The sequence below is a fragment of the Bacillus sp. FJAT-53060 genome, assembly GCF_037104745.1.
Taxonomy (GTDB): domain Bacteria; phylum Bacillota; class Bacilli; order Bacillales; family Bacillaceae; genus Bacillus; species Bacillus stratosphericus_B.
The window spans coordinates 57,672-98,100 of sequence record NZ_JBAWSW010000005.1 but is presented as its reverse complement, the minus strand read 5'-3'; the positions used below and the strand labels follow the sequence as shown (position 1 = coordinate 98,100).

Annotated in this window: 39 protein-coding genes and 2 riboswitches (1 of these 41 running past the window's edge); of the genes, 34 read left to right on the top strand and 5 right to left on the bottom strand. The window is 42.7% G+C overall.

The genetic code is table 11. From position 1 onward, the window contains the following. The 3 genes from WAX46_RS03800 to WAX46_RS03790 form a co-directional block, all read left to right on the top strand. Positions 1-186, top strand: a 186-nt coding sequence (locus WAX46_RS03800; RefSeq protein WP_336493384.1) for an IS3 family transposase, incomplete at its 5' end; no start/stop codon positions are given. Between the two features lie 781 nt (positions 187-967). Then, a complete protein-coding gene (locus WAX46_RS03795) occupies positions 968-1,336 on the top strand; it encodes an RlpA-like double-psi beta-barrel domain-containing protein (RefSeq protein WP_024424478.1) in 369 nt (122 codons plus the stop codon). 74 nt (positions 1,337-1,410) lie between these two features. Continuing rightward, the gene (locus WAX46_RS03790) at positions 1,411-2,454 is read left to right on the top strand and encodes a hypothetical protein (protein WP_336493382.1); all 1,044 of its coding nucleotides are present in this window, start codon (positions 1,411-1,413) and stop codon (positions 2,452-2,454) included. A gap of 215 nt (positions 2,455-2,669) precedes the next feature. Here the strand turns inward: WAX46_RS03790 and WAX46_RS03785 are convergent, their stop codons facing one another. The 3 genes from WAX46_RS03785 to WAX46_RS03775 form a co-directional block, all read right to left on the bottom strand. Next, positions 2,670-3,044, bottom strand: coding sequence for a carboxymuconolactone decarboxylase family protein (locus WAX46_RS03785; RefSeq protein WP_226569365.1), 375 nt, complete (start codon positions 3,042-3,044; stop codon positions 2,670-2,672). A 284-nt stretch (positions 3,045-3,328) separates the two neighbouring features. Next, positions 3,329-4,858 (bottom strand): multicopper oxidase family protein, encoded by a 1,530-nt coding sequence (locus WAX46_RS03780; protein WP_336493381.1) that lies wholly within the window; start codon positions 4,856-4,858, stop codon positions 3,329-3,331. Positions 4,859-4,956: 98 nt separating this feature from the next. Then, positions 4,957-5,115, bottom strand: coding sequence for a hypothetical protein (locus tag WAX46_RS03775; protein ID WP_336493380.1), 159 nt, complete (start codon positions 5,113-5,115; stop codon positions 4,957-4,959). Between the two features lie 480 nt (positions 5,116-5,595). Between WAX46_RS03775 and WAX46_RS03770 the strand changes: the two genes are divergently transcribed. The 25 genes from WAX46_RS03770 (at position 5,596) to ablB (ending at position 31,789) form a co-directional block, all read left to right on the top strand. Then, positions 5,596-6,474, top strand: a complete 879-nt coding sequence (locus tag WAX46_RS03770) for a cation diffusion facilitator family transporter (protein WP_226569361.1) — start codon at positions 5,596-5,598, stop codon at positions 6,472-6,474. Between the two features lie 125 nt (positions 6,475-6,599). After that, entirely contained in the window at positions 6,600-7,562 is a 963-nt protein-coding gene (locus tag WAX46_RS03765) for an AAA family ATPase (RefSeq protein WP_226569359.1), read from the top strand. Positions 7,563-7,663: 101 nt separating this feature from the next. After that, entirely contained in the window at positions 7,664-8,746 is a 1,083-nt protein-coding gene (locus WAX46_RS03760; RefSeq protein WP_226569357.1) for a DUF58 domain-containing protein, read from the top strand. Between the two features lie 9 nt (positions 8,747-8,755). Beyond that, positions 8,756-10,960 (top strand): transglutaminase TgpA family protein, encoded by a 2,205-nt coding sequence (locus tag WAX46_RS03755; RefSeq protein WP_226569355.1) that lies wholly within the window; start codon positions 8,756-8,758, stop codon positions 10,958-10,960. 188 nt (positions 10,961-11,148) lie between these two features. Next, on the top strand, positions 11,149-12,690 hold the full coding sequence (gene guaA / locus WAX46_RS03750) for a glutamine-hydrolyzing GMP synthase (RefSeq protein WP_226569353.1): 1,542 nt from the start codon (positions 11,149-11,151) through the stop codon (positions 12,688-12,690). Positions 12,691-12,992: 302 nt separating this feature from the next. After that, positions 12,993-13,211, top strand: coding sequence for a hypothetical protein (locus WAX46_RS03745; protein ID WP_442895655.1), 219 nt, complete (start codon positions 12,993-12,995; stop codon positions 13,209-13,211). A gap of 242 nt (positions 13,212-13,453) precedes the next feature. Continuing rightward, positions 13,454-13,597, top strand: coding sequence for a hypothetical protein (locus WAX46_RS03740; RefSeq protein ID WP_336493379.1), 144 nt, complete (start codon positions 13,454-13,456; stop codon positions 13,595-13,597). A 241-nt stretch (positions 13,598-13,838) separates the two neighbouring features. Then, positions 13,839-13,940, top strand: a riboswitch (purine riboswitch). A gap of 143 nt (positions 13,941-14,083) precedes the next feature. Beyond that, positions 14,084-15,409: an NCS2 family permease gene (locus WAX46_RS03735; protein WP_226569338.1), complete on the top strand. Its 1,326-nt coding sequence runs from the start codon at positions 14,084-14,086 to the stop codon at positions 15,407-15,409. A gap of 237 nt (positions 15,410-15,646) precedes the next feature. Then, positions 15,647-16,438 (top strand): hypothetical protein, encoded by a 792-nt coding sequence (locus WAX46_RS03730; RefSeq protein ID WP_336493378.1) that lies wholly within the window; start codon positions 15,647-15,649, stop codon positions 16,436-16,438. A gap of 257 nt (positions 16,439-16,695) precedes the next feature. Beyond that, on the top strand, positions 16,696-17,250 hold the full coding sequence (locus WAX46_RS03725; RefSeq protein ID WP_226567518.1) for a DUF2179 domain-containing protein: 555 nt from the start codon (positions 16,696-16,698) through the stop codon (positions 17,248-17,250). Beyond that, complete coding sequence (locus WAX46_RS03720) at positions 17,247-17,447, top strand: NETI motif-containing protein (RefSeq protein ID WP_226567517.1); 201 nt, start codon at positions 17,247-17,249, stop codon at positions 17,445-17,447. The genes WAX46_RS03725 and WAX46_RS03720 overlap by 4 nt, the downstream gene beginning before the upstream one ends. 79 nt (positions 17,448-17,526) lie before the next feature. Then, positions 17,527-17,628, top strand: a riboswitch (purine riboswitch). Between the two features lie 169 nt (positions 17,629-17,797). Next, positions 17,798-18,286, top strand: a complete 489-nt coding sequence (purE, locus tag WAX46_RS03715; RefSeq protein ID WP_226567516.1) for a 5-(carboxyamino)imidazole ribonucleotide mutase — start codon at positions 17,798-17,800, stop codon at positions 18,284-18,286. Further along, the gene (gene purK, locus WAX46_RS03710) at positions 18,279-19,421 is read left to right on the top strand and encodes a 5-(carboxyamino)imidazole ribonucleotide synthase (protein WP_336493377.1); all 1,143 of its coding nucleotides are present in this window, start codon (positions 18,279-18,281) and stop codon (positions 19,419-19,421) included. Before purE ends, purK begins: the two co-directional genes overlap by 8 nt. Next, positions 19,418-20,713: an adenylosuccinate lyase gene (gene purB / locus WAX46_RS03705; protein WP_336493376.1), complete on the top strand. Its 1,296-nt coding sequence runs from the start codon at positions 19,418-19,420 to the stop codon at positions 20,711-20,713. The genes purK and purB overlap by 4 nt, the downstream gene beginning before the upstream one ends. 72 nt (positions 20,714-20,785) lie before the next feature. Then, entirely contained in the window at positions 20,786-21,508 is a 723-nt protein-coding gene (gene purC, locus WAX46_RS03700) for a phosphoribosylaminoimidazolesuccinocarboxamide synthase (protein ID WP_226567510.1), read from the top strand. After that, a complete protein-coding gene (gene purS / locus WAX46_RS03695; RefSeq protein WP_226567509.1) occupies positions 21,501-21,755 on the top strand; it encodes a phosphoribosylformylglycinamidine synthase subunit PurS in 255 nt (84 codons plus the stop codon). Before purC ends, purS begins: the two co-directional genes overlap by 8 nt. Then, the gene (gene purQ / locus WAX46_RS03690; protein WP_336493375.1) at positions 21,752-22,435 is read left to right on the top strand and encodes a phosphoribosylformylglycinamidine synthase subunit PurQ; all 684 of its coding nucleotides are present in this window, start codon (positions 21,752-21,754) and stop codon (positions 22,433-22,435) included. Before purS ends, purQ begins: the two co-directional genes overlap by 4 nt. Further along, complete coding sequence (gene purL, locus WAX46_RS03685; protein ID WP_336493374.1) at positions 22,419-24,650, top strand: phosphoribosylformylglycinamidine synthase subunit PurL; 2,232 nt, start codon at positions 22,419-22,421, stop codon at positions 24,648-24,650. Before purQ ends, purL begins: the two co-directional genes overlap by 17 nt. Continuing rightward, positions 24,626-26,056, top strand: coding sequence for an amidophosphoribosyltransferase (gene purF / locus WAX46_RS03680; RefSeq protein ID WP_226567506.1), 1,431 nt, complete (start codon positions 24,626-24,628; stop codon positions 26,054-26,056). Before purL ends, purF begins: the two co-directional genes overlap by 25 nt. 96 nt (positions 26,057-26,152) lie before the next feature. Continuing rightward, entirely contained in the window at positions 26,153-27,193 is a 1,041-nt protein-coding gene (gene purM / locus WAX46_RS03675; protein ID WP_226567505.1) for a phosphoribosylformylglycinamidine cyclo-ligase, read from the top strand. Continuing rightward, positions 27,190-27,759 carry a phosphoribosylglycinamide formyltransferase gene (gene purN / locus WAX46_RS03670; RefSeq protein WP_336493373.1) on the top strand — a complete coding sequence of 190 codons (570 nt, stop codon included), beginning with the start codon at positions 27,190-27,192 and terminating at the stop codon, positions 27,757-27,759. Before purM ends, purN begins: the two co-directional genes overlap by 4 nt. A gap of 16 nt (positions 27,760-27,775) precedes the next feature. Next, entirely contained in the window at positions 27,776-29,314 is a 1,539-nt protein-coding gene (purH, locus tag WAX46_RS03665) for a bifunctional phosphoribosylaminoimidazolecarboxamide formyltransferase/IMP cyclohydrolase (protein ID WP_226567503.1), read from the top strand. 12 nt (positions 29,315-29,326) lie between these two features. Next, positions 29,327-30,601 carry a phosphoribosylamine--glycine ligase gene (purD, locus tag WAX46_RS03660; protein WP_226567502.1) on the top strand — a complete coding sequence of 425 codons (1,275 nt, stop codon included), beginning with the start codon at positions 29,327-29,329 and terminating at the stop codon, positions 30,599-30,601. 125 nt (positions 30,602-30,726) lie between these two features. Further along, the gene (locus WAX46_RS03655; RefSeq protein WP_226567501.1) at positions 30,727-30,921 is read left to right on the top strand and encodes a hypothetical protein; all 195 of its coding nucleotides are present in this window, start codon (positions 30,727-30,729) and stop codon (positions 30,919-30,921) included. 22 nt (positions 30,922-30,943) lie between these two features. Continuing rightward, positions 30,944-31,789, top strand: a complete 846-nt coding sequence (ablB, locus tag WAX46_RS03650; RefSeq protein ID WP_226567500.1) for a putative beta-lysine N-acetyltransferase — start codon at positions 30,944-30,946, stop codon at positions 31,787-31,789. Here the strand turns inward: ablB and WAX46_RS03645 are convergent. Beyond that, entirely contained in the window at positions 31,784-33,442 is a 1,659-nt protein-coding gene (locus WAX46_RS03645) for a PucR family transcriptional regulator (protein ID WP_226567499.1), read from the bottom strand. The genes ablB and WAX46_RS03645 overlap by 6 nt on opposite strands. Positions 33,443-33,632: 190 nt before the next feature. On the opposite strand from WAX46_RS03645, the gene WAX46_RS03640 reads away from it, so the two are divergent. From WAX46_RS03640 to WAX46_RS03625, 4 genes are read left to right on the top strand one after another with little or no spacing between them, the layout of a single operon-like run. Then, positions 33,633-34,997: an aspartate aminotransferase family protein gene (locus WAX46_RS03640; protein ID WP_226567498.1), complete on the top strand. Its 1,365-nt coding sequence runs from the start codon at positions 33,633-33,635 to the stop codon at positions 34,995-34,997. Between the two features lie 12 nt (positions 34,998-35,009). Continuing rightward, entirely contained in the window at positions 35,010-35,696 is a 687-nt protein-coding gene (locus WAX46_RS03635) for a CoA transferase subunit A (RefSeq protein ID WP_226567496.1), read from the top strand. Continuing rightward, positions 35,672-36,337: a 3-oxoacid CoA-transferase subunit B gene (locus WAX46_RS03630; RefSeq protein ID WP_226567494.1), complete on the top strand. Its 666-nt coding sequence runs from the start codon at positions 35,672-35,674 to the stop codon at positions 36,335-36,337. The genes WAX46_RS03635 and WAX46_RS03630 overlap by 25 nt, the downstream gene beginning before the upstream one ends. 14 nt (positions 36,338-36,351) lie before the next feature. After that, complete coding sequence (locus tag WAX46_RS03625; protein WP_226567492.1) at positions 36,352-37,617, top strand: peptidase; 1,266 nt, start codon at positions 36,352-36,354, stop codon at positions 37,615-37,617. 25 nt (positions 37,618-37,642) lie between these two features. Here the strand turns inward: WAX46_RS03625 and WAX46_RS03620 are convergent, their stop codons facing one another. Then, the gene (locus WAX46_RS03620) at positions 37,643-37,864 is read right to left on the bottom strand and encodes a YgaP family membrane protein (RefSeq protein WP_226567491.1); all 222 of its coding nucleotides are present in this window, start codon (positions 37,862-37,864) and stop codon (positions 37,643-37,645) included. Between the two features lie 124 nt (positions 37,865-37,988). On the opposite strand from WAX46_RS03620, the gene WAX46_RS03615 reads away from it, so the two are divergent. Together WAX46_RS03615 and WAX46_RS03610 are read left to right on the top strand one after the other, a co-directional pair. Further along, positions 37,989-39,731: an adenine deaminase C-terminal domain-containing protein gene (locus WAX46_RS03615; RefSeq protein ID WP_336493372.1), complete on the top strand. Its 1,743-nt coding sequence runs from the start codon at positions 37,989-37,991 to the stop codon at positions 39,729-39,731. A gap of 555 nt (positions 39,732-40,286) precedes the next feature. Then, on the top strand, positions 40,287-40,429 hold the beginning of the coding sequence (locus tag WAX46_RS03610; RefSeq protein WP_226567489.1) for a YerC/YecD family TrpR-related protein. It continues 172 nt past the right edge of the window; the window shows 143 of its 315 coding nt (coding positions 1-143); it begins with the start codon at positions 40,287-40,289; the stop codon falls past the right edge of the window.

Genomic DNA, 40,429 nt, shown 5'->3' with positions numbered 1-40,429 from the left:
GTTATCGAGAACTTCTTCGGTATCTTAAAGTCTGAATTTCTATACCTAAAAGAATTTGAGGACATCGAACACTTCAAGCAAGAACTTGAACAATATATTGATTACTACAATCACACACGTATAAAGACGAAACTAAAAGGCATGAGTCCGATACAATATCGAACTCATGCCTCGAAAGCTGTCTAATAAATACCGTGTCTAACTTAAGGGGGTCACTTCAAGGCTGGGCGCTTTTTTCTTATTGTGCTGAAAGGGTTGTACTCAGTGGAATAGAAAAATGTACCGAAAATTTAGGAGCCGGAGCACCTAACTCTAGATTTTTACGTAGAAGAGACGATTTGATGGTAACATCCTATTTTTTATAGACGTTCCCTAATGTATCCGCACGAAGCTGTACATTCGAGAAGCTTGCTTTTGAGTAGCTGTTTGTCCCATTGTCCGGCACACGGTGTACCATTAACAACATCAAGGTTTTTCAGGCGTCTAGGATTGGCAACAGGCTGCTTGTAGCGCAATTTCCCATTGAAAATAAAGTGATGCCATCTCCATTAATGATCAGCTTTAAGTTGACACGTGCACCGTCCTTAATGCTTGAATCGTATTCGCTGTTCCAGTATTGACTGCCACTTGCCGATCCACTACAAGAAAGACCTTGTAGACAGAAGGGGTTTTTGAAATACCACTCTCTACAACAGCAGGGTGTATCCATTGTTAATTGTCGCTTTTTTCGGAAGTATAATATTAACCACTTTTCATGAAAATTTCCTCCTTATATTTGAATTCACTTTTATTATATAAATGAAAGAGAGGGGTCTACTTACAATTTTCTGGCTGTTTTTGGTGAAACTTATGAACATCATCGGTCATAAAGTGGTCAACTTGTATTCAAATTGTAATGTGACTGTAAAAAAACTGGATGCATCTTCATGTATAATAAGTGCAGAAACCAAATACGGAGGATTTCTTAATGAATAAAAAGCTTATCACGACAATCGTAACAGTAGCTAGTTTATTTTTAGCGTTTAGTTTCTCACATGGAGCAAGTGCAAAAAAAGTAAGCGGCAATATTACTTGGTATAATGGTGTAGGTAAAAAAGGTGCAGATGGAAAAAAACTTGGTCATTGGGATGCAGCAACTAAAATGGGATTTGACGTACCGAAAAAAGGTACAAAACTAAGAGTGACAACAAAAGCGAAACCACATAAAGTGATTACAGTATATAAGTATGATGTAGGTAGAATGCCAAACGCTGTATTAGACGTGAGTCCGAAAGCATTCAAAGCACTTGGCTATAAAACAAGTAAAGGTGTCGTAAAAGGACATTACACTTATTAAATACATAGACATGCAAAGAAGCGGGAAAAGTTTATTTTCTGGCTTCTTTTCTTGTAGAGAGGGTCTGAAAGTCAATGAAAAAATCAACGTGGTGGACTATAACGGGAGCCGCAGTGATTGCGGCAGTCATTTTTTTCATGCTAAAGCCGGCTCAAGAGGCGAAACATGGGGGAGAAGTCAAAACGAATCAAGATGCAAAAGACGAATTGCTTGTTTCATTTACGGATCAACAGTTAAACAATACATATTTTTTGCATGATCAGGCGCTTCATACGAAGAAACTAACAGCGTATCCTTCACTTGCTTATGATTCTACGAAACAGCTTTTATACTACACGTATACGGATGAAGATACGCAAAAAGTGAGTATTCGCGAATTGAATGTGAAAACTGATCAAGAAAAAACGCTGTTTACCAGTGAAGATTCAATTGATAGTATGAGGCTATCTGGTGACGGAAAGCAGTTGTATTTAAGGTATAACAAGGATTCAGGGGAGCAATTTTATGTAGCAGCTTTTGATTTGGAAAAACGCAAAGTGAAGATGTTGTACCCAGAAAAAAGCGATGATGATACGGTCAGTTCTTTTGCATATGATCCGACTTCAAACCTTTTGGCCATTCAGCATTATTCATTAAAAGAAGATTACCAGAAGACCGATGAAGCCAATGAAAAAGGGATGGATCCTGAACCAACGACCATGAAGATCACCCTTCAAACAGGTGAAAAGGGGAAACGGATTGCAAGCATTTTGCAAACGATCAATGATATTTCATTTTCACCAGATCACAAGAAATTGATTTATACAGAAATAAAGGTTCGAAAGGAAAAAGAAGTATCATCTATTAAGATGCTTGATATAGAAACGGGAAAAACGAATACACTTGTTAAAAACAGCCGGGATATGCATATTTTAAGTGCTGCACAGCCGCAATTCTCTACGGATGGTACATCTGTTTATTTCTTAGGTGTTGCAAAGAACGCAAAGGAATTAAAGGATGACACCGGACGAAAGGCGAAGGTAAGAACCATTTTTGAATACGATATAAAGCAGAGGAAGGTAGAAGCCGCTTGGGAGAAGGATGATGGGATTGTTAACAATTTCACTGTCAATCGTTAAAGGATGCGTTCAGTTATGTGATATAACTGGACGTTTTTTTATTTTGTCATTTGATATTAGGAGAAATATGTGAATTTGTACAGTAAAAGTCGTTTTTTCAGCAGGAAAGCGTGCGCTATTTTCATATTTTGCTGCTATGACATGGTAGGAAAATGGGAGTAAGATGAGTGGAAATAAAAAAACGAGAGGGCAGATGGCTTCTCGTTTTCTCTTATTTAGTTGGTGTTCTTGTCTAGTAAGTTTTGAAAAATGAATAGGGCATTAATAGAATGAGGAAATCCGGCAACTTTTGTACAGTGCTTAATAATTTCCATGACCTCTATGACAGAGAGTCCGATATGTAATGCTTGTTTAAAATGAGCTTTTAATTCTTCATCACAATCGCCTTTTGCGATAAGGGCAGATAATGTGCTGATCGCCTTCTGTTTTTCATCTAAAATGAAGTGATTGAATTCTTTTTGTTCACCGAGTTCAATTGTTAGTTGTTCAATGTTTGATCGAATGCTCTCGTTGTCATGAATTGAAAGCTTCTCCATTTTACCTGCCGCTGCTTTTTGTTTGACCTGGCAAGTCTCTTTTTCTTGATTCAAATTGAACTCCTCCGTTTTTTACCGTAATTTTCCATTTGTTCGCTCACCGTTTCTTATGTCTATTTTGATATAGGTAATGGGTATATAGTAGTATTATCGGTTTGTTACGTCAACTTTTTAAGTTTGAATGTACAAAGACATCTCATTAACTTTCTGCTCATGATCTAGCACCTGAAAGTCAAAAGGAAATAAAGGGCTAATGTATAGATGGCGTTTAGCCCTTTATCAATAACCTGTTCAATATATGATTCTACGCATGTGATGGAAGAGTGTTTTCATTTTTACTATATGATATCCATCGGCCGCATCATGTCATAATCTTCGTGCTCTAAAATATGACAATGCCACACATACCGTCCACTGTATGGGACAAATCGAGCGATGATCCGAATGACTTCACCAGCATGCGCCTGAATGGTGTCTTTATAGCCTTGTTCATGCAAAGGCGGTACTTCATTCGGTCCTGTATATACGATTTTTCCTGTCGATTGATAGACCTCTGTATCGAATGGCCTTCTGTCTATCACTCTGAATTGAACAAGGTGTAAATGAATGGGGTGTGTGCCCCTTGTTGGATTGACGATAGACCATACCTCTACACTGCCAAGTCGAGGATTTTCCGTGACGGGATCATTCCAAAATTGGTTATCTAGTAATAAAATAGGCCGGCCATATTTATCCTGCGTCCCACTAAGTATCAAAGTACGTTCTTTATCAGCTCGACTCGGCCGAAGCGGTGGAAGCTGCTTGGAGATTGGACGTAATGATTTAGGTGCTCTTCCTTTTAGCCGACGTGTGACTTTAAATTGCATAATGTTCGCATCTGTTTCTGGATTGATTTCCTGCCCGCAGTCTGCTTTATTCTTTAGAATGATCGTTTTGTTTTGATAAGCTGAAAAGTCGATAATCACATCGAAACGTTCAGCAGGTGCAATGCTAAAGGACTGGTGATGAACAGGTTTTGGTAAAAAGCCGCCATCAGATCCAATTTGCAAGATCGTAGCATCATTGTCTAAATGCAGCTCGTAAGTCCTTGTATTGGACGCATTTAATATGCGAAAACGGTATTTTCGAGGCTCTACTTCTAAATACGGCCATACTTTTCCATTGACCAAAATGGTCTCACCACAAAAAAAGGGCACGATGGAGGGGGCTGGAATATCACTATCTTCCGGCGTGTTGTTTGGTCTACTTGGGTAATACAGTGAGCCATCCTCCTGAAACGTACGGTCCATAATCATTAATGGAATATCATAATCATCTTTCGGTAATTCTAAGGACCTTTCAAAGGCATCTGAGATTAAGTAAAAGCCAGCTAAGCCTGCGTACACATTTAATCGCGTCAATGCCATCGCATGATCGTGATACCACAATGTGCATGCTTGCTGATGATTTGGGTATTCGTAAATTTGCCGCTCAAAGAAAGGACCGGTCGCTTCAAAGTCTCGTGAAAACCAAGCCTCTGGATAGCCGTCACTGCTAGGTGGTGTAACCCCGCCATGCAGATGAACGACCGTTTTGACTTCTGGTTCATCATGATGATTAGGGTGAATGGAGTGATCGACCGGCAGAAAGTGCTTCAGCGGTAGTTTATTCATCCACTTCACTTTTACTTTTTCATTTCGATTCGCTTTAATGGTTGGACCAGGCAAACTGCCATTATAGGTCCATAGCTTTGTTGGAGGGAGGTCTCTATGAACTTTTAAGAACACCTCCTCCATGGCGATTTCATAATAAGTTTGTTTTGGGTTCTTTTTAACGGGCTCCGCTACTTCTGGAATTGGCAGCTCGTCAACAAATTTTTCTAGGTTCATGTTGTCTAATCCTCACTTAACATTCAGTTTTATACATTATAAGTGCGGACATCAAAATAGGTGAATAAAATAAAAAAACCCTCTTTTCAGCAGGAGAATCAAGGGTGTTTATTTTCAAGAGCTGCATTTGTAGGCATTTTTTTATTCAGTTTAAAGGTAAAATAAGCAGCCAGTACACCAATGGTAATGATACTCGTCAAAATGAGCTGTGGTCTAAGCCCTTCCCCAATGACCCCGGCAAAATATGTCTTGGACATTACTTTATCTCCAAACATTTCTCTTCAATAGAGAATTTGTTTTTTAGAATGTTTTAAATTTTATCAAAATGAATTGTCATTCAGCATTGGACAGGTTATCAAAATGACATTTTAAACTTCTTAACGATGTTAAAAAGTTTAAAGAGTTTGAGAGATTATGTTCCCTCGATTTTCTCGGCTCATTCTTAAAAAAGCATAAGAAAGAAACGAGGAAAGCTGTGTCTTAAAATAAAATGATTCTGATAATTTATCAAAAGAATAATGTTGCTCTTATGTAAATGTCGGAGTGTATCGGATAAAGGTTGATGAGAGTAGGTCTTGAGGTCAATTAACATGATAAAAATAAGTTTGCTTAGGTCAACACATTTCAATGTAGCCTATTTTGCTGACGCAAGCGAATCATGTTGCTGTAGACCCACACGGACTTTGCTTTGTAAAATAAATAATAGAAAAGCTGTGTGTGAGGAGGCGCTGTACAACATGGAGCGCTATAATGAATTAAGACAAGGTGAAACAGGTGCATGGGTCAGCATCATTGCCTATTTGATCTTATCTGCTGTCAAACTCATCATTGGGTATGTGTTTCATTCAGAAGCTCTTTCGGCGGATGGATTGAATAATACGACAGATATTATTGCATCGCTTGCCGTGTTAATGGGGCTCCGTATTTCTCAGAAGCCACCTGATGAAGATCATCCATACGGTCATTTTAGGGCAGAAAATATTGCGTCCCTTGTAGCTTCCTTTATTATGATGCTTGTAGGGCTTCAGGTTTTGCTGAGTGCAGGCCAGTCGCTTTTCTCATCTGAGCATCAAACACCTGATATGATTGCGGCTTGGACGGCAGCAGGAAGTGCTGTTGTGATGTACGGTGTTTATATATACAACCGTAATCTGTCCAAACGGGTCAATAGCCAGGCTCTTTATGCAGCAGCAGCTGATAATAAATCAGATGCGTATGTGAGCATCGGTACATTTGTGGGGATCATCGCCTCACAATTTCAGCTGGCATGGATGGATACGCTTGTTGCATTTGTCATTGGCCTAATTATATGTAAAACGGCGTGGGACATTTTCAGAGATGCCTCTCATTCGTTAACCGACGGTTTTCATATAAAAGATATGTCGAAGTATAAAGAGACCATTGAGGCGACACCAGGAGTGGGCGATTTAAAGGATATTAAGGCTCGTTATCTTGGGAGTACGGTACATGTTGATGTGGTTGTTGAGGTAGAGCCGCACTTGAACATTTCAGAAAGCCATGATATTGCAGATGAAATCGAACGTAGGATGAAAAAAGAACATGATATTTTACACTCTCATGTTCATATGGAGCCAGCAAGTCGTCTAAAGAAATGAAGAAGTCTTTTCCATCGTGAGAAGACTTTTTTTCGTTTCTGCCGTGCGGATGTTTATGCAAATGCGTGTCGTATGGTAAAGTTAGACTATATGAAAATTGACGGAAACGTGATAGGAGGATCAGGATGGCATTTGATGAACCGATGCATTCAGATTTACAAAAAATTGTAGATAACATCAATAAAGTCATGGTTGGAAAAAAAGACATTGCGATATTAAGCCTTGTTGCGATATTGGCAAAGGGGCATGTGTTATTAGAGGATGTGCCTGGCGTTGGGAAGACAATGATGGTTCGTGCGTTGGCAAAATCAATTAGCTGTGAGTTTAAGCGGATCCAATTCACTCCTGACCTTTTGCCTTCAGATGTAACAGGTGTATCGATTTATAATAAAAAGACAAATGAGTTTGAATTCAGGCAAGGACCGATTATGGGGCAGATTATTTTGGCGGATGAAATCAACCGGACCTCTCCTAAAACACAATCAGCACTACTTGAAGCGATGGAGGAAGGCAGTGTCACAGTGGACGGTGAAACGATGCCACTTGCGAATCCTTTTTTTGTCATGGCCACGCAAAATCCTGTGGAATATGAAGGAACATATCCGCTGCCAGAAGCGCAAATGGACCGTTTTTTATTCAAGCTGCAGATGGGATATCCCACCATGCTGGAGGAGCTAGAGGTGCTCAACTTGCAAGAGAAGCAATCCCCGATCGACACGCTCCAAGCCGTGATAACGAAGGAGCATATCCATGCTTTGCAGCAAGCCGTACAGACAGTACATGTGGATGCATCCATTAAAGAATATATTGTGGAAATCGCCCAAGCAACGAGAAATCACCCCTCCGTTTATTTAGGTGTGAGTCCAAGGGGGTCGATTGCACTCATGAAGGTAGCGCAGGCATATGCGCTTTTGAATCAGCGGGATTTTGTGATTCCAGATGATGTGCAGTATTTGGCGCCCTATACATTGCCGCATCGAATGATTTTGACATCAGAAGCGACGTATGAAGGGAAGAAGGCGGAGACACTGCTACGACAGATGCTTGAGTATATTGGCGTACCAGTTCAAAAGTCGATGACTCAATGAAGTCACGTGACCGTTTATTTGTTTCATTATGGTTACGGGTTTTTATGCTCGTAATCCTCACTACGGCAGCCTTTTGCTATGCCATGTTTCAGGGGGGCTTTGTGAGTTGGTTCCTTTTTTATACATTTTTACCATATGCTTTGTATGCTTTGCTGTTTGCGCTTGTTCCGCTTCGCGCGACAGCCAAAAGGACATTGAAGCATACCAGGTTGAAGGCGGGGGAAATGTTGTATGTTGACCTTGAAATCAAGCGGTCGAATCCATTTCCGTATGTTTACGTCATTATTGAGGATTCGCCGGACACCTTCCACTTGCAGGAACAGATTGAAATGAAGAAAATGCTGTTCCCGTGGTTTCGGAAAACGTGGCGATTTTCTTATCAATTGAATGATATCGTGCGGGGGGAGCATCATTTGACAGCGATCAGAATCAAAACGGGCGATATGTTTGGTTTTGTTGAAAAAGAGGTGATCATTCCGTTAGAAAAAAAGCTCCTCGTCTATCCAAAGGTACTGGATTTTCCGGTTGAATCTGTTGAGTCAGTGAATGAAAATGGAGATAAAGCGGTTCACTCATGGGTAAATGAACCGATCAATGTGACAACAGGTGTGCGTGAATATCAGCAAGGAGACCGTTTTGCTTGGGTGGACTGGAAGACGACGGCCAAAAGAGGTCAGCTGATGACCAAGGAGTTTGAACAGAATCAGACAAAGGATCTTGTCGTATTTGCTGATTTTACGGATGAAGCCGTTTTTGAGACAGTGGTGTCTATTGCGGCATCTGTTCTCCAAATGGCTGTCAAAAAAGGGATGCCGGCAGGTCTCGTTCCTCTTGGAGATCAGCATGCCTTTCGTGTGAACCAAGGAGATCTGCATTTACAGGACATGCTCTATTATTTAACAAGGGTGCAGCACCGGCCTTCTCGATTATTAGAATTGAAATCGTTAGCAATGAGTGAATACCAGCACACAGGAAAATATGTCGTAACGGGTCATTTGCAGGAAGAGCTCGCTGCCAGTCTTCTTGGAAATCGAAACAGAAAGAACATCACCGTTCTTTTAGTGAAGAGAGCCGTTGACCGATTGACGGCAAAAGAAAAACAGCTTGTAGACCGGTTAAAAGCTTCTGGAATACGCACCACACTTTTATTTGAAGACCGGTTGCATGAAAGAATTGTGAGGTGACAAACATTTATGCTGCATACTCATCAGCGGCAGAGTCGTTTTGAGTTGTTCTTCTATTATTGTGTAGCATTTCTGCTGCTTTGGGAGTGGCTTCGTCCGCTTCAAGATTTAACAGAGACGAGTCATACGTCTTATTTCATTATTTTTATAGGGCTTACGAGTTTGTTCACTTTCTTTCGTCTGAAGTGGTATGTGACGTTTCCTATATGTGCTGGACTTATTCTACTTGCCTTATATTTGATCTTTTATCAATTAGAGACAAGCTATCCGGCTGCTTTATTTGCTGATATCAAAGATAATATCACTATAATGAGCATGGGAATGTGGAGTGACATGTATCCGTCTTTCCGCACATTGTTGTTTTATATTTTGCTTTGGCTGCTTGTGTATTTGCTTCATTATTGGGTCGTCTATCAGCAGCGCATCTTTTTCTTTTTACTCATGACGATTGTGTATGTCACAATCCTTGATACGTTTACACCTTATGACGCGACCTTTGCTATCGTTCGAATTATGGTGTTTGGCTTTTGTTTGCTTGGATTGCTGTATTTCGATCGACTGCGTTCGGCTGAAGGTGTGCGGGTGTCACAGAAAGCGCGTTTTCACTGGTTCTTGCCCATGCTGGCGCTTGTCCTCGTATCAGCGTTAATCGGTGCTTCTTTGCCAAAGTCTGAACCGAAATGGCCTGACCCTGTACCGTTTTTTAAGGCGGTCACGAATCAAGATGGAACAGCAGGGCAGAATAAGGTGGGATATAGTACGGACGATTCGTATCTTGGTGGGCCGTTTAGTGAGGACCGCACACCAGTATTTAAATGGAGCGGAAAGGAGCCTTCTTATTTTCGTGTAGAAACAAAAAGCATTTACACGGGGAAAGGCTGGGAGGATGCTTCAAATGATAATAAGCCTACTCAATTAAAAGACGACGATGTCCCAAATCGATGGTTTACCGAGCGTGTGAAAACAGAGGTTCATGAAACGAGAGTCGATATGGAGCCTGACTATCGATTTAATCATGCCGTTTATCCGATTGGTACGATCACACTGACGCCAATGGAAAACATCCCGCTGCAAATGATGGGCAAGACGGAAAAAATTGTGCCGTCTATTCAAAACCCGCCTAAAAATTTAGGGAACTATCAAATTAGCTTTTTATCACCTACATTTATCCTTGAGGATTTACAGCAGATTAAAGTGCCGACTAAGCAGCAGGTGAATCAGCAGGTTGGACGTGTTTATTTACAGCTTCCATCCTCATTGCCAGAGCGTGTGAAAACATTGGCAAACAGCTTAACGGAAACAAAGGATAATATGTACGATAAAGCAAAAGCGATTGAGGATTACTTAGAATCTGCGAAATTTTCATATGAAACGCAAAATGTCGCTGTGCCTGGACGTAATGAAGATTATGTGGATCAATTCTTATTTAAAACGATGATCGGCTATTGTGATAATTTTTCAACCTCTATGATTGTGATGCTTCGTTCGATCGGTATTCCGGCGAGATGGGTGAAAGGATATACGTCTGGTCAGTTATATGAAACACAAATCGATGGAAACAGTGTGTATGAAGTGACCAATAACAATGCACATTCATGGGTAGAGGTCTATTTTCCAAACCGGGGCTGGGTGACCTTTGAACCGACAAAAGGATTTATGAACCCAGAGACAATTACAAATGAAGCTGTTGCTAGCGATCAAACGGATGATCAAAAGGAAGACGAGGATCAGCCTACGTTTGATGATGCACGAGAAGATCAGCAGCCAGAACAGCCACGGCAGCAGGAGGAGCAACAGGCAGAGCCAAAGGAACAAACAGCTCAAACAAAGTCAAGTATGGTGTATGTTGGTTCGATCATGGGATATGTTGCAGGTGCTGTCTCCCTTCTTGGGTTCATCAGCTGGATGCTGTATCGATTCAGGGCAAGATGGCTGCTATTCTTCATTGTTCGAAAGGTGAAACGTCTGCCAGATGAGGAAGCCTTTTTCTATGCGTATGCTTCCTTACTAAAGCAGCTGAAGCGCAGGGGGATTGAAAAAAAGCCAGGTATGACGCTAAGAGAATTTGCTTCTTTGATAGATGGCAACGATGGAGATCATCACATGTCAGAGCTTACGCAGCTCTATGAGCGGGCGTTTTATCGACGAGAAGATGCGTCAGAACTTTGGCGGCAATCCGCAAAGTTATGGGAAAATTTAATAAACAAGAGATAGTCTTGACCGCGTACCTTCCTGTTGTTAGAATAGGTGAATATTAAAACCTTCTAAAATACATGAAATTGAAGCGTTCGGATATGAGTCTGGGCGCTTCAAAAGCGTGATTTCACACTGAGAGCAGGTTTTCTCCTCTCATTTTTTCTGTGCGTTTATAAAAAAACTATATTGGATATAGAGGTGACACCATGACAAATTTAGTAAATGAAATGATCTTGGTTCTCGATTTCGGCAGTCAGTACAATCAGTTGATCACACGCCGTATTCGTGAATTTGGTGTGTACAGTGAGCTTCATCCTCACAATTTAACTGCTGAAAAAATTAAAGAAATGGCGCCTAAAGGAATTATCCTTTCGGGTGGACCGAACAGTGTTTATGATGAAGGATCTTTCCGCTGTGATGAAAAGATTTTTGATCTAGGCATCCCGGTTCTAGGCATTTGCTACGGCATGCAGCTGATGACTCACTATTTCGGCGGGAAAGTAGAGGCGGCAAGCCAGCGTGAATATGGGAAAGCAGATATCCACATTAACGGAACTCCTGCTTTATTCAAAGACCTTCCGAATAAGCAAGTGGTTTGGATGAGCCATGGTGACCTTGTCGTTGAAGTACCAGAAGGCTTTACAGTGGATGCAACAAGTGCACATTGTCCAAACTCAGCGATAAGCTTAGCTGAGAAAAACTTCTATGGCGTTCAGTTCCATCCAGAGGTTCGTCACTCTGAGTACGGGAACGACCTATTGAAAAACTTTGTCTTCGGTGTGTGTGATTGTGAGGGCAAATGGTCCATGGAGAACTTCATTGAAATCGAAATGCAGAAAATCCGTGAAACAGTGGGCGACAAACAAGTATTGTGCGCACTAAGCGGCGGTGTGGATTCATCTGTTGTGGCAGTATTGATCCACAAAGCCATCGGCGATCAGCTGACATGTATTTTCGTTGACCACGGTCTTCTTCGTAAAGGCGAAGCAGAAGGGGTTATGAAAACATTTAGTGAAGGTTTCAACATGAACGTGATTAAAGTAGATGCGAAAGATCGTTTCTTAGACAAGTTAAAAGGTGTGTCTGATCCTGAGCAAAAACGTAAAATCATCGGGAACGAATTCATCTATGTATTCGATGATGAAGCGGACAAGCTAAAAGGAATCGACTACTTAGCACAAGGAACACTTTACACAGACATCATTGAGAGCGGAACAGCAACGGCACAAACAATCAAATCTCACCACAACGTAGGCGGTCTTCCAGAAGACATGCAGTTTGAATTGATTGAGCCACTCAATACCCTATTCAAGGATGAAGTCCGTGCCTTAGGGTCAGAGCTAGGCATTCCTGACGACATCGTCTGGAGACAGCCATTCCCAGGTCCAGGACTAGGTATCCGTGTACTAGGTGAAATTTCTGAAGAAAAACTAGAAATCGTCCGTGAATCTGATGCGATTCTCCGCGAAGAAATTGCTAACTTCGGCCTTGAGCGCGACATCTGGCAATACTTCACGGTCCTCCCAGACATCCGCAGCGTAGGTGTCATGGGTGACGCAAGAACATACGACTACACAATTGGTATCCGTGCTGTTACCTCTATTGATGGTATGACGAGTGACTGGGCAAGAATCCCTTGGGATGTGCTTGAGAAGATCTCAACTCGTATCGTCAACGAAGTAAAGCATATTAACCGCGTGGTGTATGATATTACGAGTAAGCCGCCTGCTACGATTGAGTGGGAGTAAATTGCCACTCTAAATTGAAGTGAGAAAGCCTATTTTACAGCGTTTTCTTGGAATGTAAAACGGATAACAAACACTAAAAATTAAATAATTTCCTGCCAAAAAACCTGCCAAGAAGTTTTTCAGCAGGTTTTTGTTTTATTTAGAATTAGTAAAATGCATGGAATTACTATTTTACAAACTCTTCTTTTAAGGAATAGAAAACTAAATTTGTGTATATTATTAATCTGTTATAACAAGTATCGCATTAATCGTTTTAGGAATTTCTGCTTTTATTGCACTCTGGCCATATGGGGAATCGCTACGTGGACCACAACACCAGCGAAACAATTACACCTCATCTCCCTCAAACCCCAAGCATCAGAACCGTGCTCAGCTTTAATACAGCCATCATGAACATTGGCATGATGCTCGGATCGTCAATTGGCGTCGTGATTATACAATATACAAAGATCACATATTTGAGCTGGATTGGCGGGTTAGCCAGCCTAGCTGCTTTGATGAATTCGTTATTAGTTCTATAGCAATCATTTGTTATTATTTCCGGCACCGCCAAGTAGTGGATCAAAGCTTTTTTTTACGTTTTTAAGGGAATAGAATTAGATGAGATTTTTCAAGCTATAAGACTAGGGACTAGCATGGGGATTTTTTAGTAACATCTAATAAAGATGATCATATAATCTCCATTACTAACCAATCACAAGACCAAAAAATTAAAACATCAAAAGGTATTAAGATTTTTGATACGTTTCAGGATGTAATAAAAATGTATGGGGAAGAATACAAAAATCTTTGGTTTGTAGAAGGGTATGAGACAGGAATTCAATATCAAGATAAAGATGAACGACTTCTCCTAGAATTTTTCTTTAATGAAGATAAATTGTACCGTATTGAAATAATTAAAAAGTAATGCGCTAAATTTTTGAGAGATTATACCTTGATTTTCCCTGTTGGGAACATTCGCTTTCATTTTGATGCTTACTCTGAGTTTCTTAGCGATTTCGAATGTTTTTCTAATTCAAGACAAGAAATATAAAGAACTAGATACGATTTTCCAATTTCGTTTAATAAGACGAATGAAGCGGACATTTCTTTGAAAAATGTTCGCTTTTCGTATTGTGTTTTAAAAATGAAGTTGGTACAATAGACACAGAAATCAAATAGATAGAAGTCGTATAATGGCGGGGATATGGCCCGCAAGTTTCTACCAAGCTACCGTAAATGGCTTGACTACGTCAATTCACACTCGTTTGATATAAATCATGCATTGTTCTTGTTTTATGTCACGTCTGAATTCACACTTGTAGTCAAGCGTCCCAAACTGTTGGGGCGTTTTTTATTTGACTTGTGAATGGGACAGACAAAAGCAAAAGGACATGAAGGGAGTCAGTTGGCTTTGAAAGAGTTTTTTCAGTTTGATGAGTTAGGAACGAATTATCGCAGAGAGATCATCGGCGGTTTAACGACATTTTTGTCGATGGCTTACATCTTGTTTGTCAATCCGATCACACTTGCTTTAGTGGCAGTACCGGATTTTCCAGATAAATTACGAATTGATCAGGGGGCTGTCTTTACAGCTACGGCGTTAGCTTCTGCAGCAGGGTGTTTCCTGATGGGATTGATCGCCAGGTATCCGATTGCGATTGCACCAGGTATGGGGCTGAATGCGTTCTTCGCCTTCTCGGTCGTTCTTGGCATGGGCATCTCATGGCAGGCGGCATTATCAGGTGTTTTTGTTTCAGGATTGATTTTCGTTGCACTTTCTTTAACAGGTCTCCGTGAAAAAATCATCAATGCCATTCCGGCTGATCTGAAGCTGGCTGTTGGTGCTGGTATTGGTTTGTTCATTACGTTTGTGGGTCTGCAAGGCTCTGGCATTATCGCCAATAATGATAATACACTCGTTTCTATTGGAAACATTCATAGTGGTCCTGTGCTGTTAACGGTGTTTGGTATTGTTGTAACTGTCATTTTAATGGTTCTTCGAGTGAATGCAGGTGTCTTCATTGGGATGCTTGTGACGGCTATTGCAGGGATGATTTTTGGTCTTGTGCCAATACCATCTCAAATTGTAGGAAGTATTCCAAGTTTATCTCCGACCTTTGGTCAAGCCTTGATTCACTTACCAGAGATCTTCTCGATCCAAATGCTTGTTGTCATTTTAACGTTCCTGTTCGTTGGGTTCTTTGATACAGCTGGTACACTTGTGGCTGTTGCAACACAAGCTGGTTTAATGAAAAATAATGAGCTGCCGCGTGCAGGAAGAGCCCTGCTAGCGGATTCTTCTTCTATCGTTGTAGGTTCTGTCCTTGGAACATCAACCACGACGTCTTATGTTGAATCTAGCTCAGGTGTTGCAGCTGGTGCTCGTTCTGGTTTTGCAGCAGTCGTGACAGGTATCTTCTTCTTGCTTGCGATGTTCTTCTCACCACTTTTATCTGTCGTCACGTCGAATGTGACCGCACCTGCCTTGATCATTGTCGGGGTATTGATGGTAGCACCGCTTGCAAAGATTGCATGGGATCGTTTTGAAATTGCGGTACCAGCCTTCCTCACGATGATTATGATGCCACTCACATACAGCATTGCGACAGGGATTGCGATTGGTTTCATTTTCTATCCCATTACAATGATCTTTAAAGGAAAAGCAAAAGAAGTACATCCAATTATGTACGGATTGTTTGTCATCTTTATTCTATATTTTGCTTTCTTAAATCATTAATTGTAGACAAAGGGTTTGTCTACACGCTGAAGCAGCAGCTCATGGAAGCTGCTGTTTTTTGTTTTGTCTTATTTTCTTGCCATTTTAAAACCTCTGCTGCCTTTTATCCGTCTAATCGTATGAAGGTCAAGGAATCTTGACTGAATCGAGAGACTCCGCTACTTTAGTTAGGAGTCATCCGGACAGGTCACTTCATTGAGCTTGTTCGGATTGGGTTGGGATAGGAGTTGATATGAGGTGTTAGAGAAAGATCAAGAGCAAGTCACACCTGAAATGAAAAATGAAGAGCCATCAATAGATCAAGAAACAAGACAATCTCGCCTCAGCCGCAGCGCTGCAAAACGAGGAAGAACCTCAAAAGCACATGATGATGAGCGTTCAGCCATTCAGCGCATAATGAGAAGTGTAGGCGGTGCGTTTCAGCGTTATGGTTCATATGGACTTGCGATGTTAAAATCCCCGAGTCAAGGCATGAATCAAGCGGAAACATTACGCATGAAGTATGCCTGGATTTCAATTGTGTTATTCAGCGTGTTTTTTGCTTTAGGCAACTATGTTCAATTAAAGGCATCAAAGACCCGTTTATTAGGCTTTGGCATTCATTATTCCTTTGGTGAAGCTTTTTTGAATGTAGCTATCTTTACACTCATCCTGTTGACATTGATGATGCTTACGGTCTGGGTGCTCAGCAAGTACATGTTGAAAGGAAACATATCGCTGAAAGAAGTCATTATGAAGTTTGGAGCGGCGCTTGTGCCGGTGCTTCTTTTATCTATCTTTTGGCTTGTGTTTTCCATACTGAATATTCCATATGTAACAGTTATTTTATCCATGATGATATTTTTCGGTCTTCAGTTGATTGCAGTTGTGCTCTTTCGCTCGATTCAATCAGAGCATAAAGCCGTCCGTGGAGATTTAATGTATGCTGGCTGGGTATTTTTATTGGTTGAGTTGATGATCATTGCACTGCTCTGGAGCATTGTTGGAGAGTATTTGATTCCATCACTTGTGCCTGTCCGATTTGGATAAAACACGCTGAAAAGAAGACAAAGGGCTAAAATAAAGATCATTTTAGCCCTTTGTCAAAAATCTAAAACCTCCTTTTTTTGAAAAGGAGGTTTTCATGTTGAGAAGAGGAAAAAACGGGTACACTCTTGGTATTACAATCCTCCCTTGTTGTCGAAAGATATAGGTGTTTTTCTGGCGCAAATTTGATTGTATCAAGGTTTGTTCTCTAGTAGAATATGGGGTGCTTTATTTGATTTTTAGTGCAGGGGGTGCGAATCGTGCTTCAACTACTTTTATCCAATGCGTTCACCATGGTTTTAATCATTTTAGTGATTAACATTGTCTATGTCTCTTTTTCCACCATGCGTTTGATTTTAACAATGAAAGGCAGACGGTACGTAGCTGCTTTTGCTGGTACAGTCGAAATGCTCATTTATGTCATTGGTTTAAGTATCGTACTCGATAACTTAGATCAAGTACAAAATGTCATTGCATATGCAATAGGTTATGGGATTGGGATCATTGTCGGGATGAAAATTGAAGAGAAGCTGGCACTTGGCTACATTACTGTGAATGTGATTACAAAAGAATTGGATCTAGATCTCCCAAGACAATTGAGAGAAAAGGGATATGGTGTCACCAACTGGGTAGTAGGCGGTCTTGAAGGAGACCGGACAGCGATGCAAATTTTAACACCGAGAAAATATGAACTGCAATTATATGAAACGATTAAAACGCTTGATTCAAAGGCGTTTATTATCTCATATGAGCCCAAATCGATTCATGGCGGCTTCTGGGTGAAGGCTGTGAAGAAAAGGAGAATTAAAGAATGACCGCAAAACCAAAGAAGAAGAGATTCTATGTAGAAGACAACATGACGATTGATCAAGTGTTGTCCCAGATGGCAGAGGAAGGCTACTCGCCTGTCCGTCGAATGGAGGAGCCGATCTTTCAGGAAAAGAAGAAAAATGGGTCGATTCAGATCATTCCGATTGGGAAAAAAATCGTATTTGAAGGAAAAATAGTCTAAATCCGAACATTAGAACGACGACTTCATAGATTGTTCGATAAATCCGTTGACATCATGAACATCCGTTGTTAAGATAAACATGAAATCAAAACACGAACCTCATATAATCTTGGGAATATGGCCCATAAGTTTCTACCCAGTTACCATAAATGACTGGACTATGCAGGATAGTGAACAAAACTGACATGGCTTTTTAAAAGCGAACAGCGCTTACCATGGCCCGGTTTGTGTTGCTTCCTAACAATGCAATACAAATCGGGTCTTTTTGTTCGGCGTTTGACATGCTGCTTAGGTTTGGGGAGCGTGTCAAACGATACAAAATCGAATATCAGCTTAAAGGTGGGGACAAAATGAAGCCGCTTGTAGGTGTCATCATGGGAAGTACATCTGATTGGGAAACAATGAAAAATGCGTGCGATATCTTAGAGGAACTAGACATTCTGTATGAAAAACAGGTAGTATCCGCACATCGGACACCTGACTTAATGTTTGAATATGCGACTGAAGCAAGAGGTAAAGGACTAAAAGTCATTATTGCCGGTGCTGGAGGCGCAGCACATTTACCGGGGATGGTCGCAGCAAAAACGACACTGCCGGTCATTGGTGTGCCCGTTCAATCAAAGGCACTGAATGGGCTGGATTCCTTATTATCCATCGTTCAAATGCCAGGCGGTGTGCCAGTTGCCTCAGTGGCTATTGGCAAAGCCGGTGCAACAAATGCTGGCCTCTTAGCCGCACAAATGATCTCAGCATTTGATGAAACAATTGCAGCTCGTCTTGAAGAAAGAAGAGAACAAACAAAACAGACTGTACTAGAAAGCAGTGATCAGCTTGGCTAAGCAGACCATTTTTCCAAACGCAACCATTGGTATTATCGGCGGAGGACAGCTTGGCAGATACATGGCCGTTAGCGCAAAGCAAATGGGGTACTGGGCAGCTGCCCTAGACCCAGTCACACAATCTCCATGTGGACAGGTTGCTGATACAGAAATCACAGCAGCATATAGTGATCTTGAAGCGATTCGAAAGCTAGCAGAAATCAGCGATGTGGTGACTTATGAGTTTGAAAATATTGATTATGATGCACTCAATCAACTGAAGGAAGAGGCCTATTTACCACAAGGAAGCGAAATTCTTCTTTTAACTCAAAACCGTGAAACCGAGAAAAAAGGGATTGTAGACGCAGGCTGTGAAGTAGCACCTTATCGCATCATTCATGATGAAAAGGAGCTAGAAGACGCAGCGAACGTGATTGGATTGCCCGCCGTGCTGAAAACATGCCGGGGCGGTTACGACGGAAAAGGACAGTACGTGATCAAAGAGAAGGGTCAGCTTCAAGAAGCAGCCGCATTGCTCTCGCATGGAACATGTATTTTAGAAAGCTGGGTCCCATTTCAAATGGAACTGTCCGTTATCGTCACGCGTTCTGTTCATGGGGAAATTGCGGTATTCCCAGTCGCTGAGAACATTCATAAGCACAATATTTTATTCCAAAGCATCGTGCCTGCAAGGGTAGATGACAGCATTCAGGAGAAGGCGAAGGAGCTGGCAACGAAACTTGCTGAAAAGCTGGGGTTAGTCGGTACGCTTGCTGTAGAACTGTTCCTGACAAACGAAGGAAAGCTACTAGTCAATGAACTGGCACCACGCCCGCATAATTCGGGTCATTATACACTCGATTTATGTGAGACCAGTCAGTTTGAACAGCACATTCGTGCGATATGTGGGTTGCCACTTGGCGGTACAGCCCTTTTATCAGAGGGCATGATGGTGAACTTACTGGGCGATGAAGTGGACATCCCAAAAGAGCATCCTGAGCTTTTAAAGGAAGCGAAGCTCTATCTATATGGAAAGCATGAAGTGAAAGCCGGCCGCAAAATGGGGCATATGACGTTTATGAAAAAGCTCGAAGATGAATGGATGATAAACATCACAAAGATATGGACTGAAAGAGATGGAGGAAACGGGAAATGATCGAACGTTACGCACGACCAGAAATGTCAGCAATCTGGACAGAGGAAAACAAATTTAACGCATGGCTTGAAGTAGAAATTCTCGCTTGTGAAGCTTGGGCAGAACTTGGCATTATTCCGAAAGAAGACGTTGTGACGATGCGCAAGAATGCAAGCTTTGATATTGGACGTATTTTAGAGATCGAACAAGACACGCGCCACGACGTGGTTGCCTTTACGCGTGCTGTATCTGAATCTCTAGGAGAAGAAAGAAAGTGGGTTCATTACGGATTAACATCTACAGACGTGGTGGATACGGCGCTTTCATATCTATTAAAACAGGCGAACGATATCTTGCTCGAGGACATTGAGAGATTTGTTGATATATTAAAAGAAAAAGCAAAAGAGCACAAATATACCGTCATGATGGGCCGTACACACGGTGTACATGCTGAACCGACAACATTTGGCCTGAAGCTTGCTCTTTGGTACGAAGAAATGAAGCGTAACTTAGAACGTTTTAAACATGCAAAAGCTGGCATCGAATACGGCAAAATCTCTGGTGCTGTTGGCACATATGCGAACATCGACCCGTTTGTTGAGCAATATGTATGTGAGAAACTTGGCATCAAAGCTGCACCAATTTCAACCCAAACCTTGCAGCGTGATCGTCATGCAGATTACATGGCAACTCTTGCTTTAGTCGCCACAAGCATTGAGAAATTTGCTGTTGAAATTCGTGGTCTTCAAAAGAGTGAAACACGTGAAGTAGAAGAGTTCTTTGCAAAAGGACAAAAAGGATCATCCGCTATGCCGCATAAACGGAACCCAATCGGCTCTGAAAATATGACTGGAATTGCCCGTGTCATCCGTGGTTACATGCTGACAGCCTATGAAAATGTACCGCTTTGGCATGAGCGTGATATTTCTCATTCATCTGCTGAACGCATCATCTTACCAGATGCAACGATTGCACTAAACTATATGCTGGATCGTTTCTCCAACATTGTGAAGAACTTGACGGTCTTCCCTGAGAATATGAAACGCAACATGGATCGCACACTTGGCTTGATCTACTCTCAGCGTGTCCTTCTCGCGTTAATTGATACAGGCATGGCACGTGAAGAAGCGTATGATACTGTTCAGCCAAAGGCGATGGAAGCATGGGAAAAGCAAGTGCCATTCCGTTCTTTAGTAGAAGCAGAAGAGAAAATCACATCACGCCTAACACCTGAACAAATCGCTGACTGCTTCAATTACAACTATCACTTGAAAAATGTCGATATGATTTTCGAGCGTCTAGGTCTTGTGTAAGAAATGGACCGCCTGCTAGTTAGGTGGCCAATCTTGAAAATTGCCAATATTCAAATTAGGAGGCCGATCTGAATGACTGTGAAACAAGAACTTCTCTACGAAGGCAAAGCGAAAAAAATCTATCAGACCGATGACGAGCATATTTTATATGTTGAATATAAAGATTCAGCCACAGCATTTAACGGTGAAAAGAAAGCGGAAATCGAAGGCAAAGGTCGACTGAACAATGAAATTTCAAGCTTAATCTTTCAAATGCTGCATGAGAAAGGGATCAACAATCACTTTTTAAAACGCCTCTCTGAAACAGAACAGCTCATTCAAAAGGTCCAAATTGTACCGCTTGAAGTGGTTGTACGAAACGTTGTGGCAGGCAGTATGTCAAAACGCCTCGGCATTCCAGAGGGAACGAAACTGGAAAAGCCATTAATCGAGTTTTACTACAAGGATGATGCACTCGGTGATCCGCTCATTACAGAAGATCATATTTGCATATTACATGCAGCGGCACCTGAGCAGGTGGAGGAAATGAAACAGATCACAAGACAAGTGAATGAAGAGTTAAAACAAATCTTCTCAGATTGCCATGTAAATTTAATTGATTTCAAGCTTGAATTCGGTATAAATCACGAGAATCGTATTTTGCTAGCTGATGAGATTTCTCCTGATACGTGCAGGCTTTGGGACAAAGACACAAACGAAAAGCTTGATAAAGACGTGTTCAGACGAAACCTGGGTGGCTTAACGAATGCATACGAAGAAATTTTCAAAAGACTTGGAGGCCATAAACATGTATAAAGTGAAAATTTTTGTCAGCTTAAAAGAGAGCGTTCTTGATCCACAAGGAAGTGCCGTGCAGCACGCTTTGCACAGCATGTCCTATCAGGAAGTAAAGGATGTCCGTATCGGGAAATACATGGAGCTTGTCATTGAAAAATCAGATCGTGATTTAGACACAGTGGTAAAAGAAATGTGTGAAAAATTACTTGCCAACACGGTAATTGAAGATTACCGCTATGAGGTGGAGGAGGTTATCGCACAGTGAAGTTTGCAGTGATCGTTTTGCCTGGCTCTAACTGTGATATCGATATGTACCATGCGATTCAAAATGAGTTAGATGAACAAGTTGAATATGTATGGCACGACGAAACGAGCCTTGACGGATTTGACGGTATACTCGTACCAGGCGGTTTCTCTTATGGGGATTACTTAAGATGCGGTGCAATTGCTCGTTTCTCTAACATCATGCCGGCTGTGAAGAAAGCAGCTGAGGAAGGAAAGCCTGTTCTGGGTGTTTGTAACGGGTTTCAAATTCTTCAGGAGCTTGGCATTCTTCCAGGTGCGATGAGACGAAATAAAGACCTGAAATTTATCTGCCGTCCAGTTGAACTCATTGTAGAGAACAACGATACGCAATTTACAAGCGGCTATCAAAAAGGCGAATCCATTACTATTCCTGTTGCACACGGTGAAGGCAACTTCTACTGTGACGAAGATACATTAACGAAGCTCATTGAACAAGGCCAAATCGCTTTCACTTATGGAGATGATATTAACGGTAGTACAAATCGAATTGCAGGTATAACGAATGAGCAGGGCAATGTACTCGGCATGATGCCGCACCCTGAGCGCGCGGTTGATTCATTACTAGGCAGCCCAGACGGACTTAAGTTGTTTCAATCTATCGTGAAAAATTGGAGGGACACTCATGTCACTACTGCTTGAACCAAGTCACAAGCAAATTAAAGAAGAGAAATTGTATCAGCAAATGGGATTGAGTGATGAAGAATTCGCTTTAATCGAATCTATTATTGGCAGGCTGCCGAACTACACAGAAACAGGTATCTTTTCTGTTATGTGGTCTGAGCATTGCAGTTATAAAAACTCAAAGCCTGTTTTAAGCAAGTTCCCGACAAAAGGAGAACATGTTCTTCAAGGTCCTGGGGAAGGCGCTGGAATCGTTGATATTGGAGACAACCAAGCCGTTGTATTTAAAATCGAATCACATAACCATCCTTCTGCGATTGAACCGTATCAAGGAGCAGCAACAGGTGTCGGCGGGATTATCCGTGATGTATTCTCTATGGGTGCGCGTCCAATTGCTGTATTAAACTCTCTTCGTTTTGGTGAACTGACTTCACCGCGCGTGAAGTACTTGTTTGAAGAAGTAGTGGCAGGAATCGCAGGTTATGGAAACTGTATCGGTATTCCAACAGTCGGCGGAGAGGTTCATTTTGATCAAAGTTATGAAGGCAACCCGCTCGTCAACGCGATGTGTGTTGGATTAATCAACCATGAGGACATCAAAAAAGGGCAGGCCAAAGGTGTTGGCAATACGGTCATGTACGTAGGTGCCAAAACTGGACGTGACGGGATTCACGGCGCCACATTTGCCTCTGAAGAATTTTCTGATGAATCAGAAGAAAAGCGTTCAGCTGTTCAAGTAGGAGATCCGTTCATGGAAAAGCTATTGCTTGAAGCGTGCCTTGAAGTCATTAAAAATGATGCGCTCGTTGGCATTCAAGATATGGGAGCAGCTGGTTTAACAAGCTCAAGTGCGGAAATGGCAAGTAAAGCAGGTTCTGGTATTGAGATGAACCTAGACCTCATTCCGCAGCGTGAAACTGGCATGTCTGCATACGAAATGATGCTGTCTGAATCTCAAGAGAGAATGCTTTTGGTCATTGAAAAAGGCCGTGAGCAAGAAATTATCGATATCTTTGAAAAATATGATCTTGAAGCTATCTCAGTCGGTCATGTGACAGACGATAAAATGCTTCGTTTAATCCATCAAGGTGAAGTGGTTTGTGAGCTTCCTGTTGATGCACTTGCAGAAGAAGCACCGGTTTATCACAAGCCGTCAAGTGAGCCTGCATACTATCGTGAGTTCTTAGAAACAAAAGTCGAAGCACCTGACATGACAGATGCAGCAGATACGTTAAAACAGCTCCTTCAGCAGCCCACGATTGCAAGTAAAGAATGGGTCTATGATCAATACGACTACATGGTTCGGACAAATACAGTCGTTGCACCGGGCTCTGATGCAGGTGTTCTAAGAATTCGTGGAACGAAAAAAGCCCTTGCGATGACAACAGATTGTAACGCACGTTATCTCTATCTTGACCCAGAGGTCGGCGGTAAGATTGCAGTGGCAGAAGCAGCACGTAACATTGTCTGCTCAGGCGCTCGTCCTCTTGCAGTGACAGATAACCTGAACTTCGGTAACCCTGAGAAACCAGAAATCTTCTGGCAGATTGAAAAGTCTGCTGACGGTATTAGCGAAGCTTGCCGCACATTAAGCACGCCGGTGATCGGTGGTAACGTCTCTTTATACAATGAATCAAATGGAACAGCCATTTACCCAACACCAGTCATTGGAATGGTTGGTTTGGTTGAAGATACAGCTCATATTACGACTCAATCGTTTCAGCAGGAAGGCGATGTGATTTTCGTCATTGGTGAAACGAAGGAAGAATTTGCAGGCAGTGAGCTTCAAAAAATGACAGAAGGCCGTATCTACGGAAAAGCGCCAGAAATTGATTTGGATGTAGAACTTGCACGTCAAGAAGCCCTTCTAGCAGCGATTCAAAACGGACTTGTTCAATCAGCACATGATGTGTCTGAAGGCGGTCTTGGTGTAGCACTTGCTGAAAGTACGTTTGGAACAGACGGTCTTGGCGCCGATATCCAGATCGATCTAAAGAGTGCAGCATCATTATTCAGTGAATCGCAGTCACGTTTTGTCGTAACAGTTAAACCAGAAAACCGTGAAGCATTTGCTGCGGCTGTGAAAGATGCGAAAGAAGTCGGAACGGTCACAAATGATGGTGTATTGGCCGTCAAAAATCAAGAAGGACAACAATGGATTCATGCAGCGGTCAACGAACTTGAACGTGCATGGAAAGGAGCGATCCCATGCTTGCTGAAATCAGAGGCTTAAACGAAGAGTGTGGTGTCTTTGGGGTTTGGGGGCACAAAGAAGCCCCGCAAATCACATATTACGGATTGCATAGTCTTCAGCACCGAGGACAAGAAGGTGCGGGAATCATTGCAACAGATGGTGAAAACCTGACGTCACACAAAGGCCTTGGACTGATTACGGAAGTGTTCCAAAATGGTGAGCTAAAGGATTTAACGGGAAAAGGTGCGATCGGACACGTTCGGTATGCGACAGCAGGCGGAGGCGGCTTTGAAAATGTGCAGCCCCTCTTCTTCCGCTCGCAAAATAACGGCAGTCTTGCCCTTGCTCATAATGGGAACTTAGTGAATGCAACGCAATTAAAGCAGCAGCTAGAGAACCAGGGAAGCATTTTCCAAACTTCCTCTGATACCGAAGTGCTGGCTCACTTAATCAAGCGCAGTGGGTATGTTGATTTGAAGGATCAAATCAAAAATGCTCTGTCTATGCTTAAAGGAGCATATGCTTTCTTAATTATGACGGAAACAGAAATGATCGTGGCGCTTGATCCGAATGGCTTACGTCCACTTTCACTTGGTGTGCTTGGAGACGCTTATGTTGTCGCTTCTGAAACATGTGCATTTGACGTCGTCGGCGCAACGTATTTAAGAGATGTGGAGCCTGGCGAAATGCTGATCATGAATGATGAAGGGTTGAAATCTGAGCGCTTCTCTATGAACATTAACCGTAGCATGTGTAGCTTGGAATATATTTATTTCTCAAGACCTGACAGCAACATCAACGGCATCAACGTGCATAGTGCGAGAAAGAATCTTGGCAAGAAGCTTGCAGAAGAAGCGCATGTGGAAGCAGACGTCGTGACAGGTGTACCAGATTCCAGTATTTCTGCAGCGATTGGCTATGCCGAAGCGACAGGCATTCCATATGAGCTTGGTTTAATTAAAAACCGTTATGTCGGCCGGACATTTATTCAGCCGTCTCAATCATTGCGTGAGCAGGGCGTGCGAATGAAGCTGTCTGCTGTGCGCGGGGTTGTCGAAGGAAAGCGTGTCGTCATGGTGGATGATTCCATCGTACGCGGAACAACAAGCCGCCGAATTGTCACGATGCTAAGAGAAGCGGGGGCAACTGAAGTACATGTACGCATTAGTTCACCGCCAATTTCTCATCCGTGTTTTTATGGAATTGATACGTCCACACACGAAGAGCTAATTGCCTCTTCTCATTCAGTTGAAGAAATTAGACAGGAAATCGGTGCAGACTCCATTGCATTTTTATCTGTAGACGGTTTAATGGACGGGATTGGAAGAAAGTATGATGATCCGCAGCGTGGTCAATGCTTAGCATGCTTTACTGGAAAATACCCGACTGAAATTTATGAAGACACTGTCCTTCCGCATGTGAAGGAAACAGTCCTGACGAAATAATCGAATAATGGAGCAGCAGTCAAGATGATTTGATATGCTGCTCTTTCATTCTGCCGACAATAAATGGAAGTTAAGCAGCTAAAAGGAGTGAATGGGATGTCAGAAGCATATAAAAACGCCGGTGTCGACATCGAAGCAGGATACGAAGCCGTCAAACGAATGAAAACACACGTAGAACGTACAAAAAGAGCAGGAGTAATGGGCGTTCTAGGCGGCTTTGGCGGTATGTTTGATTTATCTGAGCTGCCATACAAAAAGCCCGTCCTTATCTCAGGAACAGATGGTGTTGGCACGAAATTAAAGCTTGCTTTTTTAATGGATAAGCACGATACAATCGGCGTAGATGCAGTTGCTATGTGTGTTAACGATGTGCTTGCACAAGGGGCAGAGCCGCTTTTTTTCTTAGATTACTTAGCAGTCGGAAAAGCAGATCCTTTGAAAATTGAATCGATTGTCAAAGGTGTGGCTGATGGATGCGAGCAATCTGGTTCAGCACTTGTCGGCGGAGAGACAGCAGAAATGCCGGGTCTTTACTCAGAAGAAGAATATGATATTGCTGGTTTTTCTGTAGGAGTCGTTGAAAAGAATGAAATCGTAACAGGAGACAGCATCAAAGAGGGACATTTGTTGATCGGACTCAGTTCAAGTGGGATTCATAGTAATGGCTACTCTCTTGTACGCCAAGTATTGCTCGAAGACGCCGGTCTTGACCTTCATCAAATATATGAGCCTTTTACAAGACCGCTTGGAGAAGAGCTTCTTGAACCGACGAAAATCTATGTAAAGCCAGTTCTCAAACAAGTGAAAGCCGGCAAGGTTGACGGCATGGCACATGTGACAGGCGGTGGCTTTATTGAGAATTTACCACGTATGCTGCCGGAAGGGCTTGGCATTGAGATTGATAACGGCTCATGGCCAGTACCACCTATTTTCTCTTTTATTCAGGAAAAAGGACAATTGAAGGTAGAAGAGATGTTCAACGTGTTTAATATGGGTATCGGCTTTGTCTTAGCAGTAAAAGAGGATCATTTAGTGGATGTCATCAGTGGACTTGAACAAGACGGGGAGAAAGCATTTCTGATCGGACGAGTTCAAAAAGGAGAAGGCGTCACTTTCGGCGGTGGAAGTCTCTCATGAAGAAGTTTGCGATCTTCGCCTCTGGAAGCGGGACAAATTTTCAAGCCATTATTGATACGTTAAAAGAAGAGCAGTGGCAGGCAGAGGCCGCCATAGTGATTTGTGATAAAGCGGGTGCGAAGGTGCTGAAGCGGGCAGAGAAAGAGGGCATTCCGTCCTTTGCTTTTACGCCTAAAGATTTTCCTAGTAAAGCGGCTTTTGAACAAACCATTATTGAACAGCTTAAGCTGCATGAAGTGGAATGGATTTTCCTCGCTGGGTATATGAGACTGATTGGGCCGACATTACTCGAAGCATTCAGAGGGAAAATCGTAAATATTCACCCTTCCTTACTTCCAGCATTCCCAGGGCTTGATGCCATTGGGCAAGCCTATCAAGCAGGGGTCAAAGTGGCAGGAATCACCGTTCATTATGTCGATGAGGGCATGGATACCGGACCAATTATTGAACAAGCTGCAATTCATATTGAACAAGGGGAAGACCTTGAATCGATTGAAAAAAGAATGCACGAACTAGAACACACACTATATCCAAAAGTGATCAAATCACTTTTAGAATTATCTTAGATGAGGTGACAAAGGCATGACGATCAAACGCGCATTAATCAGTGTTTCAGACAAAATGAATCTTGTACCTTTTGTGAAAGAATTAACAGAACTTGGCGTTGAAGTGATTTCAACTGGAGGTACACACAAGCTTCTTCAAGAGAACGGTATTGAAGTCATTGGGATTTCTGAAGTGACTGGATTCCCAGAAATCATGGACGGACGACTCAAAACACTTCACCCAACCATTCATGGTGGTCTATTAGCAGTGAGAGAAAACGATGAGCACATGGCACAGATTGAAAAGCACGGCATTCAGCCGATTGATCTTGTTGTCGTGAATCTATATCCATTCAAAGAGACGATCTCAAAAGACGATGTGACGTATGAAGAAGCGATTGAAAACATTGATATTGGGGGGCCGGGAATGCTTCGTGCTGCATCTAAAAATCATCAAGACGTGACTGTCATTGTGGATCCTCGTGATTATGATGCAGTGGTTCAGCAAATCAAAGAAGGCGGCGTGTCGCTTAAGAAAAAACGTGAGCTTGCGGCAAAGGTATTCCGTCATACAGCTGCTTACGATGCCCTCATTGCGGATTATTTAACGAACTATGTTGGCGAAACGGAGCCAGAACAGTTCACTGTCACGTTTGAGAAAAAACAATCCCTTCGTTATGGAGAAAACCCGCATCAAGCGGCTACTTTCTATGAAAATGCGCTTCCAAGCAAAGGGTCTTTGGCAACAGCGACGCAATTACATGGAAAAGAACTTTCCTACAACAATATCAAAGATGCCGATTCAGCTCTTCAAATCGTACGTGAATTCTCGGAGCCAGCAGCTGTTGCTGTGAAGCATATGAACCCATGTGGTGCTGGTACAGGGGAAAACATTGCAGAGGCATTTGACCGTGCATTCAAAGCAGATGAAACATCTATTTTCGGCGGCATTGTTGCGCTTAACCGTGAAGTAGACAAACAAACGGCTGAAGTTTTGCATACGATTTTCTTAGAAATTATCATTGCTCCTTCATTTAGCCAAGAAGCGCTTAACGTGTTAACAGCGAAAAAGAACCTTCGTTTATTAACACTAGATGTAGAAGCGGATCTCGAGAAAAAAGAAAAGCAGCTGACGAGTGTCCATGGCGGACTACTCGTTCAGGATATCGACACTTATGGCTTAGATGAAGCAACGATCTCTATTCCAACGAAAAGAGAACCAACTGAAGATGAATGGAAAGACTTAAAGCTCGCCTGGAAAGTCGTCAAGCATGTCAAATCAAACGCCATTGTCCTTGCGAAGGATCAAATGACAGCAGGTATCGGCGCTGGTCAAATGAACCGTGTCGGCTCGGCTAACATTGCGATTGAGCAAGCAGGTGAAAAGGCAAAAGGAAGCGCACTAGGCTCTGATGCTTTCTTCCCAATGGGCGATACAGTAGAAGCTGCTGCAAAGGCAGGTGTAACAGCGATTATTCAGCCAGGCGGATCGATTCGTGATGAAGAATCGATTTTAAAGGCAGATGAATACGGCATCGCCATGGTCTTCACTGGCGTTAGACATTTCAAACATTAAGGGGATGACAGTGTGAACATATTAATTATCGGCAGAGGCGGAAGAGAGCATACCATCGCATGGAAAGTGAATCAAAGTGCGCTTGTCAGCCAAGTATTTGTCGCACCTGGCAATGATGGAATGACAGGTGTCGCAAGCCTTGTACCGATCGACGAAGGTGATCATGAGGCGTTAATTCATTTTGCAAAAGAAAACGATATCGGCTTAACGATTGTCGGACCAGAGGTTCCTTTAATTGCAGGTGTGGTCGATGCATTTAAAGAAGCAGGTCTAAAGGTATTTGGACCAAATGCAAAAGCTGCGGTCATTGAAGGGTCAAAGGAATTTGCAAAAGATTTAATGGAAAATTACGATATCCCGACAGCCGCATATACAACCTTCACAGCGTTTGAAGAGGCGAAGGCATATGTAGAAGAAAAGGGCGCACCGATTGTCATTAAAGCAGACGGTCTCGCAGCAGGAAAAGGTGTGACAGTTGCCATGACACTTAAAGAGGCCATTGACTGTCTGCATGACTTTTTAGAGGATGAAAAATTTGGGGATGCGAGTGCATCTGTTGTCATTGAAGAATTTTTAACAGGAGAAGAGTTTTCACTGATGGCCTTTGTCAATGGAGAAAAGGTGTACCCGATGGTGATCGCGCAGGATCACAAACGTGCATTTGAAGATGACAAAGGACCGAACACTGGCGGCATGGGGGCTTATTCTCCGGTTCCACAAATTTCAGATGAAGTGGTGCAAAAAGCAGTTGAAGAAGTGGTAAAGCCGGCGGCTCGTGCGATGGTGCAGGAAGAACGTCCGTTTACAGGCATTTTATATGCAGGCTTAATGCTGACACCAGAAGGCTCGAAGGTCATTGAATTCAATGCACGCTTTGGCGACCCTGAAACGCAGGTTGTGCTCCCTCGTCTTGAATCGGATTTAGTTCAAGTATTCCTCGATATTCTTGATGGAAAAGATGTGGACTTACAGTGGAAAGACACAGCCGCTGTCAGTGTGGTTCTTGCATCAGAGGGGTACCCAGAGGACTATGCAAAAGGCACGCCGATCGGTGCTTTGCAAACAACTGTTTCTGATGTGGTGACCTTCCATGCAGGCACGAAAAAGGAAAACGATCAATTCGTGACAAATGGCGGTCGTGTAGCAAATGTCACTGCATTTGATGACACATTTGAAGCGGCAAGATCAAGAGTATATGAAGCGGTTGAAGACATCATTCAACCAGGTCTATTTTATCGCCGTGATATTGGCTCCCGTGCGCTGAAGGCTGCGGGGAAATCCGTTTAATCAAAACACCTTTCTATCTGATGAGATGGAAAGGTGTTTTTTCTTCTTTTGAACATGAGAAGGGATGCCGGCGGAATATGAAGAAGTAGTAGTAGTATGGGATCACGAATGTATGAGGAGGAAACATGGTTATTAAAGCATATATCATTGGTGTATTAGTCATGCTTATTTTATTTCTGATAGCCACAAATAACGTCATGTTGTTTGCAATTAAGCACAATAAAATGAAAAAAGCCTTAGCCATTAGTTATATGATCATTTCGATTCTTTCTGGTGTCGCAATTGCTTCATTTTTAATTTGGAGGTTTTTTATTAGCTGATTCATAAGAGAGGAATGAGTGTATGGTGCAATTGAAGGAACTTGCAAACGAGCGTTTTTCTGCCTTAATCTGTATTGATTCATTTAATCAAAGAATTCGTTTGGACGACTATAGCGGCAGGGTACGGGATGTCATTCAGTCAGTTCTTCAGGAGGCTGAGGGTTGCAGGGCTTCTAAGGTGATTGTGAAAGTAAGGCGTGAGCATGTGCCTCTTTTTTTAGAAAAAGGCTTTCGGCTTGAAGGGGTGTTTTCTCATTATTTCCTTGGAAGCGATGCGTACGGAATGTCGCTCTTTCTCACAGAGGATCGGATGAACAGTCCGTATTGGCTGAAGGAAGATGAAATCGTGGCGTCCATTCAAGGACAGCCTATCAAAAAAGATCAGGGCACGTGGCAGGATGAGTATGTGATGAGGAAAGCCGATGCGAAGGATATCCACAAGCTGGCAAAGCTCTATGATACGGTCTTTGAGACGTACCCCACCCCGATGAACGAGGCGGATTACATCCAAAAGGTGATGGAGGAAGGGACTGTTTTTTATGCCGTTGAACATGATGGTGACATTGTGAGTGCAGCATCCGCTGAAATCAATGCGCCGTATGGACATGCGGAATTAACAGATTGTGCAACCCTTCCATCATACAGAAAACTAGGATTCATGCATCATTTGATTCTATCACTCGAAAAAGAGCTTCAATCCATGCATATCTATGTCTTTTATTCGCTTGCGCGGGCACTGTCCTATGGGATGAATCAAGTATTTTATCAGCTTGGGTATACGTATACCGGTCGCTTCCAAAACAACTGCTATATTTTTGACAAAATTGAGGATATGAATCTATGGGTCAAAACGCCAAATGAATCATGAAATGGTTCTCATCTGATCAAGCAGACCAGATAGGCGGTAAGCCATGATACTCAGCTGCAGCTTCATCCGATCATCAGTGGATTTGAGGCTGCAGCCTGTTCTCGTTTCAATTTGTTTCAAGCGATAGCTCAATGTATGCCTGTGAATAAACAATTCTCCCGCAGATTTTTGAATATTTTCATTGTGTGCCAAATACACTTCGAGTGTATGGATCAGATCAGCTCCTTGTTTTCTTGTATAAAGCAAAGGGCTTAACAGCTCCACATAAAAGTCATGCAAATTCATTCCTGCTTCGTTCATTTCAAGGAGCATGCCATATAAGCCGAGCTTTTGATAATGAATGATGCTTTCATCTGTTTTTAAGAGTGGAAGAAGCCTTGCTGCATACTGGGCTTCTTTCGCGCTTTTTGCAAAGAGACTGATCTGATCATAGGCTTTTCCAATACCAATCAAAATCGGATGGACGGGGAAAAAATAAGACCAAGTATTCCGGCACTCCTCTGCTGCGCTATACCAATCTGTTTCTTGAAACGTTTTTTTTCCTGCGGGTGTCAGGACAAAAATGGAATCAAGCCTCGCCTTTAGTAAAAAGGGAATATGTCTGCGTTCAAATATCGATGTGAGCAATTGAGAGAGGCGCTGCACCATTTGGTGATCGAGCTGTGTATGCTGATGCTGAAATTGAAAGTAGATCACGACCTGTTCATCACTCATATCATATTGCAGCTTTGTTGCTTGTTCGATGACATAGCTTTCTTCTGTATATTGCTGCTGTAATATATCATCTAACAAATGTCCTTGCATTTGGTTTTCTGTATCTTGTATGGCTTTTTGTTTCAGCCATTCAATCGCATACACCGCCCCCGCATGCTCGATCGCAATCGCATCGAGATGATGCCATGCCGCCTTTTTCTTTAAAGACACAATAAACCCAAAAATATCACCCATCGCAATGACAGGACACGCAGCCAATACAAATTCTCCATATGTGTCATAAACGAGTCGCCCTTTCTCCTCTGCCTGCTTGAGCAGTGGCGTGGTTTCAATTGGTTCACAATCTGTTACAAAGCCAAAAGCAGGAGAATACGTCACTTGATCCTTTACAAGATGAGTAGCTATTTGATGTAAAAACATATCAAGCACCACGATGTTCGCCGCAGTTAAATGTGCCAGCTCATCCGTAATTTGCGTCACATTTTTATTGCTCACATTTAAATGGGTCAGTCTTTGATGAATCGCTGAAGAATATTTGAGTTGATGGAGCTGACTGCTGACGATTTGCTCTAGGATTGCTTTTGTAATGTCTGAGAAATTGACATGTGAAGGAATCTCAATGAGCGGGATGTCACTGCTTTTGGACGCTTCAATGATTGTTGCTGGAATCTCCGTTAAGTACACGCCTTTATAAATCGCAATGGCTGATAGACGATGAGATTGAATCAATTCTTCAAGCCGAACGCGTCTCTCTTTATTTTCCGCAAGCTCGAAACCGGTTGTGACAAGTAGTTCCCCTTCTGAAAGCCTGGATGTATCTTCGATGATTTCCACAATGGTTACCCACTGAATGAGGCGATCCAGCCCATTTTCTCCAGCAAGCAGTTTTGTTTCCTTCATGATATCGAGCGAGAGTGCATCTTTGACGAGAATCGCCATAGACTCATGACCTCCTTTTGAACAATCTTATACACGATGTATAAAAAATGTCTATGAAATTTGGGCATGTGGCGAATAGAGGATGACTGCCCTTTTGATTATGCTAATCTTATAACAAGTATACAAAATTTTCTTGCGATTCATGAAAAAGAAAGATGCAGCTGCTGACAAGAGAGGGAGGAATGAAAACGTGGAAACCCGGGAGTACTTAATCAAACCAATGTTGAATCAGAATTATCCTGTGGCTGTGAAAGGAGAGGGGATTTATTTATATGATCGGGACGGAAAAAAATATGTAGATGGATCATCAGGGGCAGTCACGGCCAGTATTGGACATGGCATACGAGACATCATTGAGGCCATGACAGAGCAAGCGGAAAAAGTGAGTTTTACGTATAGGTCACAATTTACAAATGAACCAGCGGAAGAGCTTGCCTATGAATTGAGTACGCTTTGCCCTGGCAATCTGAACTGGTCTTTCTTTGTAGGAAGCGGATCAGAGGCAACGGAGACAGCGATGAAGATTGCGATCCAGCATTGGCAGGAGCAGGGGAAGACGGAAAAGAATCACATCATATCAAGGTGGATGAGTTATCACGGCATCACACTTGGTGCGCTGTCGATGTCAGGTCATATTGCCAGGAGAGAGCGCTTTGAACCACTGCTTGAAAAACACCCAGTGCTGTCACCACCATATAGCTACAGATCATGGCTGCCGAAAGAAGAAAGCAAGCAGGTCGAGTGGTATGTCCAGGAATTTAAAACTGTCATCCAGCGTATAGGAAAAGAGAGGATTGCTGCCTTTATGGCAGAGCCCATTGTTGGAGCGGCGGGAGCTGCACTTGTGCCCCCAGACGGGTATTTTGAAGCGATGAAGCGAGTCTGTGAGGAAAACGACATTTTAATGATTGCAGATGAGGTCATGACAGGCTTTGGACGAACAGGGAAAATGTTTGCTATGGAACACTGGGGTGTCGAACCAGATATCATGGTTCTCGGTAAAGGAATGAGTGCCGGTTATTCACCGATTGCGGCAACTGTTTCAGCGGATCATGTGATTGCACCGATTCTCAGTGGCTCAGGCTCTGTTATGGCAGGTCACACGTATAGTGCCAATCCGCTTTCAGCAGCCGTCTCACTGGCTGTTCTTCGATATATGAAAAAGCATCAGCTTCCTGAACGAGCGGATCTGTCAGGTCGATATTTAATGAATGCCTTAAAGGATTTGCAAACAAACAGTTTCATTATTGGAGATGTGAGAGGCAAAGGACTGTTCATCGGCATTGAGTTTGTCGCAGATCGTTTGTCCAAAACGCCATTTCCTGCACATGCTCAGATGACGAATCTAGTCGTGGAGACGGCAAAGCAAAATGGTTTACTCGTATATCCAGCAAGTGCCGGAGAGGATGGAGTGGGAGGCGCAGCTGTCATGATTGCACCGCCGCTTTCTATCACGCAACAGGAGATGGATGAACTCATTCATCTATTCGGGCAGACCATCACGCAGGTCGAACAAGAAGTCATCAATCGAGGGTTTTTCCCATCTGCCATGTAGGGAGGAAGGAACATGAACAAAACAGCGGGCTTTGATGAAGTGATCGCACGTTTTAAAGATGGCATGACCATCATGTTTGGCGGCTTTGGTGGAGTGGGCTCACCGCCATCATTGATCGACGCCATCCTAGAAGCAAATATCAAAGATCTGATATTGATCGGAAACGATGCAGGCTTCCCGCAAATTGGTGTTGGCCGGCTCATCACAGAGGGGAGAGTCAAGAAAATAATCGCTTCTCATATTGGCTCAAATCCCATTGCCGGGAAGAAAATGCAGGCGGGTACATTAGACGTTCTCTTTTACCCGCAGGGCATCCTAGCAGAAAAGATCAGAGCAGGCGGGATGGGCCTAGCGGGCATTGTGACAGATGTCGGGATGGATAGCCTGAATCGTGATGAGAAACAATTGGTTCCGCTAAATGGGAAGAATTATATTCTTGAGCCTGCGCTGACAGCGGATGTTGCCATCGTTAATGCCTTCAAAGCAGATGAAGCAGGAAATTTGATTTTTGATAAAAGTGCACGGAATACAAACCCGATTGTAGCGATGGCAGGAGACTGGACCATTGCGGAAGCAGAAGAGATTGTGCCGGTGGGTCAGCTCCATCCAGAAGAAATCGTGACGCCAGGCGTATTTGTGAACCAGATCGTGCAATCAAAAGGAGTGAACTGGACATGGGCATGGGAGACATCGATTTAAGACATCGCATTGCCAAAAGAGCGGCACAGGAAATTGAAGATGGCATGATTGTGAATCTTGGGATCGGAATCCCAACCCTAGCGGCGGATTACATCCCCACGCATTATCAAGTGTGGCTGCATGCAGAAAATGGCATTATGGGGGCAGGAGCCTCACCTGTACAAGGTGAAGAAGACCCGAATTTGTGCAATGCCGGCGGTTTTCCAATTACGTTATCAAAAGGTGGATCATACATGGACAGCACGACAGCTTTTGGCATCATTCGAAAAGGAATGCTAGACATGACAATTTTAGGTGCACTTGAAGTAAGCAGCCAGGGTGACCTTGCGAATTGGATCGTACCAGGTAAAAGAGTACCTGGTATGGGCGGAGCGATTGAGCTGGCGCAAAAAGCAAAAAAGGTTGTGGTGGTGATGAACCACCTTGATAAACACGGTCAATCAAAGGTGAAATCGGCCTGTACGCTGCCACTAACCGCTAAATCCTGTGTGGATCTGATTATCACGGATATGGCGGTTATTGAGATCAAGTCTCAGCTGTTGATCTTGCGTGAAGTCATGCCGCCGTTTCAGCCGGAAGATGTCATCAGGGCGACAGAGGCTCCTTTAATTTTAGCGCCTGATGTCAAATTTGTTGTGTAGAAAGGATGACCAACTTGCAGCCAATCACACGTATCAAAAACTGGATGAGAGAGCACCAGGATGAAGCCATTACGCTTCTTCAGCAAATGGTGCAATGTGACAGCACACAAGGAAATGAAAAAGAAGTACAGCAAATCGTCGCAAATAAGCTTTCAGCCATTGGTTTTGATGTAGATGTATGGGATATCGGCGGCGATGAATTGCTGGAACACCCTTATTTTTATTCACCGCGGCGTTCCTTTAAAGAAAGTCCCAATGTAGCTGGGCGATTGAGAGGGAAAGGAAACGGAAAATCCATTTTATTAAATGGCCACGTGGACGTTGTACCTGAAGGTGATATGAAACAATGGACATATCCGCCCTATAGTGGGTATATCATAAACGGGAGACTTTATGGACGCGGTGCAACAGATATGAAAGGCGGGAACGTTTCTTTACTCTTCGCACTTGAGGCGCTGCATGCGCTTCAGATTCCTCTGAAAGGAGATGTGGTGTTCCATAGTGTGGTCGAAGAGGAAAGTGGCGGGGCAGGCACACTTGCAGCGATACTAAAAGGGTATACAGCAGATGCTGCTATCATTCCGGAACCAAGCCATATGAAGATATTTCCGATTCAGCAGGGATCAAAGTGGTTCAGGCTGTACATTAAAGGAAGGGCAGCTCATGGCGGAACAAGATATCACGGTGTCTCCGCTATTGAAAAAAGTACCATTGTTCTTTCACATATAGCGGCACTTGAAGAAGAGAGAAATAAGCGAATCACCGAGCCACTGTTTCAGCATATCCCCATACCGATACCGATCAACATTGGGAAAATTCAAGGCGGTGATTGGCCGTCCTCTGTAGCAGACCTTGTCACAATGGAAGGCAGGCTCGGCGTGATGCCGGGTGAAACGGTTAAACAGGCAGAGAAGGAATTAGAAAATTGGATGGCGGGACTTGCGGAAAAGGATGAATGGTTTCAAGATCATCCTGTGGAAGTCGAATGGTTTGGTGCAAGGTGGCTTCCAGGTTCAATTGATTCAGATCACCCGCTTTTAGATCTATTGAAGGAACAATATGAAGAGGTATTGAAGGAGCCGCCAAAGATTGAAGCTGCCCCTTGGGGAACAGATGGCGGCCTATTGTCACAGGCTGCTGGTATCCCGATCATTGTGTTCGGACCTGGTACCACGGAGCTTGCCCATTACCCAAATGAATCCATCGACATTGAACAAGTCATCGAAGTAGCTGAAATTATCGCTGGTACGATAGTGAAATGGTGTGAAGTAGCAGAATGATGGGGTCATAAAAAAGAAGGCTGTCTCATTCAGCCTTCTCTTTATGTGTGTCCTGCTGCTCACACATATACGTCACTGGACAAAAACGAAGAATACCAGATGCCATCTTCATACCGCCAAACATGATGCTGAAAAGAAGCATTTTACTCCATGGTCTTCTTGAATATAAGGATCCAGCCACAGTACATATCGTCATTCCGCAGGCAATTCTAATGAGCGCTTCCATTAAGTCAAGATTAGGTTTCATTGAATGTGAATCTCCTTTTTAAATTATTTTAAGTGTGATTTCAAGAAATTGTAACGTTTCATTAATGCGTAACATGATTCGTTATGTTACGATAGGGCTAATACAAATGAAGGAGAGTATGTGAATGTCCGAACGTACTTTTAATTGGAGAAACAATGACATCCGTTCACAAATCGATGTAGTCGACTCAAAAATAGTTCCAACACTCCTTTTAATGAATGGACTCGTGCTAAACCCGTTTTTAAAGCAATGGGTGAAGGCAAATATTTGGATACATGATGATCGAATTGTTTATGTCGGAGCAGAGCTTCCTCAAAATAAATCAGCTAAACGTGTAATTGATTGTAAAGGGAAATACATTGTGCCAGGGTATATTGAGCCTCATGCGCATCCGTTCCATATTTATAATCCCCAATCACTTGCAGAATATGTGTCTCAATTTGGCACAACAACGATGGTCAGCGATAACTTATTTCTTCTCTTGCAGAGCAATGAAAAGAAAGCGCTTTCCACTTTATGTGAATTAAAAAAGCAGCCATTTCAATATTTTTGGTGGTCCAGATACGATCTTCAAACTGAAGTGAGATATGAAGATGAGGTGCTTCCTATCAATTATCGCAAGGAATGGATTGATCATCCTGACGTCCTTCAAGGCGGCGAATTAACAAGCTGGCCAAGATTGATGGACGGTGATGATCTCATTTTATATTGCATGCAAGAAACGAAGAAGCAGAGAAAACGGATTGAAGGGCATTTTCCCGGTGCTTCTGAGAAAACGCTAACAAAAATGAAGCTGTTTGGAGCGGACAGTGATCATGAAGCGATGAATGCGGACGATGTGCTAAAACGATTGTCCCTTGGCTATTATGTATCACTGCGTCATTCTTCCATTCGCCCAGATTTAGTGAATATCTTAAGAGAACTTCATGAGCGTGATTTTAGACAGTATGATCACTTTTTTTATACAACAGATGGATCCGCCCCCCACTTTTATGAAGAAGGCATGATTAATCGCTTAATTTCAATTGCACTTAAAGAAGGTGTACCCATCATTGATGCGTACAATATGGCGACATTTAACATTGCGAAATACTATCAAATTGATGACTTATTAGGAGTTGTCGGACCTGGTCGATTGGCTTCTTTGAATATTTTAGATGATCCGTTGAATCCAAATCCTGAAACAGTTTTATCCAAAGGGGTAATTCTCAAATTAGAAGGCGAAAACCAGCATCAATTCAAAGAAACAAAATGGGAAAACGGCGGGCTTGTTCCACTAGACTTAAGCTATGACCTGACAATGAGCGATTTGCAATTCTCTATGCCGCTTGGTGTAAAAATGAGAAATGCCGTCATCATGGAGCCTTATACAGTGGAGATTGATAACTCTGTCAATCAACTGTCATGTGACCATGATCAAAGCTTCTTTAGCCTGATTGATCGAAAAGGCGAGTGGCGTGTGAATACAATGCTAAAAGGCTTTGCAAACAAGATACAAGGCTTTGTCAGCTCATTTTCAACAACTGGTGACATATTAGTCATCGGGAAAAATAAAGAGGATATGATGCTTGCTCATAAGCGAATGAAAGAAATCGGCGGAGGGATCGTGCTCACAGAGAACGGAAAGATTTTGCATGAAATACCGCTGCAATTATCCGGCTGTGCATCATCTGAACCGTTTGAGACTGTTCTTCATCAGGAACAAACATTACGCAAGCTGCTCATAGAGCGCGGGTATCCATTTGATTGTCCAATTGATACACTCGTCTTTTTCCAAAGTACACACTTGCCTTATATTCGAGTGACACCAAGAGGAATATTTGATGTCATGAAAAAAACTGTACTCTTTCCGTCTATAATGCGTTAAAATATAACAGAGTGGAGCTGTATCATCTTTGTCTGATTTCTGACTGCTGTTATAGGGCAGAAGTGAGCAATGGGTCTCTTCGCTTCTATGTAAGGTGAGATCATCTTATATGGAGATGTTGACAAAGCAGAGGGCTTGACATGACGAATGAAGTGTCCTAATTGTAAAATGAATCTGTCGGTTACGCTGGCCGACCAATATATTTTGATCGATCAAGCAAGACGGGGTGCATATTTGTTGTCTCGGTAAGCTTTCCACACATACTGTATTTAAGGCAGACCTAACAGTGCAGAAGTGATCTCGAAATCAGAACAAACAAGTTTGTCAGATTGTCGCACAAGGAATATGACAAAACTTGTCGAATTTGTTTACGATAAAGAAGCTTCGGCTTACGAAAGAACCTGGCGGCATTTTCAGCGTAGCACCAAACCTGTCATGATTATAGTTCAAAGCTCATTGCTGAGGTTGAAAAAAATGAGTCAGAAAAGATACCGCTTTCTCGGAAGATTTTCGTGCGAAGCGGTGTGCCAATAGTAAAGGAGAAGATGTATAAAGATGCAAATTGATAAATTAAGGGGCAAAAGCTTAGATCAGTTATTCAACTCCATCTTATCCCTTAAAGACCTGGAAGAATGCTATCGATTCTTTGATGATTTGTGCACCATCAATGAAATCCAATCTTTATCACAGCGTCTTGA

Bases quoted from the DNA above. Each gene is read 5' to 3' on its own strand.
- WAX46_RS03795 (WP_024424478.1), top strand. From the start codon at position 968: ATGAATAAAAAGCTTATCACGACAATCGTAACAGTAGCTAGTTTATTT.
- WAX46_RS03790 (WP_336493382.1), top strand. From the start codon at position 1,411: ATGAAAAAATCAACGTGGTGGACTATAACGGGAGCCGCAGTGATTGCG.
- WAX46_RS03780 (WP_336493381.1), bottom strand. From the start codon at position 4,858: ATGAACCTAGAAAAATTTGTTGACGAGCTGCCAATTCCAGAAGTAGCG.
- WAX46_RS03775 (WP_336493380.1), bottom strand. From the start codon at position 5,115: ATGTCCAAGACATATTTTGCCGGGGTCATTGGGGAAGGGCTTAGACCA.
- WAX46_RS03770 (WP_226569361.1), top strand. From the start codon at position 5,596: ATGGAGCGCTATAATGAATTAAGACAAGGTGAAACAGGTGCATGGGTC.
- WAX46_RS03765 (WP_226569359.1), top strand. From the start codon at position 6,600: ATGGCATTTGATGAACCGATGCATTCAGATTTACAAAAAATTGTAGAT.
- WAX46_RS03755 (WP_226569355.1), top strand. From the start codon at position 8,756: ATGCTGCATACTCATCAGCGGCAGAGTCGTTTTGAGTTGTTCTTCTAT.
- guaA (WP_226569353.1), top strand. From the start codon at position 11,149: ATGACAAATTTAGTAAATGAAATGATCTTGGTTCTCGATTTCGGCAGT.
- WAX46_RS03740 (WP_336493379.1), top strand. From the start codon at position 13,454: ATGTATGGGGAAGAATACAAAAATCTTTGGTTTGTAGAAGGGTATGAG.
- WAX46_RS03720 (WP_226567517.1), top strand. From the start codon at position 17,247: ATGACCGCAAAACCAAAGAAGAAGAGATTCTATGTAGAAGACAACATG.
- purE (WP_226567516.1), top strand. From the start codon at position 17,798: ATGAAGCCGCTTGTAGGTGTCATCATGGGAAGTACATCTGATTGGGAA.
- purB (WP_336493376.1), top strand. From the start codon at position 19,418: ATGATCGAACGTTACGCACGACCAGAAATGTCAGCAATCTGGACAGAG.
- purC (WP_226567510.1), top strand. From the start codon at position 20,786: ATGACTGTGAAACAAGAACTTCTCTACGAAGGCAAAGCGAAAAAAATC.
- purS (WP_226567509.1), top strand. From the start codon at position 21,501: ATGTATAAAGTGAAAATTTTTGTCAGCTTAAAAGAGAGCGTTCTTGAT.
- purL (WP_336493374.1), top strand. From the start codon at position 22,419: ATGTCACTACTGCTTGAACCAAGTCACAAGCAAATTAAAGAAGAGAAA.
- purF (WP_226567506.1), top strand. From the start codon at position 24,626: ATGCTTGCTGAAATCAGAGGCTTAAACGAAGAGTGTGGTGTCTTTGGG.
- purM (WP_226567505.1), top strand. From the start codon at position 26,153: ATGTCAGAAGCATATAAAAACGCCGGTGTCGACATCGAAGCAGGATAC.
- purN (WP_336493373.1), top strand. From the start codon at position 27,190: ATGAAGAAGTTTGCGATCTTCGCCTCTGGAAGCGGGACAAATTTTCAA.
- purH (WP_226567503.1), top strand. From the start codon at position 27,776: ATGACGATCAAACGCGCATTAATCAGTGTTTCAGACAAAATGAATCTT.
- WAX46_RS03655 (WP_226567501.1), top strand. From the start codon at position 30,727: ATGGTTATTAAAGCATATATCATTGGTGTATTAGTCATGCTTATTTTA.
- ablB (WP_226567500.1), top strand. From the start codon at position 30,944: ATGGTGCAATTGAAGGAACTTGCAAACGAGCGTTTTTCTGCCTTAATC.
- WAX46_RS03645 (WP_226567499.1), bottom strand. From the start codon at position 33,442: ATGGCGATTCTCGTCAAAGATGCACTCTCGCTCGATATCATGAAGGAA.
- WAX46_RS03635 (WP_226567496.1), top strand. From the start codon at position 35,010: ATGAACAAAACAGCGGGCTTTGATGAAGTGATCGCACGTTTTAAAGAT.
- WAX46_RS03630 (WP_226567494.1), top strand. From the start codon at position 35,672: ATGGGCATGGGAGACATCGATTTAAGACATCGCATTGCCAAAAGAGCG.
- WAX46_RS03620 (WP_226567491.1), bottom strand. From the start codon at position 37,864: ATGAAACCTAATCTTGACTTAATGGAAGCGCTCATTAGAATTGCCTGC.
- WAX46_RS03615 (WP_336493372.1), top strand. From the start codon at position 37,989: ATGTCCGAACGTACTTTTAATTGGAGAAACAATGACATCCGTTCACAA.